Origin of the sequence: Pseudomonas sp. Sample_22 (assembly GCF_004307635.1) — a bacterium.
In the GTDB taxonomy this organism is placed as follows: domain Bacteria; phylum Pseudomonadota; class Gammaproteobacteria; order Pseudomonadales; family Pseudomonadaceae; genus Aquipseudomonas.
The window spans coordinates 1-57,671 of the sequence record NZ_RCNY01000076.1 but is presented as its reverse complement, the minus strand read 5'-3'; the positions used below and the strand labels follow the sequence as shown (position 1 = coordinate 57,671).

The 57,671-nt window shown below is 57.6% G+C and carries 53 protein-coding genes and 1 pseudogene (1 of these 54 running past the window's edge); 38 read left to right on the top strand and 16 right to left on the bottom strand.

Translation table 11 applies throughout. The annotated features are described in order from the left end of the window. Both D8U73_RS19625 and tag read right to left on the bottom strand, forming a co-directional pair. A protein-coding gene (locus D8U73_RS19625; RefSeq protein ID WP_056854250.1) for a lysophospholipid acyltransferase crosses the window boundary here: on the bottom strand, positions 1-775 show its 5' portion. The gene continues 113 nt to the left of window position 1, outside the view; only the first 775 of its 888 coding nucleotides appear in the window; its start codon is at positions 773-775; its stop codon lies beyond the left edge, outside the window. A gap of 40 nt (positions 776-815) precedes the next feature. Continuing rightward, on the bottom strand, positions 816-1,373 hold the full coding sequence (gene tag, locus D8U73_RS19620; protein ID WP_056854251.1) for a DNA-3-methyladenine glycosylase I: 558 nt from the start codon (positions 1,371-1,373) through the stop codon (positions 816-818). Positions 1,374-1,454: 81 nt separating this feature from the next. On the opposite strand from tag, the gene glyQ reads away from it, so the two are divergent. From glyQ to D8U73_RS19600, 4 genes are all read left to right on the top strand, one after another. Further along, entirely contained in the window at positions 1,455-2,408 is a 954-nt protein-coding gene (glyQ, locus tag D8U73_RS19615; protein ID WP_003213601.1) for a glycine--tRNA ligase subunit alpha, read from the top strand. Further along, positions 2,405-4,459, top strand: coding sequence for a glycine--tRNA ligase subunit beta (glyS, locus tag D8U73_RS19610; protein WP_130905480.1), 2,055 nt, complete (start codon positions 2,405-2,407; stop codon positions 4,457-4,459). The genes glyQ and glyS overlap by 4 nt, the downstream gene beginning before the upstream one ends. A 4-nt stretch (positions 4,460-4,463) precedes the next feature. Then, a complete protein-coding gene (gene gmhB / locus D8U73_RS19605) occupies positions 4,464-5,003 on the top strand; it encodes a D-glycero-beta-D-manno-heptose 1,7-bisphosphate 7-phosphatase (RefSeq protein ID WP_177336575.1) in 540 nt (179 codons plus the stop codon). 84 nt (positions 5,004-5,087) lie between these two features. Continuing rightward, positions 5,088-5,867, top strand: a complete 780-nt coding sequence (locus D8U73_RS19600; protein WP_056854254.1) for a lysophospholipid acyltransferase family protein — start codon at positions 5,088-5,090, stop codon at positions 5,865-5,867. Positions 5,868-6,050: 183 nt separating this feature from the next. On the opposite strand, the gene D8U73_RS19595 is transcribed toward D8U73_RS19600, so the two are convergent. Further along, positions 6,051-7,583 carry a HAMP domain-containing sensor histidine kinase gene (locus tag D8U73_RS19595; protein ID WP_130905479.1) on the bottom strand — a complete coding sequence of 511 codons (1,533 nt, stop codon included), beginning with the start codon at positions 7,581-7,583 and terminating at the stop codon, positions 6,051-6,053. A gap of 132 nt (positions 7,584-7,715) precedes the next feature. Between D8U73_RS19595 and D8U73_RS19590 the strand changes: the two genes are divergently transcribed. Next, complete coding sequence (locus D8U73_RS19590; RefSeq protein WP_056854256.1) at positions 7,716-8,432, top strand: response regulator transcription factor; 717 nt, start codon at positions 7,716-7,718, stop codon at positions 8,430-8,432. A 61-nt stretch (positions 8,433-8,493) separates the two neighbouring features. On the opposite strand, the gene gyrB is transcribed toward D8U73_RS19590, so the two are convergent. From gyrB to dnaA, 4 genes are read right to left on the bottom strand one after another with little or no spacing between them, the layout of a single operon-like run. Next, complete coding sequence (gene gyrB / locus D8U73_RS19585) at positions 8,494-10,911, bottom strand: DNA topoisomerase (ATP-hydrolyzing) subunit B (protein WP_056854376.1); 2,418 nt, start codon at positions 10,909-10,911, stop codon at positions 8,494-8,496. A 5-nt stretch (positions 10,912-10,916) separates the two neighbouring features. Further along, positions 10,917-12,020, bottom strand: coding sequence for a DNA replication/repair protein RecF (gene recF / locus D8U73_RS19580; RefSeq protein ID WP_056854257.1), 1,104 nt, complete (start codon positions 12,018-12,020; stop codon positions 10,917-10,919). A gap of 20 nt (positions 12,021-12,040) precedes the next feature. Next, complete coding sequence (gene dnaN / locus D8U73_RS19575; RefSeq protein ID WP_056854258.1) at positions 12,041-13,144, bottom strand: DNA polymerase III subunit beta; 1,104 nt, start codon at positions 13,142-13,144, stop codon at positions 12,041-12,043. A gap of 38 nt (positions 13,145-13,182) precedes the next feature. Continuing rightward, complete coding sequence (dnaA, locus tag D8U73_RS19570) at positions 13,183-14,700, bottom strand: chromosomal replication initiator protein DnaA (protein WP_056854259.1); 1,518 nt, start codon at positions 14,698-14,700, stop codon at positions 13,183-13,185. Positions 14,701-15,267: 567 nt separating this feature from the next. Here dnaA and rpmH point away from each other — a divergent pair. From rpmH to D8U73_RS19435, 26 genes are all read left to right on the top strand, one after another. Next, positions 15,268-15,402, top strand: a complete 135-nt coding sequence (gene rpmH, locus D8U73_RS19565) for a 50S ribosomal protein L34 (protein ID WP_003213577.1) — start codon at positions 15,268-15,270, stop codon at positions 15,400-15,402. Positions 15,403-15,418: 16 nt separating this feature from the next. After that, entirely contained in the window at positions 15,419-15,820 is a 402-nt protein-coding gene (gene rnpA, locus D8U73_RS19560; RefSeq protein ID WP_028620331.1) for a ribonuclease P protein component, read from the top strand. Beyond that, positions 15,813-16,058, top strand: a complete 246-nt coding sequence (gene yidD / locus D8U73_RS19555; RefSeq protein WP_010207715.1) for a membrane protein insertion efficiency factor YidD — start codon at positions 15,813-15,815, stop codon at positions 16,056-16,058. The genes rnpA and yidD overlap by 8 nt, the downstream gene beginning before the upstream one ends. Before the next feature lie 2 nt (positions 16,059-16,060). Next, positions 16,061-17,743, top strand: coding sequence for a membrane protein insertase YidC (gene yidC / locus D8U73_RS19550; protein WP_056854260.1), 1,683 nt, complete (start codon positions 16,061-16,063; stop codon positions 17,741-17,743). Between the two features lie 79 nt (positions 17,744-17,822). Continuing rightward, complete coding sequence (mnmE, locus tag D8U73_RS19545) at positions 17,823-19,193, top strand: tRNA uridine-5-carboxymethylaminomethyl(34) synthesis GTPase MnmE (protein WP_130905478.1); 1,371 nt, start codon at positions 17,823-17,825, stop codon at positions 19,191-19,193. Positions 19,194-19,746: 553 nt separating this feature from the next. After that, positions 19,747-21,645, top strand: a complete 1,899-nt coding sequence (gene mnmG, locus D8U73_RS19535) for a tRNA uridine-5-carboxymethylaminomethyl(34) synthesis enzyme MnmG (protein WP_056854262.1) — start codon at positions 19,747-19,749, stop codon at positions 21,643-21,645. Next, the gene (rsmG, locus tag D8U73_RS19530; protein ID WP_056854263.1) at positions 21,642-22,286 is read left to right on the top strand and encodes a 16S rRNA (guanine(527)-N(7))-methyltransferase RsmG; all 645 of its coding nucleotides are present in this window, start codon (positions 21,642-21,644) and stop codon (positions 22,284-22,286) included. The genes mnmG and rsmG overlap by 4 nt, the downstream gene beginning before the upstream one ends. A gap of 18 nt (positions 22,287-22,304) precedes the next feature. Beyond that, entirely contained in the window at positions 22,305-23,102 is a 798-nt protein-coding gene (locus D8U73_RS19525) for a ParA family protein (protein ID WP_056854264.1), read from the top strand. A gap of 9 nt (positions 23,103-23,111) precedes the next feature. Continuing rightward, positions 23,112-23,984, top strand: a complete 873-nt coding sequence (locus D8U73_RS19520) for a ParB/RepB/Spo0J family partition protein (RefSeq protein ID WP_056854265.1) — start codon at positions 23,112-23,114, stop codon at positions 23,982-23,984. A 148-nt stretch (positions 23,985-24,132) separates the two neighbouring features. Continuing rightward, positions 24,133-24,540, top strand: coding sequence for a F0F1 ATP synthase subunit I (locus D8U73_RS19515; protein ID WP_056854266.1), 408 nt, complete (start codon positions 24,133-24,135; stop codon positions 24,538-24,540). 16 nt (positions 24,541-24,556) lie between these two features. Beyond that, entirely contained in the window at positions 24,557-25,426 is an 870-nt protein-coding gene (gene atpB / locus D8U73_RS19510; protein WP_015097443.1) for a F0F1 ATP synthase subunit A, read from the top strand. A gap of 133 nt (positions 25,427-25,559) precedes the next feature. Then, entirely contained in the window at positions 25,560-25,817 is a 258-nt protein-coding gene (gene atpE / locus D8U73_RS19505; RefSeq protein ID WP_003097235.1) for a F0F1 ATP synthase subunit C, read from the top strand. Between the two features lie 58 nt (positions 25,818-25,875). Further along, positions 25,876-26,346, top strand: coding sequence for a F0F1 ATP synthase subunit B (locus D8U73_RS19500; protein ID WP_056854267.1), 471 nt, complete (start codon positions 25,876-25,878; stop codon positions 26,344-26,346). 12 nt (positions 26,347-26,358) lie between these two features. Beyond that, positions 26,359-26,895, top strand: coding sequence for a F0F1 ATP synthase subunit delta (locus D8U73_RS19495; protein ID WP_056854268.1), 537 nt, complete (start codon positions 26,359-26,361; stop codon positions 26,893-26,895). 21 nt (positions 26,896-26,916) lie between these two features. Next, positions 26,917-28,461, top strand: coding sequence for a F0F1 ATP synthase subunit alpha (atpA, locus tag D8U73_RS19490; RefSeq protein WP_056854269.1), 1,545 nt, complete (start codon positions 26,917-26,919; stop codon positions 28,459-28,461). Positions 28,462-28,511: 50 nt separating this feature from the next. Then, on the top strand, positions 28,512-29,372 hold the full coding sequence (gene atpG, locus D8U73_RS19485; RefSeq protein ID WP_008045673.1) for a F0F1 ATP synthase subunit gamma: 861 nt from the start codon (positions 28,512-28,514) through the stop codon (positions 29,370-29,372). A 27-nt stretch (positions 29,373-29,399) separates the two neighbouring features. Further along, positions 29,400-30,779: a F0F1 ATP synthase subunit beta gene (atpD, locus tag D8U73_RS19480; RefSeq protein ID WP_056854270.1), complete on the top strand. Its 1,380-nt coding sequence runs from the start codon at positions 29,400-29,402 to the stop codon at positions 30,777-30,779. 45 nt (positions 30,780-30,824) lie between these two features. Then, complete coding sequence (locus tag D8U73_RS19475) at positions 30,825-31,250, top strand: F0F1 ATP synthase subunit epsilon (RefSeq protein ID WP_007969909.1); 426 nt, start codon at positions 30,825-30,827, stop codon at positions 31,248-31,250. Between the two features lie 114 nt (positions 31,251-31,364). Further along, a complete protein-coding gene (glmU, locus tag D8U73_RS19470; protein ID WP_082557575.1) occupies positions 31,365-32,732 on the top strand; it encodes a bifunctional UDP-N-acetylglucosamine diphosphorylase/glucosamine-1-phosphate N-acetyltransferase GlmU in 1,368 nt (455 codons plus the stop codon). Between the two features lie 191 nt (positions 32,733-32,923). Next, the gene (locus D8U73_RS19465) at positions 32,924-33,700 is read left to right on the top strand and encodes a DeoR family transcriptional regulator (protein ID WP_056854272.1); all 777 of its coding nucleotides are present in this window, start codon (positions 32,924-32,926) and stop codon (positions 33,698-33,700) included. A gap of 1 nt (position 33,701) precedes the next feature. Beyond that, positions 33,702-35,534 (top strand): glutamine--fructose-6-phosphate transaminase (isomerizing), encoded by a 1,833-nt coding sequence (gene glmS, locus D8U73_RS19460; RefSeq protein ID WP_130905477.1) that lies wholly within the window; start codon positions 33,702-33,704, stop codon positions 35,532-35,534. Positions 35,535-35,610: 76 nt separating this feature from the next. After that, positions 35,611-36,513, top strand: a complete 903-nt coding sequence (locus D8U73_RS19455; protein WP_056854298.1) for a LysR family transcriptional regulator — start codon at positions 35,611-35,613, stop codon at positions 36,511-36,513. Positions 36,514-36,642: 129 nt separating this feature from the next. Then, the gene (locus D8U73_RS19450; protein ID WP_130905476.1) at positions 36,643-37,269 is read left to right on the top strand and encodes a glutathione S-transferase; all 627 of its coding nucleotides are present in this window, start codon (positions 36,643-36,645) and stop codon (positions 37,267-37,269) included. A gap of 61 nt (positions 37,270-37,330) precedes the next feature. Then, positions 37,331-39,361 (top strand): pyridoxamine 5'-phosphate oxidase family protein, encoded by a 2,031-nt coding sequence (locus D8U73_RS19445; RefSeq protein WP_130905475.1) that lies wholly within the window; start codon positions 37,331-37,333, stop codon positions 39,359-39,361. 50 nt (positions 39,362-39,411) lie between these two features. Next, positions 39,412-40,608 carry a DUF3142 domain-containing protein gene (locus D8U73_RS19440; RefSeq protein ID WP_130905474.1) on the top strand — a complete coding sequence of 399 codons (1,197 nt, stop codon included), beginning with the start codon at positions 39,412-39,414 and terminating at the stop codon, positions 40,606-40,608. Next, positions 40,595-42,712, top strand: coding sequence for a hypothetical protein (locus D8U73_RS19435; protein ID WP_130905473.1), 2,118 nt, complete (start codon positions 40,595-40,597; stop codon positions 42,710-42,712). The genes D8U73_RS19440 and D8U73_RS19435 overlap by 14 nt, the downstream gene beginning before the upstream one ends. Before the next feature lie 3 nt (positions 42,713-42,715). On the opposite strand, the gene D8U73_RS19430 is transcribed toward D8U73_RS19435, so the two are convergent. Beyond that, on the bottom strand, positions 42,716-43,342 hold the full coding sequence (locus D8U73_RS19430) for a LysE family translocator (protein WP_056854303.1): 627 nt from the start codon (positions 43,340-43,342) through the stop codon (positions 42,716-42,718). A 144-nt stretch (positions 43,343-43,486) separates the two neighbouring features. On the opposite strand from D8U73_RS19430, the gene D8U73_RS19425 reads away from it, so the two are divergent. Beyond that, the gene (locus D8U73_RS19425) at positions 43,487-43,960 is read left to right on the top strand and encodes an Lrp/AsnC family transcriptional regulator (RefSeq protein ID WP_056854304.1); all 474 of its coding nucleotides are present in this window, start codon (positions 43,487-43,489) and stop codon (positions 43,958-43,960) included. A gap of 46 nt (positions 43,961-44,006) precedes the next feature. Here D8U73_RS19425 and lpdA read toward each other — a convergent pair whose 3' ends face one another. Further along, on the bottom strand, positions 44,007-45,407 hold the full coding sequence (gene lpdA, locus D8U73_RS19420) for a dihydrolipoyl dehydrogenase (RefSeq protein WP_130905472.1): 1,401 nt from the start codon (positions 45,405-45,407) through the stop codon (positions 44,007-44,009). 371 nt (positions 45,408-45,778) lie between these two features. Between lpdA and cfaB the strand changes: the two genes are divergently transcribed. Next, positions 45,779-46,966, top strand: a complete 1,188-nt coding sequence (cfaB, locus tag D8U73_RS19415; protein ID WP_130905471.1) for a C17 cyclopropane fatty acid synthase CfaB — start codon at positions 45,779-45,781, stop codon at positions 46,964-46,966. On the opposite strand, the gene cls is transcribed toward cfaB, so the two are convergent. Further along, positions 46,963-48,402, bottom strand: a complete 1,440-nt coding sequence (gene cls, locus D8U73_RS19410) for a cardiolipin synthase (protein ID WP_130905470.1) — start codon at positions 48,400-48,402, stop codon at positions 46,963-46,965. The genes cfaB and cls overlap by 4 nt on opposite strands. 132 nt (positions 48,403-48,534) lie before the next feature. Between cls and D8U73_RS19405 the strand changes: the two genes are divergently transcribed. Continuing rightward, the gene (locus D8U73_RS19405; RefSeq protein WP_056854308.1) at positions 48,535-49,056 is read left to right on the top strand and encodes a DUF3617 domain-containing protein; all 522 of its coding nucleotides are present in this window, start codon (positions 48,535-48,537) and stop codon (positions 49,054-49,056) included. 46 nt (positions 49,057-49,102) lie between these two features. On the opposite strand, the gene D8U73_RS19400 is transcribed toward D8U73_RS19405, so the two are convergent. Continuing rightward, positions 49,103-49,996: a His/Gly/Thr/Pro-type tRNA ligase C-terminal domain-containing protein gene (locus tag D8U73_RS19400; RefSeq protein WP_130905469.1), complete on the bottom strand. Its 894-nt coding sequence runs from the start codon at positions 49,994-49,996 to the stop codon at positions 49,103-49,105. Between the two features lie 337 nt (positions 49,997-50,333). On the opposite strand from D8U73_RS19400, the gene zigA reads away from it, so the two are divergent. Next, the gene (zigA, locus tag D8U73_RS19395; protein ID WP_130905468.1) at positions 50,334-51,539 is read left to right on the top strand and encodes a zinc metallochaperone GTPase ZigA; all 1,206 of its coding nucleotides are present in this window, start codon (positions 50,334-50,336) and stop codon (positions 51,537-51,539) included. Between the two features lie 71 nt (positions 51,540-51,610). On the opposite strand, the gene D8U73_RS19390 is transcribed toward zigA, so the two are convergent. After that, positions 51,611-51,967 (bottom strand): hypothetical protein, encoded by a 357-nt coding sequence (locus D8U73_RS19390; protein ID WP_056854312.1) that lies wholly within the window; start codon positions 51,965-51,967, stop codon positions 51,611-51,613. Between the two features lie 26 nt (positions 51,968-51,993). Here D8U73_RS19390 and D8U73_RS19385 point away from each other — a divergent pair, with 26 nt between their 5' ends. Next, entirely contained in the window at positions 51,994-52,959 is a 966-nt protein-coding gene (locus tag D8U73_RS19385; RefSeq protein ID WP_056854313.1) for a CobW-like GTP-binding protein, read from the top strand. 3 nt (positions 52,960-52,962) lie between these two features. Here D8U73_RS19385 and D8U73_RS19380 read toward each other — a convergent pair whose 3' ends face one another. Further along, on the bottom strand, positions 52,963-53,376 hold the full coding sequence (locus D8U73_RS19380) for a DUF3301 domain-containing protein (RefSeq protein WP_056854314.1): 414 nt from the start codon (positions 53,374-53,376) through the stop codon (positions 52,963-52,965). Between the two features lie 120 nt (positions 53,377-53,496). Here D8U73_RS19380 and pdxY point away from each other — a divergent pair, with 120 nt between their 5' ends. Then, positions 53,497-54,369: a pyridoxal kinase PdxY gene (gene pdxY / locus D8U73_RS19375; RefSeq protein ID WP_056854315.1), complete on the top strand. Its 873-nt coding sequence runs from the start codon at positions 53,497-53,499 to the stop codon at positions 54,367-54,369. A 79-nt stretch (positions 54,370-54,448) separates the two neighbouring features. On the opposite strand, the gene D8U73_RS19370 is transcribed toward pdxY, so the two are convergent. Continuing rightward, positions 54,449-54,931, bottom strand: coding sequence for an acyl-CoA thioesterase (locus D8U73_RS19370; RefSeq protein ID WP_041073853.1), 483 nt, complete (start codon positions 54,929-54,931; stop codon positions 54,449-54,451). Between the two features lie 288 nt (positions 54,932-55,219). On the opposite strand from D8U73_RS19370, the gene D8U73_RS19365 reads away from it, so the two are divergent. After that, positions 55,220-56,983: a cation:proton antiporter gene (locus D8U73_RS19365; protein ID WP_056854316.1), complete on the top strand. Its 1,764-nt coding sequence runs from the start codon at positions 55,220-55,222 to the stop codon at positions 56,981-56,983. A 21-nt stretch (positions 56,984-57,004) separates the two neighbouring features. On the opposite strand, the gene D8U73_RS19360 is transcribed toward D8U73_RS19365, so the two are convergent. Then, a complete protein-coding gene (locus D8U73_RS19360) occupies positions 57,005-57,412 on the bottom strand; it encodes an SMI1/KNR4 family protein (RefSeq protein WP_014720555.1) in 408 nt (135 codons plus the stop codon). A 138-nt stretch (positions 57,413-57,550) separates the two neighbouring features. After that, positions 57,551-57,671: pseudogene (locus D8U73_RS29570) on the bottom strand (hypothetical protein); the annotation flags it as partial.

Here is a 57,671-nt window from a genome sequence, read left to right as displayed (position 1 = left end):
AGGACTCTGCGGTGTCGGTGCTGTACATGGCCTCCGGCGCAGCTTCGAGGATCACTTTGTAACCCGAACCATCCGGCAGCCGCAGCGCATGCAGGAAAACGCCGACCGCTTTGCCGCCTGCGAGCATGTTCGGTACAAACTTGCTGGTCAGCGCCTGGGTGGCGAAGAACGGCACGAAGATCCCGGCGGATTCGGCCGGTTCCGGGTCAGCCGGAATGCCCACCGCACCACCTTTGCGCACTTCCTTGATGACGCTGAGGATGCCTTCCTTGGTCGAAGCGGCAACCTTGTTGCCCAATTGCACTCGCTGCTTTTGCAGCAATTCGTCCACCGCCTTCAATTTTGGCGGCCGATAGAAAATGATCGGCTTGCACTGGCTGCAATAGAAGTGGTTGAGCACTTCCCAGTTACCCAGATGGCTGGTGATGCCAACCACGCCCTTGCCCGACGCCAATGCGTCCTTCAAAACATCCAGCCCTTCTACCTCGCGCACCAGATCGATCGAGCGCTGGGCCGGCCAGATCCAGGCGCAGGCGCTTTCAGTCAGGGATTTGCCGATGTCTTTCAGGCTTTGGCCGACCAGCCGCTCACGTTCGGCGGGGTCCATGTCCGGAAAGCACTTGGCGAGGTTGATCCGTACGACATCGCGGGAGCGGTTCGGGGTTTTCCACATGACCCAGCCGATCGCCGAGCCCACGGCCTGCACGGCCCGCCACGGGAGCAGGGCAAACAGCCGCAGAGCGCCTACCAGCAAGGCGCCTTTAAACTTATCCACAGGTCACTCCTGATTTTGTGCTGTGCGCGAGGCGGTCATTCTAACCGCCGTTCGCCAGCATCGCGTAACGATCGCAATCCTTGGTGTGGTCCATGACCATGCCGCTGGCCTGCATCAAGGCGTAGCAAATGGTCGGCCCGACAAAGGTGAAACCGGCTTTTTTCAGGCCTTTGCTCATTTCCACGGCGGTCGGCGTCACGGCGGGGACTTCACTGCGATCCCTGAAATGGTTGATCACGGGCTTGCCTCCGACAAAGGACCAGAGAAACTCCACCGGGTCCTCCAGCGCCAGCCAGGCCTGGGCGTTGCGCCGGGCCGCATTGAGTTTGAGGCGATTGCGAATGATCCCCGGATCGAGCATCAATTCATCGATTTCCGCGTCGCTCATCTGCGCCACGCGCTGCACGTCAAAACCGAACATCACCTGTCGGTAATGCTCGCGTTTGCGCAGCACGGTGATCCAGGAAAGGCCGGCCTGGAACCCTTCGAGCAAAAGCAACTCGAACAAACCCTGCGCATCGCGTAGCGGCGTGCCCCACTCCTGATCGTGATAAGCCATGTACAGCGGATCTTCGGAACACCAAAAGCAGCGTGGCATAAGGCTCCAGGGGGCGTGCGCAGCAATGAATCGGGTATACTCCCGCTCTTTAAATCGCAGCCCAAGAAACAGGTGAATTTCGTGAGCCAGCCTACGCCAGCCGTGCGTACCTTCCAAGACTTGATCCTCGCCCTCCAGCAATACTGGGCCGAGCAAGGTTGTGTGGTACTTCAGCCCTACGATATGGAAGTAGGCGCCGGCACTTTCCACACCGCAACATTCCTGCGCGCCATTGGCCCGGAAACCTGGAACGCCGCCTACGTACAGCCAAGCCGTCGCCCGACTGACGGCCGCTACGGCGAAAACCCGAACCGTCTGCAGCACTACTACCAGTTCCAGGTGGTCCTGAAGCCGAACCCGGACAACTTCCAGGAACTGTACCTGGGCTCCCTCAAGCACGTCGGCCTGGACCCGCTGGTCCACGACATCCGTTTCGTTGAAGACAACTGGGAATCGCCGACCCTCGGCGCCTGGGGTCTGGGCTGGGAAGTCTGGCTCAACGGCATGGAAGTGACCCAGTTCACTTACTTCCAGCAAGCGGGCGGCATCGAATGCTACCCGGTGACCGGCGAGATCACCTACGGTCTCGAACGTCTGGCCATGTACCTGCAAGGCGTGGACTCGGTCTATGACCTGGTCTGGGCTGACGGTCCGTTCGGCAAGGTGACCTACGGCGACGTGTTCCACCAGAACGAAGTGGAACAGTCGACCTACAACTTCGAACACGCCAACGTCGAGAAGCTGTTCGAGCTGTTCGATTTCTACGAAAGCGAAGCCAAGCGCCTGATCGAGCTCGACCAGCCGCTGCCGTTGCCGAGCTACGAAATGGTGTTGAAGGCTTCCCATACCTTCAACCTGCTGGATGCGCGCCGGGCCATCTCGGTGACCGCGCGTCAGCAATACATTCTGCGTGTGCGCACCCTGGCGCGTTCCGTTGCGCAAGCCTACCTGCTGGCTCGCGCCAAGCTGGGCTTCCCGATGGCGACCCCGGACCTGCGTGACGAAGTACTGGCCAAGCTGGAGGCTGCACAATGAGTGCTCTGGATTTTCTGGTTGAACTGGGCACCGAAGAACTGCCACCCAAGGCCCTGAACACCTTGGCCGAGGCGTTCCTCGCCGGTATCGACAAGGGCTTGCAAGCTGCCGGCCTGAACTACGAGACCAAAACCGTTTACGCCGCGCCACGTCGCCTGGCGGTGCTGATCACCTCGCTGGCCACCCAGCAGCCGGATCGCAGCATCAACCTCGATGGCCCGCCACGTCAGGCCGCATTCGATGCCGAAGGCAACCCGACTCAGGCAGCACTGGGTTTTGCCAAGAAGTGTGGCGTCGACCTGAGCGAAATCGATCAGAGCGGCCCGAAACTGCGTTACAGCCAAAGCATCGCCGGCAAGCCGACCGCGAGCCTGCTGCCGACCATCGTCGAAGATTCCCTGAACGACCTGCCGATCCCGAAACGCATGCGTTGGGGCGCGCGCAAGGAAGAATTCGTTCGTCCGACCCAATGGCTGGTGATGCTGCTCGGTGACCAGGTCATCGATTGCACCATCCTCGCCCAGAAGGCCGGTCGCGACTCTCGCGGTCACCGCTTCCATCACCCGCAAAGCGTGCGCATCGGTTCGCCGTCCAGCTACCTGGCCGACCTGCGTGCCGCCTTCGTGCTGGCCGACGCCAACGAGCGTCGCGAGATCATCAGCAAGCGCACCGAAGAGCTGGCCACCCGTCAGGAAGGCACGGCAATCGTTCCGCCAGCCCTGCTCGACGAAGTGACTGCGCTGGTCGAATGGCCGGTGCCGCTGGTGTGCTCGTTCGAAGAGCGCTTCCTCGATGTGCCGCAAGAAGCGCTGATCACCACCATGCAGGACAACCAGAAGTACTTCTGCCTGCTGGATGCCGACGGCAAGTTGCTGCCTCGTTTCATTACCGTGGCCAACATCGAAAGCAAGGATCCGCAGCAGATCATCGCCGGTAACGAGAAAGTGGTTCGCCCACGCCTGACCGACGCCGAGTTCTTCTTCAAGCAAGACAAGAAGCAGAAACTCGAAGACTTCAACCTGCGCCTGCAGAACGTGGTGTTCCAGGAAAAGCTCGGCAGCGTCTATGACAAGGCCGAACGTGTTTCCAAACTCGCCGCTTACATCGCAGCTCGCATTGGCGGCAACGCCTCCTGGGCTGCCCGTGCAGGCCTGCTGTCGAAGTGTGACCTTGCTACCGAAATGGTCGGCGAGTTCCCGGAGATGCAAGGTGTCGCCGGTTACTACTACGCCCTCAACGACGGCGAGCCGCAAGACGTCGCACTGGCGCTGAACGAGCAATACATGCCGCGCGGTGCCGGCGCTGAATTGCCGTCCACACTGACCGGTGCGGCCGTGGCAATTGCCGACAAGCTCGACACGCTGGTGGGCATTTTCGGTATCGGCATGCTGCCAACAGGCAGCAAAGACCCGTACGCACTGCGCCGTGCTGCGCTGGGCGTGCTGCGTATCCTGATCGAGAAAAAACTCGATCTGGACCTGAACGACGCCGTGGCTTTCGCCGTGACCGCGTTCGGTGCCAAGGTCAAGGCTGCCGGTCTGAACGATTCGGTGCTGGAGTTCATCTTCGATCGCCTGCGTGCACGTTACGAAGACGAAGGCGTCGATGTCGCAACCTATCTGTCGGTACGTGCCCTGAAGCCGGGTTCGGCCCTGGACTTCGATCAGCGTGTGCAAGCCGTGCAAGCCTTCCGTCAATTGCCGGAAGCCGCGGCCCTGGCGGCGGTGAACAAGCGTGTGTCGAACTTGCTGAGCAAGGTCGAAGGCTCCGTTCCTACCGTGGTGGAGGCCAAGTACTTCGACAACGCCAACGAGTTCTCCCTGTACTCGGCGATCCAGCAGGCAGACCAGGCTGTCCAGCCGATGGCTGCGGCCCGTCAGTACAGCGAATCACTGGCACGTCTGGCGGCGTTGCGTGAGCCGGTGGATGCGTTCTTCGAAGCCGTGATGGTCAACGCTGACGACGCCAACGTGCGCGCCAACCGTTACGCATTGCTGGCGCGCCTGCGCGGCTTGTTCCTCGGCGTTGCCGATATTTCGCTGCTGGGCTGAGGGGCTGCTGTTGAAACTGCTGATTCTCGATCGCGACGGAGTGATCAATTACGACTCCGACGCTTACATCAAGTCGGTGCAGGAGTGGATTCCACTTCCCGGTTCGATCGAAGCCATTGCGCAGTTGAGCAAGGCCGGCTGGACGGTAGCGGTTGCTACCAACCAGTCCGGCATCGCTCGCGGCTATTACGACATCGCCACCCTGGATGCCATGCACGAGCGCTTGCGCTCGCTGGTGGCGGAGCAGGGCGGTGAAGTCGGCCTGATCGTCTACTGCCCGCACGGGCCGGACGAAGGCTGCGATTGCCGCAAGCCAAAACCCGGGATGCTCAAAAGCATCGCCGCACATTACAACGTATCGCTGACCAATCTCTGGTTCGTCGGCGATAGTCTCGGTGACCTGGAAGCCGCCAAAGCCGTCGATTCACAGCCAGTTTTGGTAAAGACCGGGAAAGGCGCAAAGACGCAGGGCTTGACCCTTCCGGTAGGCACATTGATTTTTGACGATCTGGCGGCGATTGCCGCAGAACTTATCCACAATTAGAGTGCTTCTGATATTTCCTGATAAAGGATTGGTCAGGAGTGCGATTTATACAGGCGGGTATTGCCCGCAACGGTAAACGTCACCATGTCGATATTGCAGGCCATCAGAACCTTTCTCTTTTACCTGCTGCTGGGCACCAGCTCTCTGCTGTGGTGCAGCCTGAGTTTTTTTATCGCGCCCTTTTTGCCGTTCAAGGCGCGTTATCGCTTCATCAACGTTTATTGGTGCCGCTGCGCCTTGTGGTTGAGCAAGGTATTCCTGGGCATTCGTTACGAAGTGAAGGGCGCACACAACGTGCCGGATCGTCCCTGCGTAATTCAATCGAATCACCAGAGCACTTGGGAGACGTTTTTTCTCTCCGCTTATTTCTCGCCACTGAGCCAGGTACTCAAGCGTGAACTGCTCTATGTGCCATTTTTCGGTTGGGCCATGGCCATGTTGCGTCCGATCGCCATCGACCGCGACAACCCGAAAGCCGCCCTCAAGCACGTGGCCAAGAAGGGCGACGAACTGCTCAAGGACAACGTCTGGGTACTGATCTTCCCTGAAGGCACACGCGTTCCCTACGGCACCATCGGCAAGTTCTCCCGGGGCGGGACTGCGTTGGCGGTCAACGCCGACCTGCCGGTGCTGCCGATTGCGCACAATGCCGGCAAGTTCTGGCCGAAAGCCGGTTGGGCGAAGAAGCCCGGCGTGATTACCGTGATCATCGGCGAACCAATGTATGCCGAAGGCAGCGGGCCACGCGCCATTGCTGATTTAAACGATCGGGTGCAGGCCTGGAACGAGCAAATGCAAAGGGAAATGGGCTCACTTCCGCCGGCGCCAAATGCACCGGTTTCCACGGACTCGGTCGCTGTCTGAAATTCTGTGGATAAGCTGTGTACCGTTTTTCTCAAACGCCTACCGAATATTAAGTAACTTTTTGATTTCATTACATATTTTATAAAATGATAAAAATCATCAAACCGTGCATAAGTATTTTGCGGACGCAAAAAAACCGGCTGATATAGCCGGTTTTTTTATACCCGGGAAATCCCATGGTATTCACTCTTCCAACAAGGGGAAATCAAGCCGGAAACAGGTGCCTTCGCCAACCACGCTGGAGCATTCGATTCGCCCCCCATGTCGATCCACCACCGCCTTTACCATCGACAACCCCAACCCCACGCCGTCGGTACCCTGGGCAGAAGAGAAACGCCGATATTGACTGAATAGTTCGGGCAACTCCCTGGCGGCAATACCTTTGCCCTGATCGACGAGTTCACAGGTCAACCAGTCGCCGCTGTGCCTGACCCGCAAACTGACTCGCGTTCCCGCTGCACTGTATTTGATCGCATTCTCCAAGAGATTGAACAGCGCCCGAGTCAACAAAGCCTGATCCGCCATGAGCAGACTTTCCTGAGCGGCATCCTCGACCTGGTGCACTAGCTGGATCTGTTTCTGTTGCGCAAGGGGCAATGCCTGATCGAACACATCCAGCACCAGCATGGCAAACAAACTGGGCTGGAAGTGATAGGCATCGGACTCAGCCCTGGCCAATTGAACGAATCCGTCCGTCAGATCCAGGGCGCGACGCACCTGAAGCTCAATCTGATCGAACAGTTGCGTGTCGCCGCCTACCTGATGACGATGCACATCCAGCAGCGCAAGAATGGCCGAGTGAGGCGCGCGCAAATCGTGGGACAGAAAACGCAACATGACAGTCCGTTGCTCTTGCGCTTCGCGCTCAATACTCAGGTCAGTCAAGCTCCAGAGCCAACCGACGGGCGTTTCGACGTCTGTCGGTAATAAAGCAGCGCGTTCCAAACGCAAGCTGCGTTCTCTGACGTCACGGAACTCCAACATCGGCAGTGTGGATAATTGCGAGGCCGGGCCATGGTTCACCCCGGGGTAACCGAGCTGTACCAGCTGTTCAATGACTCCTTCCCCCACCAAACTGCCGCCAAATAGATCGCGGGCTTTGCGGTTACCGAGCAATATTTGCCCGTTAGGGTCACTGATCAACGTGGCTACAGGCAAATATTCCAGTCCATCAGCGATGAAACGGTGGGTATCGCGGGTCCGGCTCATGGCTTGTTCAAGCGCCATCACTTGCTTCTGCAAGCGATCACCGCTCGGAAACTGTGTGCGGCGGCGTTCCGGAAATACTTTGGGTTCGCTGTCCAGTCGCGCCAGCTCCCAACCAAAATACCTCAACACCACGCTGAGCCGCCGCCAGTTCCAGATCAAATACGCCAGTAGCATGCTCAGCAGCGCGGGGGTCGGGGACCACCATTTGCTCAACTCCGCGAGACCGGCGCTGGTCAGCAGCGTACTGAGCATGCCAATCAACGTCAGCCAGAGCGCCAGGCGCGGGCGCCACAGCAACAGAGCGAGAACACAGGCCACCAGGCACACTGACAGAAGCGCGCTTAGGGCCGGTGATGAATCGTTCAGATTAATCTGCAGGCGATAGGACAACAGTGCAGTCAGCGGCAGGAGCACTAGACTGACCCACAACCACTCGCGCACCAATTGCCGAAATAATCGCTCAACCTGGCTTGGCTCACGGCTTTCCAGAAGACGAGGGCTATTCATGGGAAAAAGGGCAGGGCGGGGTGAATGGTTTCATAGATCTCCGATCTGACAACGTAGACCCAAGAATCATAGCGGACGTCGACACACGGCGGACCCCGAACTTCAACTGCCCCTGACAAGGAACCACCGCCTATGCGTGTCGCGATATTGGACGATGAGCCAGCCGAACTGCGCCGGGTCGAACAAACCCTGGAGCAGGTGGCGGACGGCGGCGAGCAACCCTGGTCACTCCACAGCTTCGAACGCGGTGAAGACCTGGTGCGACAACTACGCCGAGAAACCTTTGACCTGCTGATCCTCGACTGGCAATTACCCGATATCACCGGCTTGATGGTGCTGCGCTGGACTCGTGAACACATGGAAACACCACCGGCCGCCATCATGCTTACCAGTCGTGACGCAGAGAACGATATCGTCCAGGCCCTGAATGCCGGTGCCGACGATTACCTCAGCAAACCGTTTCGTCCCAATGAACTGAAAGCCCGGGTAGGCGCGGTTCTGCGTCGACACAGCCAGCAACGAGCAGCCACGGACGGCTTGAGCTTCAATGATCTGGTGTTCGATGATGCAGAACTGACCGTCACGCGTGATGGCAAACCGATCGTCATGACCGAGCGCGAATACCGTCTGGCGCACTGCCTGTTCAGCAACCTGGGGCGACCGCTGTCGCGGGACTACCTTTACGAACGCTTTTGGCCCCATGAAGAAATGTCCTCATCGCGCCCTCTGGATACGCACATCTATCGCCTGCGCAACAAACTTGGCCTGACGGCTGATCGTGGCTGGCAGTTGCTGACGATTTACGGGTATGGCTATCGACTGGAGAGTGTTTCGCCGGCGAGTGAGTGAATCGCGAATAATAAAAAAGGCCAACGCAATGCGTTGGCCTTTTTGTTGGCGCCGACCGGGATCAGAAGTCCAGGTTGGAAACCGCCAGGGCGTTGCTTTCGATGAAGTCACGACGGGGTTCGACCGCATCACCCATCAGGGTGTTGAAGATCTGGTCCGCGCCAATGGCGTCTTCGATGGTCACTTTCAGCATGCGGCGCGAGCCTGGATCCATGGTGGTTTCCCACAGCTGATCCGGGTTCATCTCCCCCAGCCCCTTGTATCGCTGGATGGTGTGGCGCTTGGTACTTTCGGCCATCAGCCATTCAAGGGCTTCCTTGAACTCGGTGACCTGCTTCTTGCGTTCGCCACGCTGGATGTACGCGCCGTCGTCCAGCAGCGTGCTCAGCTGAGCACCGAGGGAGACAACGGTTTTGTAGTCGTTGCTTCCGAAGAAGTCGCGGTTGAAGGTGACGTAATTCGACAGGCCGTGAGAGATCAGTTCGACCTCTGGCAGCCAGACGTTACGTTCACGGTCCTCACGCAGGCTGGCCTTGTACACCAGGCCCGACTTCTCGACGGTGCGCAGACGCACTTCGTACTGAGCCAGCCAATCCTGCATCGCTGCGTGATCGGACAGTTGCTCCAGACTCACCGCGGGCAGGTAGATGAAGTGCTCGGTCAGCTCCTGCGGATACAGGCGCGACAAACGCTTGAGGGTCTTCATTACCAAACGGAAGTCATTCACCAGACGCTCAAGGGCTTCACCGGAGATACCCGGGGCCTCTTCGTTCAGGTGCAGGCTCGCATCTTCCAGGGCCGACTGCGTCATGTACTCTTCCATGGCGTCGTCGTCTTTGATGTATTGCTCTTGCTTGCCTTTCTTCACTTTGTACAGCGGTGGCTGGGCGATGTAGATGTAGCCACGCTCGATCAGCTCCGGCAGCTGACGGAAGAAGAACGTCAACAGCAGGGTACGGATGTGCGAACCGTCGACGTCAGCATCGGTCATGATGATGATGTTGTGATAACGCAGCTTGTCGATGTTGTACTCTTCGCGACCGATGCCGCAGCCGAGCGCGGTGATCAAGGTGCCTACTTCCTGGGAAGAGATCATCTTGTCGAAACGGGCTTTCTCGACGTTCAGGATCTTGCCCTTGAGGGGCAGAATGGCCTGGGTCTTGCGGTTACGTCCCTGCTTGGCCGAGCCGCCAGCAGAGTCACCTTCCACGAGGTACAGTTCGGAAAGGGCAGGGTCTTTTTCCTGGCAGTCCGCCAGTTTGCCCGGCAGGCCGGCGATGTCCAGCGCACCTTTGCGACGGGTCATCTCACGAGCCTTGCGCGCCGCTTCACGGGCACGGGCGGCGTCGATCATCTTGCCGACAACCAGTTTGGCTTCGTTCGGGTTTTCCAGGAGGAAGTCCGAGAAGTACTTGCCCATTTCCTGTTCGACCGCAGTCTTCACTTCGGAAGACACCAGCTTGTCTTTGGTCTGGGAACTGAACTTCGGATCCGGCACCTTCACCGAAATGATCGCGGTCAGACCTTCCCGGGCGTCATCACCGGTTGTGGCGACTTTGTGCTTCTTCGCCAGGCCTTCTGCTTCAATGTAGGTGTTCAGGTTACGCGTCAGTGCGGAACGGAAACCCACCAGGTGAGTGCCGCCATCACGCTGCGGAATGTTGTTGGTGAAGCACAACAGGTTTTCGTTAAAGCTGTCGTTCCACTGCAAGGCGATTTCAACGCCGATGCCGTCTTCACGCTGGATGTTGAAGTGGAACACCTGGTTGACCGGGGTCTTGTTGGTGTTCAGGTATTCAACGAACGCGCGCAGTCCACCTTCATACTTGAACAGCTCTTCCTTGCCGCTGCGCTCATCCTTGAGGACGATACCGACACCGGAGTTGAGGAAGGACAGTTCACGGATCCGCTTGGCCAGGATGTCCCAGCTGAAGTGGATGTTCTTGAAGGTTTCGCTGGAAGCCTTGAAATGAATCTGGGTGCCGGTGGTCTCGCTGTCGCCGACGATCTTCATCGGTTCTTGCGGAACGCCGTGAACGTAAGTCTGTTCCCAGATCTTGCCACTGCGGCGCACGGTCAGGACCAGCTGTTCAGACAGTGCGTTTACCACGGACACACCTACACCGTGCAAGCCGCCGGATACTTTGTAGGAGTTGTCGTCAAACTTACCGCCGGCGTGCAGCACGGTCATGATGACCTCGGCTGCGGAAACGCCTTCTTCTTTGTGCACGTCTACCGGAATACCACGGCCGTTGTCGCGAACGGTGATGGATTCATCCGGGTGGATAATGATGCTGATGTCGTCGCAGTGGCCGGCGAGCGCTTCGTCGATCGAGTTGTCGACCACCTCGAACACCATGTGGTGCAGGCCGCTACCATCGTCGGTGTCGCCAATGTACATACCGGGACGTTTGCGTACGGCATCCAGGCCTTTCAGCACTTTAATGCTCGTTGAGTCGTACGTATTTTCTTCGCTCAATGCCTTCACTCCCGATGGTCGTGGGTCTGGGTGATACGGCCCTGTTCCACGTGGAACAGAGCGACTGGCGTTTCCGTCTGCCAGCCTTCCCTCAATAATTCGTGATCTACACAGGTGATGAACACCTGGCAGCGTAAGTCTTCCAACAAGCGGCAAAGCGCACGGCGATGCTGCTCGTCCAGTTCGGACGGCAAGTCATCCACCAGATAAATACACTGACCGCGTCGTGCCTGGCTCACCAAGTGCCCTTGAGCAATCCGCAAGGCACAGACCACCAACTTCTGCTGTCCACGAGACAAGATATCTGCGGCATTATGTGCGCCCAATCTGAGACGCAAATCAGCACGTTGTGGTCCGGCCTGGGTATGACCGATTTGCTGGTCCCGTTGCAGAGATCCGGCGAGCACAGTGCTCAGCTCACGGTCCTTATCCCAACCTCGGTAATAGCTGAGCGTTAAGCCCTCAAGCTCAACCAGTTCACTCAAGGTCTGTTCAAAGACTGGTTTCAAGGCTTTGATGTAGGCGCGGCGGTATTCATCGATTTCAGCACTGGCCTGACACAGTTCCCTGTCCCAAACCGCTTGCGAAACGGCGTCAAGTGTACCATGCCGCAGCCAGGAGTTTCTCTGGCGCAGCGCCTTCTGCAAGCGTTGCCATGTCGACATGAATCGGGGTTCCACGTGGAACACACCCCAATCGAGAAACTGCCGACGAATCTTCGGCGCCCCTTCAAGCAAGCGAAAACTGTCCGGGTTGATCAGCTGCAAGGGCAGGATTTCGGCCAACTGCGCGGCACTGCGCGCGTTCTGCCCATCGATGCGGATCTGGAATTCACCCTGACGATCCCGCGAGATGCCCAAGGCGCTCTGCCCGCCCTCGGCAAGTTCGACCTGTCCGAAGACAGTGCACGCCAATTGCTCATACTGAATAACCGGCAGCAGCCGGGTACTGCGAAACGAACGCGCAAGCCCCAGCAGGTGAATGGCTTCCAGCACACTGGTTTTGCCGCTGCCGTTGGCGCCGTAAAGAATATTGATTCGGGGGGAGGGGGAGAAGGTCACCGGGTGCAAATTGCGCACCGCGGTGACCGAGACGCGACTTAAGGACATCTAGCTTCTGCTGAACATGATTACAGACGCATCGGCATGACGACGTAAGCCGAATCGTCGTTGTCAGACTCTTGTACCAGCGCACTGCTGTTGGAGTCAGACAGGATCAAACGAACCTGCTCGGTGGTCATCACGCCCAGTACGTCGAGCAGATAGCTAACGTTGAAGCCGATTTCCAGGGAGCCACCGTTGTACTCAACGCCAACCTCTTCTTCCGCTTCTTCCTGCTCCGGATTGTTCGCCTGGATTTTCAGCTGACCGTTGGCCAGTTGCAGACGGATACCGCGGTACTTTTCGTTGGACAGAATCGCCGTGCGGCTGAAAGCTTCACGCAGTGCCTGACGGTCACCGAGCACCACCTTGTCGCCGCCCTTGGGCAATACACGTTCGTAATCCGGGAATTTACCGTCGACCAGTTTCGAGGTGAACGTGAACTCGCCGGTGGTGGCGCGAATGTGGTGCTGGCCCAGGACGATGCTGACGATACCGTCCGGCTCGGTCAGCAAACGTGCGAGCTCAAGGATACCTTTGCGCGGCACGATAACCTGGTGACGGTCCGGTTGACCGATATCGGCCTGCATCGAGCACATCGCCAGACGGTGACCATCGGTAGCCACGGCGCGAATGATGCCGGCCGAAACCTCCAGCAGCATGCCATTAAGGTAATAACGCACGTCCTGTTGAGCCATGGCGAAACTGGTGCGCTCAATCAGGCGGCGCAGTTTGCTTTGCTCCAGGCTGCAGGTCAGCGAGCCAGGGCCTTCCTCGACAGTCGGGAAATCGTTGGCCGGCAGGGTCGACAGCGTAAAGCGGCTGCGCCCGGCCTTCACCACGAGCTTCTGTTCGTCGACCTTGATGTCGATCAGCGCGTCGTTTGGCAGGCTTTTGCAGATATCCATCAGTTTGCGCGCAGGCACAGTGATGGAGCCGGTTTCAGCAGGCTCTTCGAGTTGCACACGACCGACCAGCTCGACTTCCAGGTCGGTACCGGTCAGCGACAGTTGCTGGCCTTCGACAACCAGCAGCACGTTGGAAAGCACCGGCAAGGTCTGTCGGCGCTCGACAACGCCTGCGACCAGTTGCAGGGGTTTCAACAGGGCTTCGCGTTGAATGGTGAAATGCATGGTCTAGTCCCTTGCCTTAATAGCTGCGCTGGTGTTCATCAAGTGGTCAGTGTACGCAGCAGGTTCTTGTAGTCCTCGCGGATGTCCGCGTCGGATTCCTTAAGTTCGTTGATCTTGCGACACGCGTGCAAAACCGTCGTGTGGTCACGACCGCCAAACACATCGCCGATTTCCGGCAGGCTGTGGTTAGTCAGTTCCTTGGACAACGCCATGGCAACCTGGCGCGGCCGGGCGACCGAACGCGAACGGCGTTTGGACAGCAGATCGGAAATCTTGATCTTGTAGTACTCGGCGACGGTGCGCTGAATGTTATCCACAGAGACCAGTTTATCCTGCAGCGCCAACAGGTCTTTCAGGGATTCGCGAATCAGCTCGATGGTGATGTCGCGGCCCATGAAGTGCGAGTGGGCGATCACGCGTTTGAGCGCGCCTTCCAGCTCGCGGACGTTGGAGCGAATACGCTGGGCGATGAAGAACGCCGCGTCATGAGGCAATTCGACTTTGGCCTGGTCGGCCTTCTTCATCAGGATCGCCACTCGGGTTTCGAGTTCCGGCGGCTCGACGGCAACCGTCAGGCCCCAGCCGAAGCGGGATTTCAGGCGTTCTTCAAGGCCTTCGATTTCTTTCGGGTAGCGGTCACTGGTGAGAATGACCTGCTGGCCGCCTTCAAGCAGGGCGTTGAAGGTGTGGAAAAACTCTTCCTGGGAGCGCTCTTTGCGCGCAAAGAACTGAATGTCATCGATCAGCAAAGCGTCCACCGAACGGTAGAACCGCTTGAACTCGTTGATGGCATTGAGCTGCAGAGCCTTGACCATGTCCGCGACGAAGCGCTCGGAATGCAGGTACACAACCTTGGCATTCGGGTTCTTCTTTAATAGGTGGTTACCCACGGCATGCATCAAGTGGGTTTTACCCAGACCTACGCCGCCATACAGGAACAACGGGTTGTAACCGTGTTTAGGGTTGTCCGCCACTTGCCAGGCCGCAGCCCGGGCCAGTTGGTTGGACTTGCCCTCAACGAAATTCTCGAAGGTAAAAGTGCGGTTCAGATAGCTGGTGTGCTTCAGCGCGCCTTCTACCTGAACGGTGCGCTGTTCGGAACGAACCGGAGCCTGTTGCGAACTGGCGCCCGCCATCGGATCGAAGCTGTCACGGGAAGGCTCTTCCTCTGTGACTTCGGCGACTTTTTGCGTCGCACGCTTGGTCGGCGCTGGAGCCGGGGGCTGCGTACTGGCCGGGGCAGATGCAGCTTGAGCCTGGGACGCGGCCGCCGCCAGCGGTGCATTCGGTGCTGCACGCGGCGCCGAACTGCGCTTGCTGCCTATTAATAAGGAAAGCGCTGGCGCCATACCGTTGCCGTGCTCATCCAGTAATTCCAGGACGCGGCCAAGGTACTTTTCGTTGACCCAGTCCAGGACAAAGCGATTGGGTGCATAGACACGCAACTCGTCGCCTTCGGCTTCGACCTGTAGTGGACGGATCCAAGTGTTGAATTGTTGGGCAGGCAGCTCATCGCGCAGAAGCTCCACGCACTGCTGCCAAAGTTCCACTGACACGGATATCCCCTAAGTTGAAAGCCGGTGAGGCAAAAACAAGCGGCCATTGTACGCGACCAGACGTCGACTTATCCACACGTAGGTGCTCCCTCGAACAAGAAGAATCAGCCATTTATACGCAAAAAAGACGACCAATGGTCTGTGCATAAGCTCTGTGGATAACCTGGCCTGAGCTCGTTGCACAACTGGGGGTGAAACTCTGTGGGTAACCAGCCTGTGGATAAAGTAGCCTTTCACACACAGGTTATCCGACAGTGCAGCACAGGCTGAACACGGTTTTCCACTGTAGTTGTCATCCTCTGTACATCACGGAAAACAAGGTCTTCATTAAGTTATCCACAGATAACCGCGTCCTAAGCTTTTATAAGCTTTACAGAAAAGCTTTAAATACTCTCCTTCTTTATTTTTATGTTTAGCGTTGGTTTCGTACCCGCCAAACCCCTGGAGATCTATTTATAAGGAAACGCTGGTTGGAAATTGACCTGAAGGCTTGCTTTCTCTAGAATCCCCGGTCTCTTAAAACGGGGGCCATTCCGGCCCGTTGTGGACGAACCAGGTAACACGACAATGAAACGTACTTTCCAACCAAGCACTATCAAACGCGCTCGTACCCACGGTTTCCGTGCTCGCATGGCTACCAAGAACGGTCGTGCCGTACTGTCGCGTCGCCGCGCCAAAGGTCGTGCGCGTCTGGCAGTTTGATAAGCCGGCACTGGAGGTGAGTCAGGACTTCAGTCGGGAAAAGCGTCTGCTTACACCCCGGCATTTCAAGGCAGTCTTTGACTCCCCTACCGGCAAGGTTCCGGGGAAAAATCTCCTGCTCCTTGCGCGCAACAACGATCTTGATCACCCCCGTCTCGGGTTGGTTATCGGGAAAAAGAGCGTAAAGCTCTCCGTCGAGCGCAATCGCCTCAAACGTCTGATGCGCGAATCGTTTCGCCTCAACCAGGATTCACTGGTCGGCTGGGACATCGTTATCGTCGCGCGCAAAGGTTTGGGTGACGTAGAAAACCCCGAATTGATTCAGCATTTCGGCAAACTCTGGAAGCGTCTGGCACGCAGCACGCCGGTACCAGCAGTCAAAACCGAAACTGTAGGGGTAGACAGTCCCGATGCGTAAACTGGCACTCGTTCCGATCCAGTTTTATCGCTATGCCATTAGTCCCCTGATGGCCAGTCACTGTCGTTTCTACCCCAGTTGTTCCTGCTACGCGTTAGAAGCCATTGAAAACCATGGCCTTCTTCGCGGTGGCTGGCTGACCTTTCGTCGTTTAGGTCGCTGTCATCCGTGGAATCCCGGTGGTTATGACCCGGTTCCACCTATCCCTACCTCCCGTTCTTCTTCGATGGCCGAGTAATCATGGATATCAAACGCACGATCCTGATCGTCGCCCTGGCAATCGTGTCCTACGTTATGGTTCTTAAATGGAACCAGGACTATGGCCAGGCTGCCCTGCCGACTCAGAATGTTGCTTCCAGCACGACCGCACCGGGCCTCCCGGATACGGCAACTGGCAAAAAAGCGTCAGTCAGTGATGACATTCCACACGCCGCAAACGATACCAGCGCACCTGCCGAAACTCCGGTAGCCGCAAGCACCGACCTCATCCAGATCAAAACGGATGTGCTCGATCTGGCCATCGATCCACAAGGTGGTGATGTCGCGCAGCTGAAATTGCCGCTGTATCCACGTCGCCAGGACCATCCGGAAATTCCTTTCCAGCTGTTCGATAACGGCAACGAGCGCACTTATCTGGCGCAAAGTGGCCTGATTGGCAGCAATGGTCCGGACGCAAGTCCTGCCGGTCGTCCGGTTTACTCTTCCGAGAAGAAGATTTATCAACTGGCTGACGGTCAGGACCAATTGGTCGTGGACCTGAAGTTCAGCAAGGACGGCGTCAATTACATCAAGCGTTTCACCTTGAAACGTGGCCTGTACGACGTGACCGTTTCCTACTTGATCGATAACCAGAGCGCTCAACCCTGGTCCGGTGCAATGTTCGCGCAATTGAAGCGTGATGCCAGTTCCGATCCTTCTTCCAGCACCGCCACGGGCACCGCGACTTATCTGGGCGCCGCCCTGTGGACAAGTAACGAGCCGTACAAGAAAGTGTCGATGAGCGACATGGACAAGGCTCAGCTGAAAGAAACCGTCACCGGTGGTTGGGTTGCATGGTTGCAACATTACTTCGTGACCGCATGGATTCCGGCGAAGGGCGAAAACAACATCGTCCAGACCCGTAAAGACAGCAAAGGCAATTACATCATCGGTTACACCGGTCCTTCACTGACCGTTGCTCCGGGTGCCAAGGCTGAAACCAGCGCCACGCTGTATGCCGGCCCGAAAAGCCAGGCTGTGCTGAAAGAGTTGTCCCCAGGCCTGGAGCTGACTGTCGACTACGGCATTCTCTGGTTTATCGCTCAACCGATCTTCTGGTTGCTGCAACATATCCACGCCATTGTGGGTAACTGGGGCTGGTCAATCATCTTCCTGACCATGCTGATCAAAGGGATTTTCTTCCCGCTGTCGGCTGCCAGCTACAAATCCATGGCGCGCATGCGTGCAGTGGCACCGAAACTGGCTGCGCTGAAAGAGCAACATGGCGATGACCGGCAGAAAATGTCGCAAGCCATGATGGAGCTGTACAAGAAAGAGAAGATCAATCCGCTGGGTGGTTGCTTGCCAATCCTCGTGCAGATGCCGGTTTTCCTGTCGTTGTACTGGGTTCTGCTCGAAAGCGTTGAAATGCGCCAAGCGCCGTTCATGCTGTGGATCACTGACCTGTCGATCAAGGATCCGTTCTTCATTCTGCCGATCATCATGGGTGCAACCATGTTCATCCAGCAGCAGTTGAACCCGACGCCTCCGGATCCGATGCAGGCGAAGGTGATGAAAATGATGCCAATCATCTTCACCTTCTTCTTCCTGTGGTTCCCGGCCGGTCTCGTGCTGTACTGGGTAGTGAACAACGTATTGTCGATTGCCCAACAGTGGTACATCACGCGTAAGATCGAAGCGGCTAGCAAAAAAGCCGAGGCGTAACTTGCTCTGTGGATAACCACTCAAAACGCCCCCTAGTGGGGCGTTTTGCTATCTGTCACTTTTGTCTGGATACCGGTTCATGAACGCTCCTCGTGAAACCATCGCCGCCGTCGCCACTGCCCAGGGTCGAGGCGGGGTTGGCATCGTTCGTATTTCCGGGCCATTGGCGAGTATTGCCGCCAAGGCCTTCTGTGGTCGCGATTTGAAACCGCGATTCGCTCATTACGGTCCGTTTCTCAGTGAAAACGATGAGGTATTGGATCAGGGAATCGCTCTGTATTTTCCGGGACCGAATTCCTTCACGGGTGAAGATGTCCTGGAACTCCAGGGACATGGCGGGCCGATTGTTCTGGATATGCTGCTGCAGCGGTGTGTGGAACTGGGTTGCCGCCTGGCTCGACCAGGCGAATTCAGCGAGCGCGCATTCCTCAATGACAAACTCGATCTGGCGCAGGCTGAAGCCATCGCCGACTTGATTGAAGCCAGTTCTGCACAGGCCGCCCGAAATGCTCTGCGTTCCTTGCAAGGTGCTTTTTCCACACGTGTGCATAACCTCACCGAGCAACTGATCGGTCTGCGGATTTATGTCGAAGCCGCCATCGACTTCCCCGAAGAAGAAATCGACTTCCTCGCTGATGGCCACGTTCTGAGCATGCTCGATAAAGTCCGTGAAGAGTTATCCACCGTTGTGCGCGAAGCCGGACAAGGTGCGTTGTTGCGCGATGGCATGACGGTAGTGATTGCCGGCCGACCAAATGCCGGTAAGTCCAGCCTGCTCAACGCGTTGGCCGGCCGGGAAGCTGCAATCGTCACCGAGATCGCCGGCACCACCCGGGACGTTCTTCGCGAACATATCCACATCGATGGGATGCCGCTGCATGTGGTCGACACCGCTGGCTTGCGAGATACCGATGATCATGTGGAAAAGATTGGCGTTGAACGGGCATTGAAAGCCATTGGCGAAGCCGATCGCGTACTGCTGGTGGTGGATGCGACGGCCCCGGAAGCGCTCGATCCCTTCGCTTTGTGGCCGGAATTCCTCGAGACCCGGCCAGACCCGGCAAAGGTTACGCTGATCCGCAACAAGGCGGATCTGACCGGCGAAGCCATTGCGCTGGAAGTCAGTGAGGATGGGCATGTCACCATCAGCCTGAGTGCAAAAACCGCTGGCAATGGTCTGGAGCTTCTTCGCGATCATCTCAAGGCATGCATGGGTTATGAACAGACGTCGGAAAGCAGTTTCAGTGCCCGCAGACGCCATCTTGAGGCGCTGGGTCATGCCAGTGCCGCGCTCGAACACGGCCGCGCACAGCTGACGCTGGCGGGGGCGGGTGAACTGCTCGCCGAAGATTTGCGTCAGGCCCAGCAATCCTTGGGTGAAATCACTGGCGCGTTCAGTTCCGATGACCTGTTGGGTCGCATCTTCTCCAGTTTTTGCATCGGCAAGTAACTCCCCTCGTTGTCCACAGACAGGCCATCCGCGCCTGTCTTTTTTTTCCTTTTCATTGCCTATCGATGAGTGCTGAGCGGTTTTTCTGACTGCTTGTGCGGAATTTGCGTGTCTGTCTTTTACTTTTGGCAGCCTTTTCTGTGGATTAAGCCCTGTGAATAACAGCGGCTAAGGGCAGTTGATAACAGGGCCTGAAAACTGAAGAATACCCCCTCTGTGGATAACATGAACTTTAATCCACAGGCTTACACCGGTTATCCAAGGGCCTCCCTGGCACATGACCACAGGGTTTTGAATCGCTGTACACATTGATAATAAAGGCCTATAGCAATCTATCCACAGAAACCTCGGTCAGTAGAAATAAACATAAAAACAAAGATTTAATAAATTTCTCTCTTTTTAATTTCTATAACCGCGACTTCTCCACAGCTGGTTAAATTTTGTGCAAAGGGTTCTTTAGGAAGGGCGAAGTCCCTATACTTGTCGACCAGGTCCAAAAACCTGAGCTCAAACTATTCCTGAATTACCTACTTAAGCAGGCACGAGGTGCGTGGTGGATTTCCCTTCCCGTTTTGAAGTGATCGTCATCGGCGGCGGTCATGCCGGTACCGAGGCAGCACTGGCCTCAGCACGTATGGGGGTCAAAACCCTGTTGCTGACGCATAACGTGGAAACCCTCGGTGCCATGAGTTGCAATCCGGCCATTGGCGGCATCGGTAAAAGCCATCTGGTGAAGGAAATCGATGCCCTTGGCGGCGCGATGGCCATCGCTACCGATAAAGGCGGCATTCAGTTTCGCGTGTTGAACAGCCGCAAAGGCCCAGCCGTGCGCGCAACCCGTGCTCAGGCAGACCGGGTTCTGTACAAGGCAGCTGTCCGCGAAATCCTGGAAAACCAGCCGAACCTGTGGATATTTCAACAGGCCGCTGACGACTTGATCGTTGAACAAGAGCAAGTGCGTGGCGTGGTCACGCAAATGGGCCTGCGTTTTCTTGCCGATTCGGTGGTTTTGACCACCGGTACGTTCCTCGGTGGACTTATCCACATTGGCCTGCAGAATTTTTCCGGTGGCCGTGCCGGCGATCCACCGTCGATTGCCCTGGCGCACCGTTTGCGTGAATTGCCGCTTCGCGTCGGTCGCCTGAAAACCGGTACACCGCCGCGAATCGATGCCCGTTCCGTGGATTTCTCGGTGATGACCGAGCAAGCCGGCGATACGCCAATCCCGGTAATGTCGTTCATGGGCAACAAGGAACAGCATCCTCGGCAGATCAGTTGCTGGATTACTCACACCAACGCCCGCACCCACGAAATCATTGCCGCGAACCTCGATCGTTCGCCGATGTATTCCGCTGCAGGTGAGATCGAAGGCGTCGGCCCGCGTTACTGCCCATCGATCGAAGACAAGATCCATCGCTTTGCCGACAAGGAAAGCCACCAGGTCTTCATCGAACCGGAAGGTTTGACCACCAACGAGCTGTATCCGAACGGGATATCCACATCCTTGCCGTTCGACGTGCAATTGCAGATCGTGCAATCGATCCGCGGCATGGAAAACGCGCACATCGTGCGTCCGGGCTATGCCATCGAGTACGACTACTTCGATCCGCGTGACCTGAAATACAGCCTGGAAACCAAGGTGATCGGCGGTCTGTTCTTCGCCGGGCAAATCAATGGCACCACCGGTTATGAGGAGGCCGGCGCCCAGGGTTTGCTGGCCGGCACCAACGCCGCGCTGCGTGCGCAGGGCAAAGATGCCTGGTGTCCGCGTCGCGATGAGGCGTATATCGGGGTGTTGGTCGACGACCTGATTACCCTTGGCACCCAAGAGCCGTACCGGATGTTCACTTCCCGTGCCGAATACCGTTTGATTCTGCGCGAAGACAATGCCGACCTGCGCTTGACTGAAAAAGGTCGCGAATTGGGACTGGTCGATGACGCTCGTTGGGCGGCTTTCTGCAAAAAACGCGAAAGCATCGAACTGGAAGAGCAACGTCTGAAGAGCACCTGGGTCCGCCCGGGTACCGAGCAAGGCGATGCGATTTCCGAAAAATTCGGCACGCCGCTGACCCACGAATACAACTTGCTCAATCTCTTGAGCCGTCCGGAAATCGACTACGCTGGTCTTATTGCCGTAACCGGTAACGGCGCAGAAGATCCGCAAGTGGCCGAACAAGTCGAAATCAAGACCAAGTACGCCGGTTACATTGATCGTCAACAGGATGAAATTGCCCGTCTGCGCGCAAGTGAAGACACCAAACTGCCTGTGGATATCGATTACACGAATATTTCCGGTCTCTCCAAAGAGATACAGAGCAAACTCGGTGCAACCCGTCCGGAAACTCTGGGCCAGGCGTCGCGGATTCCGGGGGTTACGCCGGCAGCCATTTCGCTGTTGATGATTCATTTGAAAAAACGCGGCGCGGGCCGTCAGTTGGAGCAAAGCGCTTGAGTTCGTTGGTCACTTCGCAACACGCAGATGAGTTATCCACAGGTGCCCGCCAGCTTGGTGTCACGCTGACAGAAACCCAGCATGCGCAGCTGCTGGGCTATCTGGCTCTGTTGATCAAATGGAACAAGGCCTACAACCTGACCGCGGTTCGTGATCCCGACGAAATGGTCTCGCGTCATTTGCTCGATAGCCTGAGCGTGATGTCATTCATCGAAAACGGTCGCTGGCTGGATGTCGGCAGTGGTGGCGGCATGCCTGGTATCCCGCTGGCCATCCTGTTTCCTGAGGCGCAAGTGACTTGCCTGGACAGTAACGGCAAGAAAACCCGCTTCCTGACCCAGGTCAAACTCGAACTCAAACTGGATAACCTGCAAGTTATCCACAGTCGCGTTGAAGCATTCCAGCCTGCAGAGCCTTTTAACGGGATCATCTCCCGGGCTTTCAGCAGCATGGAAAACTTCACAAACTGGACTCGCCACCTTGGCGACGCCGACACCCGTTGGCTGGCAATGAAGGGCGTTCATCCCGCCGATGAGCTGGTAGCATTGCCGGCAGACTTCCACCTCGATAGCGAACATGCCCTGGCCGTACCCGGTTGCCAAGGCCAACGTCATCTGCTGATACTGCGCCGCACGGCATGATTGGGAACACAAGCAAGAATGGCTAAGGTATTCGCGATAGCGAACCAGAAAGGTGGTGTGGGCAAGACCACTACCTGCATCAACCTCGCAGCATCCCTCGTCGCCACCAAGCGTCGGGTGTTGTTGATCGATCTCGATCCACAGGGCAACGCCACCATGGGTAGCGGTGTGGATAAACACGGCCTGGAAAACTCGGTCTACGACCTGTTGATCGGTGAATGCGACCTGGCCCAGGCCATGCACTACTCCGAGCATGGTGGTTACCAGTTGTTGCCGGCTAACCGTGACCTGACGGCCGCGGAAGTGGTTCTGCTGGAAATGCAGATGAAGGAGAGTCGTCTGCGCAGTGCGTTGGCGCCGATCCGTGAAAACTATGATTACATTTTGATCGACTGCCCGCCGTCCTTGTCGATGCTGACGTTGAACGCACTGGTGGCCGCCGACGGCGTAATTATCCCCATGCAGTGCGAGTATTTTGCACTCGAAGGTTTGAGCGACCTTGTGGATAACATCAAGCGTATCGCTGAACTGCTGAACCCGAACCTCAAGGTCGAAGGTTTGTTGCGCACCATGTACGACCCACGCCTGAGCCTGATGAACGATGTCTCGGCTCAGCTCAAAGAACATTTCGGCGACCAGCTGTACGACACGGTCATTCCGCGCAACATCCGTCTGGCCGAAGCGCCAAGCTACGGCATGCCGGCGCTGGCGTACGACAAAGCATCGCGGGGCGCTATTGCCTATCTGGCCCTGGCGGGCGAAATGGTTCGTCGTCAGCGCAAAAACTCACGCATCGCCGCCGCTCAGGCAACTTAAGGAATCCCCATGGCCGTCAAGAAACGAGGTCTCGGACGTGGACTGGATGCACTGCTGAGTGGTCCGACCGTCAGCTCGCTGGAAGAACAAGCGGCGCAAGCCGATCATCGTGAGTTGCAACACCTGCCCCTGGACCTGCTCCAGCGCGGTAAATACCAGCCGCGTCGCGATATGGATCCTCAAGCTCTGGAAGAGCTGGCGCAGTCGATCAAGGCCCAAGGTGTGATGCAACCGATCGTGGTACGCCCGATCGGCGGCGGTCGTTTTGAAATCATCGCTGGTGAACGGCGCTGGCGCGCCAGCCAGCAGGCCGGGCAGGAAACCATTCCGGCGATGGTGCGCGATGTGCCGGATGAAACTGCCATCGCCATTGCTCTGATCGAGAACATCCAGCGCGAAGACCTCAACCCGATCGAAGAAGCAGTGGCTTTGCAGCGTCTGCAGCAGGAATTCCAGCTGACCCAGCAGCAAGTGGCCGAAGCGGTGGGTAAGTCACGGGTGACCGTGGCCAACTTGTTACGCCTGATTTCGCTGCCGGAAGTCATCAAGACCATGTTGTCCCATGGCGACCTGGAAATGGGGCATGCCCGTGCATTGCTCGGTTTGCCGGACAATCAACAGGTTGAAGGGGCGCGACATGTTGTCGCACGAGGACTGACTGTGCGCCAGACTGAAGCACTGGTTCGCCAGTGGTTGAGTGGCAAACCGGAGCCCGTCGAACCTGCAAAACCGGACCCGGATATTGCCCGCCTGGAACAGCGTCTGGCCGAGCGCCTAGGCTCTGCGGTGCAGATTCGACACGGGAAGAAGGGCAAAGGGCAGTTAGTGATTGGTTACAACTCACTGGATGAGCTTCAAGGCGTACTCGCACATATCCGCTGAAACATTTCCTCATGTAGCGTGCAGTCGGAAATCACTACCTGACAGTTGAATAGGGGCAGAACCGCCCCTATACTCTGCGCGCATTTTGTCGGCACAAATTATGCCAAGTTATTGAATTTCGGCAGCCGACCATTGGAGAGCAATAACGATGGAAACCCGCACGCCAAACCGCTTGCCTTTCCATCGCCTGGCGGTTTTTCCGGTGTTAATGGCTCAATTCGTGGTCTTGCTCATTGCCGCTTTGGCGCTCTGGCAATGGCACGGAGTCGTTGCCGGGTACTCGGGACTTTGCGGAGGCCTGATAGCCTTGCTGCCCAATGTGTATTTCGCTCACAGGGCATTTCGGTTTTCCGGCGCCCGAGCAGCCCAGTCCATCGTCCGGTCGTTTTATGCCGGCGAGGCGGGGAAACTGATTTTGACGGCAGTGCTGTTTGCACTGGTGTTTGCAGGTGTGAAGCCACTGGCGCCGATTGCAGTATTCGGTGCCTTCGTGCTGACTCAGTCGGTCAGCTGGTTCGCTCCCCTGCTGATGAGAACAAGACTTTCGAGACCTTAGGGCGTTTGAGGCAACCATGGCAGAAACAACCGCTTCGGGCTATATCCAGCACCACTTGCAGAACCTGACCTTCGGTCAGCACCCTACCGGCGGCTGGGGCTTTGCCCACACCGCAGCAGAAGCCAAGGAAATGGGCTTCTGGGCTTTCCACGTCGATACCCTCGGCTGGTCTGTCGCATTGGGTCTGATCTTCGTTCTTCTTTTCCGCATGGCGGCAAAGAAGGCGACCTCCGGTCAGCCAGGTGCTTTGCAGAACTTCGTTGAAGTATTGGTCGAATTCGTCGATGGCAGCGTGAAAGACAGCTTCCATGGCCGTAGCCCGGTGATTGCACCGCTGGCACTGACCATCTTCGTCTGGGTGTTCCTGATGAACGCCGTCGACCTGGTACCGGTCGACTGGATTCCTCAGCTGGCCATCCTGATCTCCGGCGATGCCCACATCCCGTTCCGCGCCGTGTCGACTACCGACCCGAACGCGACTCTGGGCATGGCATTCTCGGTTTTCGCACTGATCATTTTCTACAGCATCAAGGTCAAGGGCCTCGGCGGTTTCATCGGCGAGCTGACCCTGCACCCGTTCGGCAGCAAGAACATCTTCGTTCAAGCCCTGCTGATCCCGGTGAACTTCCTGCTGGAATTCGTGACCCTGATCGCCAAGCCGATCTCCCTGGCTCTGCGTCTGTTCGGCAACATGTATGCCGGCGAGCTGGTCTTCATTCTGATTGCTGTGATGTTCGGCAGCGGTCTGCTCTGGCTTAGTGGCCTGGGCGTTGTTCTGCAGTGGGCGTGGGCTGTGTTCCACATTCTGATCATCACTCTGCAGGCGTTCATCTTCATGATGCTGACCATCGTCTACCTGTCGATGGCACACGAAGAAAACCATTAAGACCAGTCTCGACTAGTCTGATGTCCTTCCCGGTAAAACGGGAAGGGGCTCCTGACGGAGCATCTGAAACGATTTGTTTTACCGCTTTAATCTAAAAAACCTAAACCATACGACGTAAAAGTCGGGAGGAAAGATGGAAACTGTAGTTGGTCTAACCGCTATCGCTGTTGCACTGTTGATCGGCCTGGGCGCACTGGGTACCGCAATTGGTTTCGGCCTGCTGGGCGGCAAGTTCCTGGAAGGCGCAGCGCGTCAGCCAGAAATGGTTCCAATGCTGCAAGTTAAAATGTTCATCGTTGCCGGTCTGCTCGACGCCGTAACCATGATCGGTGTTGGTATCGCTCTGTTCTTCACCTTTGCGAACCCGTTCGTTGGTCAGATCGCTGGCTAATTACTCGGATCTTCCGGGTAATTTGGTGTGATGGACAACGTAACTGCGAGGTGTTGGCGTGAACATTAATGCGACCCTGATTGGCCAGTCCGTTGCGTTCCTGATTTTTGTATTGTTCTGCATGAAGTTCGTATGGCCTCCGGTCATCGCGGCTCTGCACGAACGTCAAAAGAAGATCGCTGATGGTCTGGACGCTGCCAGCCGTGCAGCTCGCGACCTGGAGTTGGCCCAAGAGAAAGCGGGTCAGCAACTGCGCGAAGCGAAAGCTCAGGCAGCTGAAATCATCGAGCAAGCCAAGAAACGCGGTACCCAGATTGTCGACGAAGCCCGTGAACAGGCTCGCGTCGAAGCTGACCGTGTGAAGGCTCAGGCTCAGGCCGAGATCGAACAGGAACTGAACAGCGTCAAAGACGCGCTGCGCGCCCAAGTGGGTAGCCTGGCCGTTGGCGGTGCTGCGAAGATCCTGGGTGCCACAATCGATCAAAACGCGCACGCAGAGCTGGTTAACCAACTGGCTGCTGAAATCTAAGCGAGGGCGATCATGGCAGAACTGACCACGTTGGCCCGACCTTACGCTAAGGCGGCCTTCGAGCACGCTCAGGCCCACCAGCAACTGGCCAATTGGTCAGCCATGCTCGGCCTGGCTGCAGCGGTGTCGGAAGACGACACCATGCAGCGCGTGCTCAAGGCCCCGCGACTGACGAGCGCAGAAAAGGCCGCCACGTTCATTGACGTGTGCGGCGACAAGTTTGATGCCAAGGCACAGAACTTCATCCACGTCGTTGCCGAAAACGACCGTCTCCCGCTGTTGCCGGAGATCGCCGCTCTGTTCGACCTGTACAAGGCCGAACAAGAGAAATCGGTAGACGTTGAAGTGACCAGTGCTTTTGCATTGAACCAAGAACAGCAAGACAAACTCGCCAAGGTTCTCAGTGCACGACTCAACCGGGAAGTGCGCCTGCAAGTCGAGGAAGACAAATCCCTTATTGGGGGCGTTGTCATCCGCGCCGGCGACCTGGTTATCGATGGCTCGATTCGCGGCAAAATCGCGAAACTTGCCGAAGCATTGAAATCTTGAGTTTGAAGGGGCAGCAGAGCAATGCAGCAACTCAATCCTTCCGAAATAAGTGAAATTATCAAGGGCCGCATCGACAAGCTCGATGTGACCTCCCAAGCCCGTAACGAAGGCACTGTCGTCAGCGTATCTGACGGTATCGTGCGGATTCACGGTCTGGCCGACGTCATGTACGGCGAGATGATCGAGTTTCCGGGCGGCGTCTTCGGTATGGCACTCAACCTGGAGCAAGACTCCGTAGGTGCCGTCGTATTGGGCGCATACCAGTCTCTGGCTGAAGGCATGAGCGCCAAGTGCACTGGCCGCATCCTCGAAGTTCCGGTTGGTAAGGAACTGCTGGGTCGCGTTGTCGACGCACTGGGTAACCCAGTTGATGGCAAAGGTCCGCTGAACAACACTCAGACCGACGCGGTCGAGAAAGTTGCTCCAGGCGTGATCTGGCGTAAGTCGGTAGACCAGCCTGTACAGACTGGCTACAAGGCTGTCGATGCCATGATCCCTGTCGGCCGTGGCCAGCGTGAGCTGATCATCGGTGACCGTCAGATCGGTAAAACCGCTCTGGCGATCGACGCGATCATCAACCAGAAGAACAGCGGCATCTACTGCGTCTACGTTGCCATCGGTCAGAAGCAATCGACCATCGCCAACGTGGTTCGCAAGCTGGAAGAAAACGGCGCCCTGGCCAACACGATCATCGTGGCTGCCAGTGCTTCGGAATCTCCTGCGCTGCAATTCCTGGCACCGTACTCCGGTTGCACCATGGGTGAATTCTTCCGCGACCGCGGTGAAGACGCGCTGATCGTTTATGACGATCTGTCCAAGCAAGCAGTGGCTTACCGCCAGATTTCCCTGCTGCTGCGCCGTCCACCAGGCCGTGAAGCTTACCCAGGCGACGTGTTCTATCTCCACTCCCGTCTGCTGGAGCGCGCATCCCGCGTTTCGGAAGAATACGTAGAGAAGTTCACCAACGGCGCAGTGACCGGCAAAACCGGTTCCCTGACCGCACTGCCGATCATCGAAACCCAGGCTGGCGACGTATCCGCGTTCGTTCCGACCAACGTGATTTCCATCACTGACGGTCAGATCTTCCTGGAATCGGCCATGTTCAACTCGGGCATCCGTCCTGCTGTGAACGCCGGTGTTTCGGTATCCCGTGTGGGTGGTGCCGCTCAGACCAAGATCATCAAGAAGCTGTCCGGTGGTATCCGTACCGCTCTGGCTCAGTACCGTGAACTGGCGGCATTCGCCCAGTTCGCTTCTGACCTGGACGAAGCGACCCGTAAGCAACTTGAGCATGGTCAGCGCGTTACCGAGCTGATGAAGCAGAAGCAATACGCACCAATGTCGATCGCTGACATGGCGCTGTCGCTGTATGCCGCTGAGCGTGGGTTCCTGACTGACGTTGAAATCGCCAAGATCGGCAGCTTCGAGCAAGCGCTGATTGCTTTCTTCAACCGCGATCACGCCGATTTGATGGCGAAGATCAACGTGAAAGGTGACTTCAATGACGAAATCGACGCTGGCATGAAAGCCGGTATCGAGAAGTTCAAGGCCACCCAAACCTGGTAAGCCGCAGCGGGAGCCGCAAGGCTCCCGCTTGCTAACCTGATAGGTGTTACATGGCAGGCGCAAAAGAGATTCGCAGTAAGATTGCGAGCATCAAAAGCACGCAAAAGATTACCAGCGCCATGGAAAAAGTGGCGGTCAGCAAAATGCGCAAGGCACAAATGCGCATGGCTGCTAGCCGTCCTTATGCGGAGCGTATCCGCCAGGTAATTGGGCATCTGGCCAACGCCAACCCGGAATACCGCCACCCGTTCATGATCGACCGCGAAATCAAGCGTGTCGGTTATGTCGTAGTGAGCAGTGACCGTGGTCTGTGCGGCGGCTTGAACACCAACCTGTTCAAGGCCCTGGTCAAGGACATGGCGGTAAACCGCGAAAACGGCGTCGAGATCGATCTGTGTGTCGTTGGTAGCAAGGGTGCGGCCTTTTTCCGCAACTTCGGCGGTAACGTCGTTGCAGCTATCAGCCACCTGGGTGAAGAGCCGTCGATCAATGATCTGATCGGCAGCGTCAAGGTGATGCTGGATGCCTACCTGGACGGCCGTATTGACCGCCTGTCCGTGGTGTCCAACAAGTTCATCAACACCATGACGCAACAGCCTACCGTGGAGCAGTTGATTCCACTGGTGGCAACCCCGGATCAAGACCTCAAGCACCACTGGGACTATCTCTACGAACCGGATGCCAAGGAGCTGCTGGACGGCTTGATGGTCCGTTACGTGGAGTCGCAGGTCTACCAGGCGGTGGTCGAGAACAACGCGGCTGAACAAGCTGCGCGGATGATCGCGATGAAGAACGCTACCGACAACGCCGGTGATTTGATCAGCGATTTGCAGCTGGTCTACAACAAGGCGCGTCAGGCTGCGATCACCCAAGAGATCTCGGAAATCGTCGGCGGCGCTGCCGCGGTTTAACGGTTCAAATATTCAGAGGATCCAGCTATGAGTAGCGGACGTATCGTTCAAATCATCGGCGCCGTTATCGACGTGGAATTTCCACGCGACAGCGTACCGAGCATCTACAACGCGCTGACTGTACAAAGCGCGGCCGGGACCACCCTGGAAGTTCAGCAGCAGCTGGGCGACGGCGTGGTTCGTACCATTGCGATGGGTTCCACCGAAGGCTTGAAGCGCGGTCTGGAAGTTACCGACTCTGGCGCAGCCATCTCCGTACCGGTTGGTAAAGCAACTCTGGGCCGGATCATGGACGTTCTGGGCAACCCGATCGACGAAGCCGGTCCAATCGCCACTGAAGAGCGTTGGGGCATTCACCGTGCAGCGCCTTCGTTCGCTGAACAGGCAGGCGGCAACGACCTGCTGGAAACCGGCATCAAGGTTATCGACCTGGTTTGCCCGTTTGCCAAGGGCGGTAAAGTCGGTCTGTTCGGTGGTGCCGGTGTAGGCAAAACCGTAAACATGATGGAACTGATCCGTAACATCGCCATCGAGCACAGCGGTTATTCCGTGTTCGCCGGTGTGGGTGAGCGTACTCGTGAGGGTAACGACTTCTACCACGAGATGAAGGATTCCAACGTTCTGGACAAAGTGGCACTGGTTTACGGTCAGATGAACGAGCCGCCGGGAAACCGTCTGCGCGTAGCACTGACCGGCCTGACCATGGCCGAGAAGTTCCGTGACGAAGGTAACGACGTTCTGCTGTTCGTCGACAACATCTATCGTTACACCCTGGCCGGTACTGAAGTATCCGCACTGCTGGGCCGTATGCCTTCGGCAGTAGGTTACCAGCCGACCCTGGCTGAAGAGATGGGCGTTCTGCAAGAACGTATCACTTCGACCAAGGAAGGTTCGATCACTTCGATCCAAGCGGTATACGTACCTGCGGACGACTTGACCGACCCGTCGCCAGCGACCACCTTCGCCCACTTGGACGCTACCGTCGTTCTGTCCCGTGACATCGCTTCCCTGGGTATCTACCCGGCGGTCGATCCACTCGACTCGACTTCGCGCCAGCTGGACCCGAACGTGATCGGCCAGGACCACTACGACACCGCTCGCGGCGTTCAGTACGTTCTGCAGCGTTACAAAGAACTGAAGGACATCATTGCGATCCTGGGTATGGACGAGCTGTCGGAAGCCGACAAGCAGTTGGTAAACCGTGCTCGTAAGATCCAGCGTTTCTTGTCGCAGCCGTTCTTCGTGGCTGAAGTCTTCACCGGTGCTTCGGGTAAATACGTTTCCCTGAAAGACACCATTGCTGGCTTCAAAGGCATCCTCAACGGTGACTACGACCACCTGCCAGAACAAGCGTTCTACATGGTTGGCGGCATCGAAGAAGCGATCGAGAAAGCCAAGAAACTGTAATCCCGGCGCCCGGCAACGGGCGCTAATTTAGGTTGAGGCAATCAGATGGCTATGACAGTCCATTGCGATATCGTCAGCGCGGAAGGGGAAATCTTTTCCGGTCTGGTCGAGATGGTGATTGCGCACGGTGCACTGGGTGATCTTGGTATCGCCCTGGGTCACGCGCCGCTGATCACTAATCTGAAGCCAGGTCCGATCCGCCTGGTCAAGCAGGGCGGGGAAGAGGAGGTGTATTACATCTCCGGTGGTTTCCTCGAGGTTCAGCCGAACATGGTCAAGGTTCTTGCCGACACCGTGCAACGTGCTGCCGACCTGGATGAAGCCTCTGCTCAGGAAGCCGTTAAGGCTGCCGAGAAGGCCTTGCACGAACGTGGCGCCGAATTCGATTACGGTTCTGCTGCTGCACGTCTGGCCGAGGCCGCAGCCCAGCTGCGCACCGTCCAGCAGATCCGCAAGAAGTTCGGCCACTAAGGTTGCGCTTGTTGTGTGATTGATTAAAAAGGGTAGCCTCGGCTACCCTTTTTTCTTTTCCGTTGTTTATAACTTTGGTCGCAGCCGCTGACCACCCAGGATTGGTAGCCAGTCATGTCTCTTGAAATCGTTATTCTCGCTGCTGGCCAAGGCACGCGTATGCGTTCGGCCTTGCCGAAAGTCTTGCACCCGATTGCCGGCAACTCGATGCTTGGCCATGTTATCCACAGCGCCCGACAACTTGATCCACAGCGCATCCACGTGGTGATCGGCCATGGTGCCGATGCTGTGCGTGAACGTTTAGCCGCTGACGATCTGAATTTCGTCCTTCAGGACAAACAACTCGGGACCGGCCATGCCGTGGCCCAGGCTGTACCGTTCATTGAGTCAGACACCGTGCTGGTTCTCTACGGTGATGTGCCATTGATTGAAGTTGAAACCCTGCAGCGTTTGCTCAAGCTTGTCGTGCCAGGACAAATGGGTCTGCTCACCGTCGAACTGGACGACGCAACCGGATACGGCCGAATCGTTCGTGACACTGACGGCAAGGTTGCTGCCATCGTCGAGCACAAGGACGCCACCGAAGCTCAACGCGCCATCAACGAAGGCAACACCGGTATCCTTGCGGTCCCAGCGGATCGCTTGGCCGACTGGACTGGGCGTCTGTCGAATAACAACGTTCAGGGCGAGTATTACCTGACCGATGTGATCGAAATGGCAGTCAGCGATGGCCTGGTCGTAGCCACCGAGCAACCCCACGACGCGATGGAAGTGCAGGGCGCCAACGACCGCAAGCAGCTTTCCGAACTGGAGCGTCACTATCAGCTGCGCGCCGGTCGCCGTTTGATGGCCCAAGGCGTGACGTTGCGCGACCCCGCACGTTTCGATGTTCGCGGTGAAGTGACCGTGGGCCGGGATGTGCTGATCGACATCAACGTGATTCTCGAAGGCAAAGTGGTGATCGAAGACGACGTGGTGATCGGCCCGAACTGCGTCATCAAGGACAGCACCCTGCGCAAAGGCGTGGTGATCAAGGCCAACAGCCATATCGAAGGCGCAACTCTCGGTGAAGGCAGCGACGCCGGCCCGTTTGCGCGTTTGCGCCCGGGCACTGTGCTGGAAGCGCGGGCGCATGTGGGTAACTTTGTCGAATTGAAAAACGCACACTTGGGTGAAGGCGCCAAGGCCGGTCACCTGACCTACCTGGGCGACGCGGAAGTCGGTGCGCGCACCAACATCGGCGCAGGCACCATCACCTGCAACTACGATGGCGCCAACAAGTGGAAAACCGTGTTGGGTGAGGACGTGTTCATCGGTTCCAACAATTCGTTGGTGGCACCTGTGGATATCCTCGATGGCGCGACCACAGCGGCAGGTTCGACCATTACGTCGACTGTGGATAAATCTCAGCTGGCCGTTGGCCGTGCCCGTCAGAAGAACATTGATGGCTGGAAACGGCCGGAGAAAGTGAAGAAAAGCTGAGTTACCCACAACTCGTGAAAACGCCTTCGCGGGCAAGTCTCGCTCCTACAGTGTTGTGAGTAACCTGTAGGAGCGAGGCTTGCCCGCGAAGCTTTTTATCCACAGATCTTTTTATCGCGCCGCGCTTGACGAAGTCTCATCGATAGGTTTTGATTGCTTCCGTTATCTTTCGAATCGAAACTTATCTAGCCATGTCGAAGCGCAACACTCCTCAACGCCGTCATAACATCCTTGCTTTGCTCAATGAACAGGGCGAAGTCAGCGTGGATGAGTTAGCCAAGCGCTTTGAGACTTCTGAAGTTACGATTCGCAAGGACTTGGCTGCACTCGAAAGCAACGGCCTGTTGCTGCGTCGTTACGGCGGTGCAATCACCATGCCCCAGGAATTGGTGGCCGATATGGGCCAGCCTGTCTCCAAATACAAACAAGCCATCGCCCGCGCGGCAGTGACGCGAATCCGCGAACATGCGCGCATCATCATCGACAGCGGCAGTACGACGGCGGCGATGATTCCGGAACTCGGTCAACAACCGGGCCTGGTGGTCATGACCAATTCCCTGCATGTCGCCAACGCACTGAGCGAACTGGAACACGAGCCGGTGTTGCTGATGACCGGTGGTACCTGGGATCCGCATTCCGAGTCCTTTCAGGGGCAGGTTGCCGAGCAAGTACTACGCTCTTACGACTTTGATCAATTGTTCATCGGTGCCGATGGCATCGATCTGGTTCGCGGTACAACCACTTTCAACGAATTGTTGGGGCTGAGCCGGGTGATGGCTGAAGTCGCCCGCGAAGTGGTCGTGATGGTGGAAGCCGACAAGATCGGCCGCAAGATTCCCAACCTGGAACTGCCCTGGAGCAGCGTCCATACCCTTATTACCGATGATCGTCTGCCGGTGGAGGCACGCGTTCAGATTCAGGCCCGCGGCATCAATTTGATTTGCGCGGCAGTCAGTCAGGAGAAATAACATGTGTGGAATTGTTGGCGCAGTCGCAGAACGTAACATCACCGCGATCCTGGTCGAAGGCCTCAAGCGCCTGGAATACCGTGGATACGACAGTGCCGGTGTAGCGGTCTATACCAATGACGAAAAACTCGAGCGCATGCGCCGCCCGGGCAAGGTCAGCGAATTGGAGCAGGCACTGGCCGAAGAAGCTCTGGTGGGTCGTCTGGGTATCGCCCACACCCGTTGGGCCACCCATGGCGCGCCGTGCGAGCGCAACGCTCACCCGCACTTTTCCGGTGATCTGGCTGTTGTGCACAACGGCATTATCGAAAACCACGAGGCGCTGCGCGAACAACTTACAGCCTTGGGTTACGTATTCACTTCCGACACCGATACCGAAGTGATCGCCCACCTGCTGAGCCACAAACTCAAGGAGCTGCGCGACCTGACCGTGGCCCTCAAGGCGACCGTCAAGGAACTGCATGGCGCTTACGGCCTGGCGGTGATCTCAGCCCAGCAGCCGGACCGTCTGGTTGCCGCGCGCAGCGGCAGCCCGCTGGTGATTGGCCTGGGCCTGGGAGAAAACTTCCTGGCGTCTGACCAATTGGCCCTGCGTCAGGTCACCGATCGTTTCATGTATCTGGAAGAGGGCGATATCGCCGAGATTCGTCGCGACAGCGTGCAGATCTGGGACGTGAACGGCCAAGGGGTAGAGCGTCAGACCGTTCAATACAGCGACGGCGCTGAAGCTGCCGACAAAGGCGAGTTCCGTCACTACATGCTTAAGGAAATCCACGAACAACCGTCCGTGGTGCAGCGCACTCTCGAAGGGCGTTTGAGTCAGAATCAGGTACTGGTGCAGGCTTTCGGCCCGCAAGCCGCTGAGTTGTTCGCCAAAGTACGCAATGTGCAAATTGTCGCCTGTGGCACCAGTTATCACGCCGGCATGGTCGCCCGTTACTGGCTTGAAGAGTTGGCCGGCATTCCGTGCCAGGTCGAAGTCGCCAGTGAATTCCGCTATCGCAAAGTCGTGGTGCAGCCAGACTCGCTGTTCGTGACGATCTCTCAGTCTGGCGAAACCGCCGACACCCTGGCAGCGCTGCGCAACGCCAAAGAGCTGGGTTTTCTTGCCAGCCTGGCGATCTGCAACGTCGGCATCAGCTCGTTGGTGCGTGAATCCGACCTGACGCTGCTGACCCAGGCTGGACGCGAAATTGGTGTGGCATCGACCAAAGCCTTCACCACGCAATTGGTGGGCCTGCTGTTGTTGACCCTGTCGTTGGGCCAGGTGCGCGGCACGTTGGCCGCAGGCGTTGAAGCCACCCTGGTCGAAGAGCTGCGTCGCTTGCCGACTCGCCTCGGTGAGGCGCTGGCAATGGACAGCACCGTAGAAAAAATCGCCGAACTGTTCGCCGAGAAAAACCACACGCTGTTCCTCGGCCGCGGCGCGCAATTCCCGGTGGCGATGGAAGGAGCACTCAAGCTCAAGGAAATCTCCTATATCCACGCCGAAGCCTATCCGGCCGGCGAGCTGAAACACGGCCCGCTGGCGCTGGTGGATAACGACATGCCGGTGGTGACCGTCGCACCCAACAACGAATTGCTGGAAAAGCTGAAATCCAACCTCCAGGAAGTTCGCGCCCGCGGTGGTGAATTGATCGTTTTCGCCGACGAGAAGGCTGGCATGACCAACGGTGAAGGCACTCATGTTGTGCAGATGCCGCACATCCACGACATCCTGTCGCCGATTCTCTACACCATCCCGCTGCAACTGCTGTCGTATTACGTCGCGGTACTCAAAGGCACAGACGTCGACCAGCCGCGTAACCTGGCGAAATCGGTGACTGTGGAATAAGTTATCCACAGCTGATTCAACCTCCAAAATCGCAGCCCAAGGGTTGCGATTTTTTTATCTGAATCGAGGACACTCCATGGACCGCTTTCAGGAAATGCAGGTCTTCGCCGCGGTCGCCCAGGACCAGGGTTTTTCCGCGGCAGCGCGGCGGTTGGGGTTGTCGGCGGCCAGTGTCACCCGGGCGGTGGCGGCGCTGGAGAAACGCATTGGCACGCCGTTGCTCACACGCACTACGCGCAGTGTGCATCTGAGTGAGGCCGGCCAGCGTTATCTTGAAGACTGTCGCAGAATTCTTGCCGAAGTGCAGGAGGCCGAGGATTCAGCGGCAGGCAGCCATGCTCAGCCGCGTGGGCAACTGACGATCACTGCGCCGGTGTTGTTTGGTGAATTGTTTGTCACTCCGTTGATGGTGGATTTTCTTACGCAGTTCCCGGACGTCACGATCAATGCGCTGTTGGTTGATCGTGTGGTGAATGTGGTGGAGGAGGGCATCGATGTGGCTGTGCGCATCGGTGAGCTGCCGGATAGCAATCAGCACGCCATTCGCGTGGGTGAGGTGCGGCGGGTGGTTTGCGTATCACCGGCATTCCTGGCGGCTAATGGACATCCGACTCACCCGCAGGATTTGGCTCGAGGACCGGTTATCGCGACGTCTGCGACGGGCCAGTTACGCAGCTGGCCGTTTCTGGAAGGGGGCGAGCCCATCAGTGTGCGCACCGATCCCCGGTTGGTGGTTACGGCGAATCAGGCGGCGATCACCGCGGCTTGCCTTGGCTTGGGTTACACCCGGGTCTTGTCTTATCAAGTGGCACGCAAAGTCGCGGCAGGGGAGCTGGAAATTGTCCTGGCGAATTTCGAGATGCCTCCCTTGCCTATCCATGTGGTGTACCAGGGCGGACGCAAGGCTGCGGCGCGGGTTCGCAGTTTTGTCGACTTTACTGTCAAGGCGTTGAGGGAACATCCAGCCCTGCAGGTCTGATACGTTATTTCGCTGGATGAAATAATGGATTGCGTTTGTTGGTTATTCTGTTGTTTTGGTGACTGATGGAAGATGGCCCCCCAAGGTGCTGATCTCCCTGAACAACACCACTCAAGCGCGGAGTCGATCATGCAAGCCATCAAACTCTACAATTTTCCCCGTTCCGGCCACGCCCATCGTGTGCAGCTGATGCTGTCCCTGCTGCAACTGCCGACCGAGTTGATTTTGGTCGACCTCGCCAAAGGCGAACACAAAAAGCCCGAGTTCCTGGCGCTCAATGCTTTTGGCCAGATTCCGGTGCTTGATGATCAAGGTGTGGTGTTGGCGGATTCCAACGCGATCCTGGTGTACCTGGCGCAAAAATATGGCAATGGTCGTTGGTTGCCCACCGATCCGGTCGGCGCTGCCAAAGTCCAGCGCTGGTTGTCGGCCGCTGCCGGCCCTATCGCTTTTGGTCCGGCCAGGGCGCGTTTGATCACGGTGTTTGGTGCGCCTTACAACCCTGACGAGGTGATTCCTTATGCCCACAGCGTGCTCAAGGTCATCGATAAGGAATTGGCCAACACTGAATTTCTCGTCGGTAACGAACCTACCATCGCCGACGTAGCAGCCTACAGCTACGTTGCCCACGCACCGGAAGGCAATGTGTCGCTGGACGAGTACGCCAACATCCGCGCATGGTTGGCACGGGTCGAAGCCTTGCCTGGTTTTGTCGGCATGCCGCGCACGGTTGCCGGTCTGCAAAAAACAGCCTGACGTTTGTGGCCCGATGATCGGGCCCTTCACGCTGTGCCATTGGCGCAGGGGAGAAGCCGTGATGGACCGTTCACCGTGGCATGCTGGCGAAAGAGAGTTACAGGCGCATATCGGAGTTGGCGAGCGCATGGAGGCAGTAGGTCGCAGGGTTATTCGCGATTACATGCCGGACCAGCACCGCACGTTCTACGAGCAATTGCCGTTCATGTTGTACGGTGCGGTGGATGCAAACGGCAATCCGTGGGCCAGTGTGCTTGAAGGTGAAGCTGGTTTTGCTCATTCACCTGAGCCGCAACTGTTGCAGTTCAGCAGCGTGCCAGCAGCGGACGACCCGGCGCAATTGAGCGATGGCGCGGCAATCGGCCTGCTGGGTATTGAATTGCATACCCGGCGGCGCAACCGCATCAACGGTCATATCGGCGCAATGACGGCGAACGGTTTTGCGGTGAAGGTTGACCAGTCGTATGGCAATTGCCCGCAGTACATACAGTTGCGGCAGTTTCGCTCGGTGCCGCTGGCGGATGCATCAACGCGTCCCGCGCAGTACCTCAATGAACTGGACGAAGCAGCCAGAGCTGTGATCGCCGAGGCTGATACCTTTTTTGTCGCCAGCTATGTGGACGTCGATGGCGTTCGCTCGGTGGATGTTTCACACCGTGGCGGACAGGCAGGTTTCGTTCACATCGAAGGGAATTGCCTGACCATTCCAGACTTTGCGGGCAACCTTTTTTTCAACACTTTGGGCAACTTGCGGGTCAATCCAAAGGCCGGTTTGTTATTCATTGATTTCAATTCGGGTGACCTGCTGCAACTCAGCGGGCGCACCGAAATTATCCTGGAAGGACCACAGGTAGAGGCCTTTCAAGGTGCCGAACGTTTGTGGACGTTCCACGTGGAACATGTTGTTCGCAGACCTGCTGCTCTTGCATTGCGTTGGCGTTTCGACGGCGTTTCACCCACCAGTCTGCTAACAGGTACTTGGGAGCAAGCCAAAGCTCGCCTGCAAGCCAAGGCTTTAGGTGATCAATGGCGGCCATTGCGTGTCGTACGAATCGAAGCGGAAAGCCAGAACATTCGCTCGATTTACATGGAGCCCGCAGACGGAGCAGGGCTGCCGTTGTTTCAGGCCGGCCAGCATTTACCGTTGCGGTTCAACATTGATGGTGACGTGCATATCCGCACTTACAGTCTGTCGAGTGCCCCATCGGATGATTTTTTCCGTATCAGCGTGAAGCGTGATGGACGGGTGTCTTCACACCTGCATGAACACATTCGCGTCGGTGATCTGCTTGAAGCCCGAGCACCCCAAGGCCATTTCACTGTGGCCGCCAATGAGCGTCGGCCACTGGTACTGTTGGCTGCCGGAGTGGGCATTACGCCGCTGCTGTCGATGTTGCGTGAAGTGGTCTACCAAGGCTTGCGCACCCGTGGGATTCGTCCGACCTTGTTTTTGCAGAGTTCGCGTACCTTGGCGGATCAACCATTTCGTGCGGAAGTGGATCGCTTGCTCGAGCACGCCGGTGATGCGGTCAAGGTGATACGTTTGCTCAGTCAACCGGAGCCGAACGCTCTGGAAGGTGAAGACTTCGATTCGATCGGGCGTATCGATGTCGCACGGCTCACGGAATTGCTTGAAGTTGAAGACTACGATCAGCTGGATTTCGTCTTGTGTGGTCCCGGCAGTTTTACCCAGGCGATGTATGACGGCCTGCGTGAGCTGGACGTCCGCGATGTGCGGATTCACGCCGAAACCTTTGGCCCTTCGACGTTGCGCCGCCAGCCCGATCCGGATGCAATAGTGATCGAGCAACCACCGGCCGCCACCACGTCGGTGCCGGTGGTGTTCGAGCGTTCCGCCAAAGAGGCGCGTTGGCAACCCGAGGGCGGCAGCTTGCTGGAGCTGGCAGAAAGTCGTGGTTTGCAGCCCGAATTCAGTTGCCGTGGTGGCTCTTGCGGCACCTGTAAAACCCGTTTGATCAGCGGCCAGGTGCATTATCCACAACCACCAGCGGAGATACCGGAGGAGGGCGAGGTGTTGATTTGCTGTGCAATTCCGGCTCAGGGCGCGCAGCCTTTGGTACTTGATTTGTAGTTGCTGACAAAGGCTTCTACGAAGGAGCGGGTTCAACTCACAGGAGCTTTATGGTTTTTTTCGTTCGGCTGGTGTCGCTGCTGACTGCACTGACACTGCTCAATGGCTGCGATCAGCGGGAGGCGCCCCCGCTCGATCAGCAGCTGTACATCTGGCAGCGACAATGGACCCCCTCCCATGAAGCAGCGCTGCGCGACAGTCGCGCAGATTTTTCCACCCTGCGTGTGCTGGCATTGCAGGCATTTCCCCAGGCCCGATGGCATCGGGCGCTGATTGACCCTGAGCTGCTCAAGCACGATGGTCGGCCGCTGATCGCAGTGATTCGCCTCGATGGCCAGCTCAAGTCGCTGGATCAGAACGAAGTCACGCTGCAGATTCAGCAGGTGCTCAGCGACTGGCAGACACAAGGATTGACTGTCGCAGGTCTGGAGATCGATCACGACGCCGGCAATGCGCGGCTTTCGGCCTATCGAGAGTTTCTCCTGCATTTGCGCACGGTGCTGCCGGTCTCAATGCCACTGAGCATCACTGCGTTGCCGGCGTGGCTCGGCAGTGCGGAGCTGCCCGCATTGTTAGCCGCGGTCGACAGCAGTGTGTTGCAGGTTCACGCGGTAAGCGATCCTCGCCGTGGTTTGTTCGACCCCGACCAAGCCCGGCAATGGACGAACGCCTGGAGCCGAATAACCAAAAAACCTTTCTATCTGGCGCTGCCGGCATACGGTGTGGCGTTGTTGCCGAATGACGGCGGTGCGCCGGTCGTGGAAAGCGAAACTCGAATCGAACGTGACGGCAAGCGTCAGGAGTTGCTGGCCGATCCCCAACAATTGAGTCAACTCGCTGCACAATTGCGAAACGACCCTCCGAATCATCTGGCCGGATTGATCTGGTTTCGCCTGCCGCTGGCCAACGACCGGCGGGCGTGGAGCCTGACTACTTTGCGCGCCGTGTCGCGGGGAGATGCGCTCCATAGTCGGCTTACGCTGAGTTTCACGGAGCACCAGGGCCTGTATGACGTGAGCCTGATCAATCAGGGCAACCTCGACAGCGCCTGGCCCGAACGCGTCACTGTCGCAGTGCAAGGCTGTGATGGCGCCGATGCACTCGCCGGTTACACGTTGCAACAAGGCCCGGATCTGCTTACCTTCACCCGCTTGCGTGAGGGGCGGATTGCAGCCGGCGGACAACGCGCCGTTGGTTGGGCTCGCTGCAGCAAAATTGATCAAGGAGCTTCGAATGTTCACCCGTAACTGGCCGCGTCATCTGCTCTGCCTGAGCCTCAGCCTGCCACTGGGTTCGGCGTTGGCATGCGGGCCGGATTTCCCGATGCGCCTGCTGGATAACCGTGGTCAATCGTTGGCGGAGCTGCCGGAGGGCAACTTCAACTTCGAGATCAGCCGACTCGGGCACCGGATTGCCGGTTTGAATAACGTCAGCGCAACCGCATACAGCATGGATGGGCCAGACTACGCAGAGCAACGCAATCAGGCTGAGCAGGCGGGTTTGACGCCGGCGCAGCAGGCATTGGTAAAGCAGCTGCGTAGCCTGACCAATGCCTCGCAGGTTGAAGTACAGGGCGCGAACTTGCCCGACGAAATCCGTTTTTATCTGGCCGGTGCGGTGGCGTTCAACGTGGGTGACCATGGGCTGGCAGCCGAATACTTCGAAAAAGTGCTGGCGCTGCCCGCGGATCAACGCGCTTTGCGCAGTACCTGGGCAGCGTACTCGCTGGGCCGGGCGCGATTCGTCATGAGTGCCGGGGCCGGTGCGGCTCCTGATCTGCTGGCGCAAGCTCGCAAGGCTTTTGAGCAAACACGGCAACTGAGTATCGACGACTTCAGTGATCCGCTGGAACTGGGTATAGCCAGTCTCGGCGAAGAGGCCCGCGTAGCCCGCACCGCCGGCGACTGGAACACGGCCATCGAACTCTATGCCACGCAGAACCTGCACGGTTCGGCGGTGGGCTACACCTCACTCAAGCTGTTGGTGGCTGACTTGGCGGCCATGCCCGAAGAGCAGTTGGCCGAACGGCTCAAGGGCAAACCGGTACAGCAACTGGTAACGGCATCGTTGATCAGTCGACTGGGCTGGTCGTTCGGTGAACAACCGGCAAACGAATTGAAGCTGATTAAATTGCTGCAAAACAGCACGCTGGGCAGCCTCGATAATGCGGATCGGCTGGCGGCGGTGAATTATCAACAGGGCGATTTCGCCAGCGCCAAGGCATTCGTTGAACACGCAGGTGATGGTGGGCTGGCGTGGTGGTTACGCGCCAAGCTGGCGCTGCGTGATGGTGATAAAACTGCTGCGGCTGCGGCGTATGCCAAGGCGGCGCAGGCCTTTCCTCAGAATGAATCCTGGGGCGATCGGCGAACGCCGGACTTCGATTATGAAACGCTGCAACCCAAATGTCGGGTTGATGGCGAAAGTGCGATTCTGGCCCTGCAACGCGGGGATTACCTGCAAGCGTTCGACCAGCTTTATCGCAGCCAAAGTATCTACTGGTTTGACGCGGCGACGGTGGCCGAACGTGTGCTGACGCTCGACGAACTCAAGCATTACGTCGACACCCAGGTTCCAGCGCCACCCCCGCTCAGCCAGCATGACCGCGACAACTATGTGCCCTTGCCAGTGGCAGCGAGCCTGCGCAATTTGCTGGGCCGTCGGTTGTTACGCGAAGGGCATTATGAAGATGCGCCCGCCTATTTCGATAACGACGGGTTGCGCCACAAGGCCAGGCTGTATGGCGAGCAACGCCTGGCGGCCGATGCCGCTTGGTGGCCGACCCGCCGCGCCGCCGCTCTGTTCAACGCTGCGTGGACTGCACGTGAGTGGGGGATGGATATTCTCGGTTACGAAATGGCCCCGGATTTCGCCACCTTCGCCGGCAACTACAGCCTTGAAAGCACGGAGCTGAAAGTCGGGCCGCTGGTGGCCGAAGATGAAGTCAAGCGTCAGCAAGCCAGCGCTGCACAGCCTGACCAGCGTTATCACTACCGGTTTGTCGCCACACAATTGGCCAATCGCGCTGCGGATAATCTGCCGCATACCAGTCAGGCATTTGCTGCTGTGCTCTGTGAAGCGGCCGGTTGGAACAGCAGCCTTGCAGATCAAAGTGCGCTCTACCAACGCTATGTCAAAGACGGGCCTTTTGTGGAATGGGCGGCGGACTTTGGCAACCAATGCCCGTATCCCGATTTCGAGAACGCCGACAAACGCTATGTCACCCAGGTTACCGATGCCGCTCGCTCTGCATTGCGTCCATACAAGACGCCTTTGCAGGTGGGTAGCGTTGTTGCGGTCACGGCAGCGGCACTGTTGCTGATCTATCGCCGCCGCCGTAAAGCACAGTAAGGTTCAAGCCTGTTGCACAAAGGTCAGCCGTACGGCGAAACCGATCAACAGGCTACCGAATAACCATTGCTGCAAGCGCTGGGCCGAAGGGCTGCGTTGCAACCAGCGGCCGAGCGCTGTACCGATCAGGGCATAGGTGCTGTCGAAGAGCAAACCGACGCCGACCAGCACACCACCCAACACTGCAAATTGCGCGAGCACCGGCCCGGCCTGTGGGTTGATGAATTGCGGCAGTAACACGGAACAAAACAGCAGCGCCTTGGGGTTGAGCAGGTTGGTCAACAGACCGCGACGGATCGCTTCGCGCCAGCGGGCTTTCTGTATCGGTTGATGGCTGTGCAAGGCCGGCAGCATCGTCGTTCGCAGGCATTGAATGCCGATCCACAGCAGATACGCGGCACCCGCCAGTCGCACCACGTCGAATGTCCAGGGCGCCGCTTTGAACAATGCCGCCAGCCCCAGCGCCGCCAGTACAACGTGACAGCCGCGGGCTACTGCGAGTCCCACCGCTGTGGCGAGTGCCGCTCCTTTTCCCTGACGAGCACCGGTCTGCAGCAGCAGGATCATGTCAGGACCAGGCAACAGGTACACCACGGCCAGTGCCATGAAAAACAGCCAGAGTCCCGCCATGTCACACCCCATTTGTTGTCGATTTGGTAGGGCCAGTGTAGGGCGCAAGGGCAGGGCAGGTGCTTGCGTAGTTTGCTTCAAGATTGGGCTTTGTTGGCATAATCTGCCATGAACAGAACACATGACCATCGGAATCTGCCAAACATGAAACTGGATGCCTACGATCGCAAGATTCTCGCTGCACTGCAGCGCGATGGTCGCTTGACCAACGTGCAATTGGCCGAAGAGATCGGCCTGTCGGCGTCGCCCTGTTTGCGACGGGTACGCATGCTCGAAGAAGCCGGGGTGATTCGCGGTTATCAGGCCAACCTCGATCGCGATGAAGCCGGTCTTGGGTTGACGGTGTTTGTTGGCGTGAAGGTCGAGCGTCACAACGACGAACAGGCCGAGTCGTTTCGCCTGGCGGTCACGGCTTTGCCTGAGGTGATCTCGGCGTTTCTGGTGTCCGGGGAATCGGATTTTCTGTTGCAAGTGGTGGTGCCGGATCTGCGCGCGTACGACCGCTTTCTCACCGGATGCCTGTTGAAGTTGCCGGGTGTGAGCGATATCCGCAGTAACTTCGCGATCCATACGGTGAAAGCACCGGGCCCGCTTCCGTTGACGCATTTGCCTGGCTGAAGTGAATAGCTCGCCGCCTGCCGCAGGCTGCGAGCTTTTGATGTTGTTACATCTGGGTTGCCATTCCCTCCACATTCATCGCGGCCTGTCGCAAGGCTTCAGAACGGGTCGGATGCGGATGGCAGGTCAGGGCTATGTCTTCGGCTGACGCGCTGAACTCCATGGCCACGCAATATTCGCCAATCATTTCACTGACGCTCGGGCCTACCAGATGCACGCCGAGGATCTCGTCGGTGCGCTCATCGGCCAGCACTTTGGCAAAGCCCTCGGTCTCGTGATTGATTTTCGCCCGGCTGTTGGCGGTGAAGGGAAACTTGCCAACCTTATAGGCACGACCCTCGGCCTTCAGTTGTTCCTCGGTTTTGCCAACGCTGGCCAGTTCCGGTTTGGTGTAGATCACGTTGGGGATCAGCTCGTAATTAACCTCACCGGCCTTGCCAACGATCTGCTCGACACACGCCATGGCTTCGTCTTCAGCCTTGTGCGCGAGCATCGGACCTGATGTCACGTCACCAATGACCCAAATGCCAGCGACTTCGGTGCGGTGACCCTTGTTGGCGAGCATGCCGCGCTTGTCCGTGGCCAAGCCAACGTTCTCCAGGCCCAGGCCCTGTGTATAAGGTCGGCGTCCTATGGCTACCAACACATAATCAGCGTCGAGCACTTCGGCGGTTCCACCAGCGGCCGGTTCGACGTTGAGCTGCACACCTGTGTCAGATGTGGTTGCGCTCGTCACTTTCGAACTCAACTTGAAGCTGATCCCCTGTTTGCTCAAGGAGCGTTGCAGGGTTTTACCTGCTTCACCATCCACGCCAGGGCAGATTCGATCGAGGAACTCCACCACTGTCACCTTCGCGCCCAGACGCCGCCATACCGAGCCAAGCTCCAGGCCAATCACGCCGGCGCCGATGACCACCAGGTGTTTCGGTACTTCCGTCAGCGACAGGGCACCCGTGGAGTCGAGGATGCGTTTGTTATCGATCTCGACACCGGGCAGGGGAGTCGGCTCGGAGCCCGTGGCGATGATGATGTCCTTGGCGCTCAGTTCGGTCGTGCCGCCAGCAGCATCCGTGACGCTGACTTTGCCCGGCCCGTCGATTCGGCCCCAACCTTTGATCCAGTCGACCTTGTTTTTGCGAAAGAGAAATTCGATGCCCTTGGTCAGCCCAGTCACGCTTTCATCTTTCTGCTTCATCATCTGCGCGAGATTGAGGCTCGGTTTGACCTCAATGCCGAGATTGGCGAATTCTGCGCCCATGGCTGCGTCGTAGAGTTCGGAGGCATGCAGTAATGCCTTGGACGGCATGCAGCCAACATTCAGGCAGGTGCCACCAAGGGTGGCGCGCCCTTCCACGCAAGCCGCTTTCAAGCCGAGTTGACCCGCGCGAATCGCTGCGTTGTAACCGCCGGGGCCACCACCGAGTATCACGACGTCGTAAGTGCTCATGGATCTTCTCCTGGATTGAAAGGGATCGGAGGGGTAACCGTAGCCTTTGAGTAAAATTACGAGCGTAATATGTGCGTCCGAGGCATTCCGGTCAAGGCTTGGCCTTCGCTGCGCAGAATTCAGTGTGGTTCCACGTGGAACAAATGCTGGGCTGAGAACATTTTCATCCACTAGCGCAGTACGGGTAACAATTGTTAGAACTGTCCGTCGTGGCCGTAGTCATTTAAGTGAGGGCACGGCATTTTGTGCATTCGCTCCCTATGAGTCATTACGGCGCGAATCATGGAAAACGGCGATTAATTGAATAGCCTGCTATTTTTCCAAGATGGTCTACCCTCTGATCAGACGTCTGAAACAAGGGGGGAATCTCCATGCTCGCGCAACTTCCACCGGCCTTACAGAATCTGCAGTTACCGCTACGCCTGCGACTCTGGGATGGCCATGAGTTCAATCTGGGGCCGACGCCCAGCGTCACGATTGTGGTCAAGGACCCACAAATGGTTACCCAGTTCACCCATCCCAGCCTGGATGCGCTTGGCGCGGCATTTGTCGAAGGCAAACTGGAGCTGGAAGGCGCCATCAGCGACGTCATCCGCGTCTGCGATGAATGGAGTCAGGCGTTGCTGGATGAGGACGATGGCAGCCAGCCTGTGCGTACCGTCCACGACAAGGAAACTGACGCCAAGGCGATCTCCTACCATTACGACCTCTCCAATGCTTTTTATCAGCTGTGGCTCGACAGCGACATGGCGTATTCCTGCGCGTACTTCGAGACCGGCAGTGAATCGCTGGAGCAGGCTCAACAAGCAAAATTCCGTCATCTATGCCGCAAGTTGCGACTGCAACCTGGCGAGTATCTTCTGGATGTCGGCTGCGGTTGGGGTGGTTTGGCACGTTATGCGGCCCGTGAATTCGGCGCGAAGGTGTTCGGCATCACCCTCAGCAAGGAACAACTCGCGCTGGCCAGGGAGCGGGTCAAGGCTGAAGGCCTGGAGGATTTGGTCGAACTGCAATTGCTCGACTACCGCGACCTGCCGCAGGACGGCCGATTCGATAAAGTCGTCAGCGTTGGCATGTTCGAACACGTGGGGCACGCGAATCTTCCCGAATACTGCAAAACCCTGTTCGGCGCAGTGAAGGAGGGTGGCCTGGTGATGAACCACGGGATCACCGCCAAACACACCGACGGGCGCCCGGTAGGACGGGGAGCTGGCGAATTCATCGAAAAATACGTATTTCCCAACGGCGAGTTGCCACACCTGGCAATGATCTCTGCCGAGATCAGTGAAGCGGGTCTGGAGATCGTCGATGTCGAGAGTCTGCGCCTGCATTACGCGCGCACGCTGGATCACTGGAGCGAACGCCTGGAAGACAACCTTGAAGCCGCCGCCAAACTGGTGCCTGAACAGGCGTTACGCATTTGGCGTCTATACCTGGCCGGGTGCGCCTATGCCTTCGCTCGCGGCTGGATCAATCTGCACCAGATTCTTGCGGTGAAGGCGCATGCCGATGGCAGTCATGAACTGCCATGGACGCGGGACGATATCTACAATCCTTAAAGTATCGGTGAAATAAGCCGGGCGACCCGCATACCGACCTGTTGCAGGTGGCGAGTCTCCCGGCCTTCCTCTTTGGCGATTTCGTGGGCTTGGGCAAAGTCATCGTTGAGCATCTGCTCCACTTCGCCGGCAAATGTGCTGTCGACCGTCAGCAACATCACTTCGAAATTCAACCGGAACGAGCGGTTATCCATGTTGGCGCTGCCAATGGCGCTGATCTCACTGTCGATCAACACCACTTTCTGATGCAGGAAACCCGGCTCATAGCGGAAAACCCGTACGCCGGCGCGCACGGCTTCAAAGGCATAGAGGCTGGAGGCGGCGTAGACGATTCGGTGGTCAGGCCGCGACGGCAACAGAATTCGCACATCGACACCACGTAATACCGCCAGCCGCAGGGCGGCGAAGACGGCTTCGTCGGGTATGAAGTAGGGACTGGTGATCCACACGCGTTCTGTCGCCGCGTGGATGGCCTCGACGAAGAATAACGAACAGGTCTCGTAGGGATCCGCCGGGCCGCTGGCGAGCATTTGACACAGTACGCCGTCGTCCGGGTACACCTCCGGCAGGATCAGCGGCGGCAACGAACGGGCTGCCCAGAACCAGTCTTCGGCGAAGGATTCCTGCATGCAGGCCACTACCGGTCCACGCACCTGTACATGAGTATCGCGCCAGGGCGCCAAGGGTGGTTTCTCCCCCATGTACTCGTCGCCCACGTTGTGCCCCCCGACGAAGCCGATAACGCCGTCGACCACCACGATCTTGCGGTGGTTGCGGAAGTTGACCTGGAATCGATTCAACCAGCCGCTGCGAGTGGCGAAGGCTTTGACCTCGACACCGGCGTCACGCAGTGACTGAACATAGCTGTGTGGCAAAGAGTGGCTGCCGATTCGATCATAGAGCAGATAGATCGCCACGCCTTCAGCTGCTTTTTCCAACAACAGTTTATGCAGGCGCTGGCCGAGACGGTCGTCGTGAATGATGAAAAACTGGATCAGCACCGCTTCCCGGGCTTGGCTGATGGCATCGAAAATCGCATCGAACGTTGCCCGGCCATTGATCAACAGTCGTACGTCGTTGTTGGCCAGGCACGGCATGCGCCCGAGCTTGGGCATGGCCCTTAACGACGCGTAAGCGGTGGAAGCACGAGCGGTTAGCGCCTCTTCAACCCACGGCCGCCAGTTGAGCTCAGAAATTGCCTTGCGCATTTCTTCGTTGGCCTGACGTCGGGCCTTGATGTAACCATCGAAGGTGCTGCGACCGAACACCAGATAGGGGATGAGTGTCAGGTAAGGCATGAAGACCAGAGACAGCGCCCAGGCAATCGATCCCTGAGCGGTTCGAACGGTCAACACGGCATGAATTGCTGCAATCGTGCCCAGGGAGTGCAGCAGGGCGATGGTGTAGCCAAAAATATGCGGTCCGAAATAATCCATGGGGGCAGCCTTGCTCCTGAAGATTCAATGCTTAACAGACCATGTTCCGGGCAGAATGTCGCTATTTAATTGGCCCATGAACCGAAGCTTGCGGCTGACGTCTAACGGCCACCAATGATCAGGAGTTACACGATGAACGTTCGTCTGCTGGGTTTGGCCATCACGCTGGGTTTGGCACTTCCTGTGGCCGCTCAGGCGCAGATGCTGCAACCGGGTTTGTGGGAATTGACCTCGAGCAACATGAAGGTCGATGACCAGAACCTGCCGGATCTGCAACTGATCCTCGGTCAGATACAAAGCCAGATGACCCCTGAACAACGGGCACAGCTGGAAAAACAGGGCATCACCATGGGGGGCAAAGGCATTCGCGCGTGCCTGACGCCGGAACAGGTCAAGACCGACAATATTCCGCTGACCGATCCGCAATCAGGCTGCAAGCAGGAAATCACCGAGCGCACCGGCAATCAGTGGAAATTCCGTTTCAGCTGTCCGAAAGCGCAGGGCGCGGGTGTCGCCACGTTCCTCAGTGACCGTGAGTTCACCACCAAGGTCAATGGCACGTTCAATGCCACCGGCATTCAGCAAAAGGGTAGCCTCGATACCCGCGCCGTATGGCTGGGGCAGGATTGCGGCACTGTTAAACCTCGGGCATAAAAACTTCGCGGGGTGCAGGCTCCCACGGGTCACGCCCTTGGGAGCTTCAACCTCCGGCCATGCCGGTGGAGCTCAGCCATTCACACACCGCTTCAACCTTCATCCTGCCAAAATCCTCCCCGCTGTTACTGCGCACACTGACAAAGCCACCCGCCTTTTCCTTTTCCCCCACGACCACCAGGTACGGCACGGTTTGACGGTGCTGGCGAATCTTGTAGCGGACCTTTTCGTTACGCAGGTCCGACAGGGCGCGAACGCCGCCACGACGTAACGTCTCGGTAACGGTGTGCGCGTAGTGGGCCTGGCGATCATCCATGCTGACGACCATCACATGCGCTGGCAGGCGCCAATACTGCAGCTCCTGATGACTGGACCAGCACGTTCCATAGACCCGTTGTTGCAAGGTGCCGCTGACGTGATCCAGGGCGAATGCCTGCAGTACCCTGGTGGTTGGGACATGCGGGCCGGTGGTCCAGTACTCGGTTTCACCGAGGCGATAGAGCGAAAGACTTTCCGACGACGATGTCGCCTTGCGGCGGATTGAATGGTTGGTTGCTGCCAGCGATTGCATGCGCGCTTCGATGAGCGGCAGATCGGTCGCGGCGAGGGCTCGCTCGACGGCAAACTCGCAAAAGAACCCGTCACCCAGTGCCGAGCCCACGCGCATTTGCGCATGCGGATGAAGTTGTTTTACGGCCATCGCCAGCATCAGCGTGCAGGACCGGCGCAGGATCTCCAGGCCGTCCGGCTCCTGCGGCGTGACTATGCTGACCCGGGCATTGGCTGCGACCATGAATTCGCAGTCCACCAAGACGCCGTTGACGCGTCCGGCCACCGCCGCGTTGGCCAGCCCCAGGCCAATACTTGCGGCGATTTCATGCACGGTCAGTGGTTGGTCGTACTCACGCAATGAACCATCGGGCAGGGTGATCTGGATCATGATTATTGTTCTCGAATACTTCGATCACACGCGCTAGCGGTTTAACCATAGAACCAAATCCCGTCCGCTGTCATGTAGACATTTGTCGAGGTTCGATTCGTCCGGATGGTCATCCGAAAGCAGGCTCAATTGCCCAACGCCGGGATTGGCTATGAGGTATCGCAACGATGCTTCGCCTTACCCAATCAGGCCGGGTTAGCCCCTCATGAGCGAGCCCATCATCGAAACACCATCACAATGTTATGGTATAACATGATTATCGCGATCGTTATTCGTGAAGAATTTTTCATGTTTGGCAAGCCCCGGGGGTTGACCGGGCTTTCTTGAGGAGCAACTGATGGCAAATCGCTTACCTGTCACGGTCCTGTCGGGCTTTTTAGGGGCCGGAAAAAGTACACTTCTTAATTACATACTACGTAATAGAGAAAACCTTCGGGTTGCGGTTATCGTCAATGACATGAGTGAAATCAACATTGACGGCGGCGAGGTGCAGCGCGATGTCAGCCTTAATCGCGCCGAAGAAAAACTCGTTGAAATGAGCAATGGCTGCATCTGCTGCACCTTGCGTGAGGATTTGCTGGAGGAGGTCGGCAAGCTTGCCAATGAGGGACGCTTTGATTACCTGTTGATCGAATCCACGGGCATTTCCGAGCCGCTACCCGTCGCGGAAACCTTCACGTTCCGCGACGAAAACGGGCAAAGTCTCACGGATATTGCGCGGCTCGATACCATGGTCACCGTGGTCGATGGCATGAATTTCCTGATCGATTACCAAGCCGCGCAAAGCCTCGCATCCCGAGGCGAAACGCTGGGAGAAGACGATGAACGCGCGATCACCGACCTGCTGATCGAGCAGGTGGAGTTCGCTGATGTGATCCTGATCAGCAAGATCGACCTCATCAGCAGTGGCGATCGGGATGAGCTGATGGCGATCCTGAAACGGCTCAACGCCCAGGCTGAGATCATTCCAATGGTCATGGGCGAAGTACCGCTCGGCAAAATCCTCAATACCGGTCGCTTCGACTTCGACAAAGCCGCTCAAGCGCCTGGCTGGTTGCGTGAGTTACGCGGCGAACATGTTGCTGAAACTGAAGAGTACGGCATTGCCTCCAGCGCTTATCGGGCACGTCGCCCCTTTCATCCGCAACGCTTTTTCAGTTTCATTGACCGGCCATGGGTCAATGGCAAACTGCTGCGTTCCAAGGGGTACTTCTGGCTGGCCAGCAAACATATGGATGCCGGAAGCTGGTCCCAGGCGGGAGGATTGGTGCGCCATGGTTTCGCCGGGCGCTGGTGGCGCTTTGTGCCGAACAACCAATGGCCGCAGGACGAGGAAAGCACAGCCGCCATTATGGAAAACTGGACCAGCGACACAGGAGATTGCCGCCAGGAACTGGTCTTCATCGGTCAGAACATCGACTTCAAACAACTCACTGCAGAGCTCGACGATTGCTTGCTGACACACGCTGAAATGGCGCTGGGAGTCCAAGGCTGGCGAATGCTCCCGGACCCCTTTGGCCCTTGGCATGAAGAGGCCGCCTGAGCTTTCCATTGACCCCGTTCAGAAGTCGTGGGTTGCTGCTGTCGCTTAACAACGCTGGAGCAGCACGCCGCTCAAGGCTTCAGCCAGGTGCCCTGGCTTTGCGCTTCGCAGTACGGCTGCAAATACGCCGCATCGGTGGCCACGCCGTAATAGTGAATATCCTGCCGGTAAGGCATATTGGCGACTTGAGCGTTGCTGCACACGCCGAACGCTCCTGCAGGGCACTGGTCGACGTATTGCACGTCGACCTTCTGCCCGGCCAGGTTCGGTTGGCAGAAGCCGTCGGCGAACAGTTTTTGCGGGATGTTGCGGTTCTGCTGGCAGACTTTGACGTCGAGTCGTTCCGCCTGGCTATGGACAACGCAGGCCTGCGCCAGCGCTTCGCCACTGGCAAGCGTCAGCAGAAACGCCAATCCAATCCACCGCATCCTTACCTCCTCAGAAACCTTCGATCATGTTGCAGAACATTCCCACCCATGTCATCGCCGGGCCATTGGGGGCCGGCAAGACCAGCCTGATCAAGAACCTGCTGGCGCAACGTCCCGCGGATGAACGCTGGGCAGTGCTGATCAACGAGTTCGGTCAGATTGGCATCGACGCTGCACTGCTCACCCAGGAAGACGATGGTATCGCACTGGGGGAAGTGGCCGGGGGGTGTTTGTGTTGCGTCAACGGTGCGCCATTTCAGGTCGGTCTCGGGCGTCTGCTGCGCAAGGCGCGGCCGGATCGATTGTTCATCGAGCCTTCCGGCTTGGGGCATCCGATGAATTTGCTCAAGCAGTTGAGCGAGGCGCCATGGCGAGGCGTGTTGAGTCTGCAACCCTGTGTGCTGGTACTCGATGCGCAAGCGCTTGTAGCGGGCAAGCCGCTGCCTGAGGCCCAACAGGAGGCGCTGAACAGTGCGGGATTGTTGCTGATGAACAAGTCTGAAGGACTTGCGCAAGCGGACCGGCAGCGAATTGCCGCCACGTTGCCGATGCGTAAACTGCATTGGACGCAACAAGCTGCGCTGTCTTTGAGTGAGTTGCCCGGGCTGGTTTCGCGAGCGGTGGCGGGTGTGGATAACTTTGTGATGCCGAAAAGTCTGGCGCAGCTCGCGGCGATCTGGAGCGACCCGGTTCTGCCGATCTGTTTAAGCCAGGAACAGGAGGGTGGCTGGAGCATCGGCTGGCGCTGGCATCCGAGCCAGGTCTTTGAGGCCGCTCTCGTTGCGCGCTGGCTTGAAAGCCATTGCTGGCGGCGTGCGAAGCTGGTTATTCACAGTGACAAAGGCTGGATATCGGCCAACGCGCTGGATAATTCCGTGGTGGCGTGGCAACCGAGTGAATGGCGTAAGGATTCGCGGATTGAATTGATTTTCAGTGCGCCGCAAGACCTCGAAGTGCTGCAAAGAGGCCTGGCCAACTGCCGGAGGCATTGAAGATCACGACCGCCACTTGTTGTGTTCCTGCCGCCAATGATTCAGCTCGATCACCTGAGCGCTTGGCTTGACCACATCGACCACAGGGGGCGTGTCGTCAAACGGCATCGGGTACGGCGCCAGTTCGATTTGCGCGCTGTGGGCGCCGAACTGAGTGATGGTGCCGTTATGCCGCGTTTCGCCGGTGACCGTGAATTCAAAGTTATACACACGGGCCAGACGTCGCCGGCCAGCGGCATCCTTGATGAAGCCCATTTTTTTCAGCGCCACGTTGCCATCGAGCAGCTCGATCCCCAGGTTGCTGCAATGCTGCTTGACCCGCTCCAATGCACGTTCGCGCAAGCCGTGGTTGTGCCAAAGCCAGGCGCCAGCAGTGGCGAGCAGCATCAGCACGAAAATATTTCCAAGGGTCAGCATCAACAGGGCGCTCCAACAAGATAGTGTCAGCTTAACTGCGTCGCCGGTCTGTCGTACAGGCTGCGTTTAGTCGCATACTGCGCCGCTCGAATTTCAATCGTTTTACGGAAATCTCACCGCATGAAACGTACACCCCATCTGCTCGCTATCCAGTCCCACGTGGTGTTCGGTCACGCTGGCAACAGTGCCGCGGTTTTCCCGATGCAGCGGGTCGGGGTGAATGTCTGGCCGCTGAACACCGTACAGTTCTCCAACCACACACAGTACGGGCAGTGGGCCGGTGACGTGCTGGCGCCGCACCAGATCCCTGATCTGGTCGAAGGCATCGCGGCGATTGGCGAGCTGGGCAATTGCGACGCAGTGCTCTCGGGCTATCTCGGCAGCGCGGCGCAGGGCCGGGCGATTCTCACAGGGGTGGAGCGGATCAAGTCGATGAATCCCAAAGCGCTGTACCTGTGTGATCCGGTCATGGGTCATCCGGAGAAGGGCTGCAGCGTGCCCGCGGAAGTCAGCGATTTTCTGCTGGAAGAAGCCGCCGCCGTGGCTGACTTCATGTGTCCGAACCAACTGGAACTCGACAGCTTCTCGGGGCGCAAGCCGCAATCGCTGTTTGATTGCCTGGCGATGGCGCGCTTGTTACTGGCACGCGGGCCGAAGGCGGTGTTGGTCAAACATCTGGACTACCCGGGAAAAAACCCGGACGTCTTCGAAATGCTGCTGGTGACAGCGCAAGGCAGTTGGCACCTGCAACGCCCGCTGTTGGCGTTTCCGCGCCAACCTGTGGGCGTTGGTGATCTGACGTCCGGGTTGTTCCTGGCGCGTGTGCTATTGGGCGATAGCCTGCTGGCAGCTTTCGAGTTCGCCGCATCGGCGGTGCACGAGGTGTTGCTCGAGACTCAGGCCTGCGCCAGCTATGAGCTGGAGCTGGTGCGCGCGCAGGATCGGATTGCCCATCCGCGGGTGCGGTTCGAGGCGACATCGATCAGCCTTTGATCGAAGTGCAAAAAAGATCGCAGCCTGCGGGGATCTGAATTCCTCTGCAGGAACTGCCGCAGGCTGCGATTTTTTTGCTTTACGCGTCGCCTTTGATTTCCTGGTAACGCTTTTCCAGTTCCTGGCGAATCTGGCGGCGTTGCTGCGCCTGCATATAGCGACGCTTGTCTTCGCTGTTCTGCGGTTGCAGTGGCGGCACCGGGGCGGGTTTACGTTGGTCATCCACCGCGACCATGGTGAAGAAGCAGCTGTTGGTGTGACGCACTGAGCGCTCACGGATATTTTCGGTCACCACCTTGATGCCCACTTCCATGGACGTGTTGCCGGTGTAGTTGACCGAGGCGAGAAACGTCACGAGTTCGCCGACATGGATCGGTTCACGGAAAATCACCTGGTCCACCGACAGGGTCACCACGTAGCGACCTGCATAACGGCTGGCGCAGGCGTAGGCCACTTCATCGAGGTATTTGAGCAGGGTGCCGCCGTGAACATTGCCAGAGAAGTTGGCCATGTCGGGGGTCATCAATACTGTCATCGACAGTTGGGCGTTTCCGGGTTCCATAGCGTTCTCACGGTTCAAGGCCAGGTTTGAGGGGACGCACCTCTACGGGTGCCTCGGCGGTTTTTTCAAACCAACAGTTATCGGGACGCCGGGCGGCTGATCGCCGTCACGCCGGATCGATCTGTTTCCATATATTGCACCGCCTTTCGGCTGGAAGTCCCGGTGTTACCCTTCAAAAGCCCATCCCCAAGGGCAAAATGCCTACGCGGATAGCGGATTTTCATTCTGCTCGCTCGGACGATTCCCACGCCCGATGTATGAGCAGCGTCACCCAAGGAGCCTCACACCATGCATGCCATCAGTTTTATTCAGGACCTGGCAGTGATCATGTTGGTCGCAGGTGTGGTGACCGTTCTTTTCCATCGCTTCAAACAGCCCGTGGTGCTGGGGTACATCGTTGCCGGGTTCATCATTGGCCCGCACACCCCGCCGTTCGGCTTGATCCATGACGAAGAAACCATCAAGACTCTCGCGGAACTCGGGGTGATTTTCCTGATGTTCTGCCTGGGCCTCGAATTCAGCTTGCGCAAACTGTTCAAGGTCGGCGCCACGGCATTTATCGCGGCGTTCCTGGAAATCGTGCTGATGATCTGGATCGGCTACGAAATCGGTCGCTGGTTTGACTGGAATACCATGGATTCGCTGTTCCTGGGTGCAATCCTGGCGATTTCCTCGACCACCATCATCGTCAAGGCACTCAACGACCTGAAGATGAAAAACCAGCGTTTTGCGCAATTGATCTTCGGTGTGCTGATCGTTGAAGACATCCTCGGCATCGGCATCATCGCATTGCTCTCGAGCATCGCAGTCAGTGGCACGGTCAGCTCCGGCGAAGTGTTTTCTACGGTTGGCAAGCTTTCGCTGTTCATGATCGTCGCCCTGGTGATCGGCATCTTGCTGGTGCCGCGGTTGTTGGCCTATGTGGCGAAATTCGAAAGCAACGAAATGCTGCTGATTACCGTGCTGGGCCTGTGTTTCGGCTTCTGTCTGCTGGTGGTCAAGCTCGAATACAGCATGGTGCTCGGCGCATTCCTGATCGGCGCAATCATGGCTGAATCCCGGCAATTGCTGAAAATCGAGCGCCTGATCGAGCCGGTTCGCGACTTGTTCAGCGCGATTTTCTTCGTTGCCATCGGGTTGATGCTCGACCCGCTGATCCTGCTGCAATACGCCTGGCCGATTGCGGTCATCACCGTGGCAGTGGTTCTTGGCAAAATGCTGTCCTGTGGGCTCGGTGCCTTTATCGCCGGCAATGACGGACGTACCTCACTGCGCGTCGGGATGGGCCTTTCACAGATCGGCGAATTTTCTTTCATCATCGCTTCGCTGGGCATGACCCTGCAGGTCACCAGTAACTTCCTCTATCCGGTGGCGGTAGCGGTATCGGTGATCACTACGTTGCTGACGCCGTATCTGATTCGTGCCGCCGATCCGCTGTCGATCAAACTGGCGGCGGTGATGCCGCAGCGACTGGGACGCGTATTGGGGATGTATGGCGAATGGCTGCGCAGCATCCAGCCACAGGGCCAGGGTGCGCTGCTGGCGTCGATGATCCGAAGGATCTTGCTGCAAGTGGGGGTCAATCTGGCGTTGGTGGTGGCGATCTTCTTCGCGGGCGCTTACTTTGCCGAACGCATTTCCACTTATCTGCAGGATTGGATCAGCGATCCGAGTTGGCAGAAGGCATTGATCTGGGGAGGAGCGCTGCTGTTGTCGCTGCCATTCCTGATTGCCGCGTATCGCAAGCTCAAGGCGCTGTCGATGCTGTTGGCTGAGATGGGCGTGAAGCCGGAGATGGCGGGGCGCCACACGCAGCGAGTGCGTCGGGTGATCGCCGAAGTGATCCCGATTCTCTCGCTGCTGGTGATTTTTCTGTTATTGGCAGCCTTGTCGGCCAGTATTTTGCCGACCAACAAGTTGCTGCTACTGATTGCCGTGGTTGCGGCCGCTGTGGCGGCGTTGCTGTGGCGCTGGTTCATCCGCGTCCACACGCGGATGCAGGTAGCCTTGCTGGATACGCTGGACAATCACAAGGATTCGCCAGGGCACTGACCCGGCCGGGCGTCAGCTGACTCAGCTTTCCAGCCAGACGTCCCGCGCCCAATGCCATACCGATTCCCAGGTTTCTTCTGTCACCAGCTCTTCTTCGGCGGACCATAACACCACGGTGCCGTCTTCTTCGACGCAGTAGTAGTCGTCGCCGTCCTGGCAGATCGGGATCAGGCTGCGATCCACGCCGGCATCCCAGGCGTTGGCGGCAACGTCCGGCAAATAGGTGTGCGATTGCGGGTCGGTGACGGTCACCGGCTCCAGGCTGCCGTAGACCACGTCGCTGACGGTCAGCAAAAACTCTCTGAAGACGAACGGAATGTCGATGAACAATTGTTCTTCAATTTCCACCAGCAGGTCTTCGTCAGGCAACTCCAAGGGGACCGGTACCGGTTCATTGGCTTCACGCAGTTGTTCGATGATTTCTTCCACGTCCGGGATCCTCTTGCTTGTATGGCGCGGTTTATATGGGGCGGTTTATACAGTAGCTCGCTATAGATGCAACCGCGAAATAGAAAACCCCAGCCGAGGCTGGGGTTTTTATTACCGCAAGTGAAGCGCGGAGGGTAATCAGCCGTTCTGGCGGATACCTGCGACCAGCCAAGGCTGGTTTTCGCCCTGTGCACGTTCCATGTTCCAGCTTTCGCTGAACACTTCGCCCTGGTCGAAACGCGAGGTTTTCGACACGCCG

Bases quoted from the DNA above. Each gene is read 5' to 3' on its own strand.
- tag (WP_056854251.1), bottom strand. From the start codon at position 1,373: ATGCCACGCTGCTTTTGGTGTTCCGAAGATCCGCTGTACATGGCTTAT.
- glyS (WP_130905480.1), top strand. From the start codon at position 2,405: ATGAGTGCTCTGGATTTTCTGGTTGAACTGGGCACCGAAGAACTGCCA.
- D8U73_RS19600 (WP_056854254.1), top strand. From the start codon at position 5,088: ATGTCGATATTGCAGGCCATCAGAACCTTTCTCTTTTACCTGCTGCTG.
- D8U73_RS19595 (WP_130905479.1), bottom strand. From the start codon at position 7,583: ATGAATAGCCCTCGTCTTCTGGAAAGCCGTGAGCCAAGCCAGGTTGAG.
- D8U73_RS19590 (WP_056854256.1), top strand. From the start codon at position 7,716: ATGCGTGTCGCGATATTGGACGATGAGCCAGCCGAACTGCGCCGGGTC.
- recF (WP_056854257.1), bottom strand. From the start codon at position 12,020: ATGTCCTTAAGTCGCGTCTCGGTCACCGCGGTGCGCAATTTGCACCCG.
- dnaN (WP_056854258.1), bottom strand. From the start codon at position 13,144: ATGCATTTCACCATTCAACGCGAAGCCCTGTTGAAACCCCTGCAACTG.
- rpmH (WP_003213577.1), top strand. From the start codon at position 15,268: ATGAAACGTACTTTCCAACCAAGCACTATCAAACGCGCTCGTACCCAC.
- yidD (WP_010207715.1), top strand. From the start codon at position 15,813: ATGCGTAAACTGGCACTCGTTCCGATCCAGTTTTATCGCTATGCCATT.
- yidC (WP_056854260.1), top strand. From the start codon at position 16,061: ATGGATATCAAACGCACGATCCTGATCGTCGCCCTGGCAATCGTGTCC.
- mnmE (WP_130905478.1), top strand. From the start codon at position 17,823: ATGAACGCTCCTCGTGAAACCATCGCCGCCGTCGCCACTGCCCAGGGT.
- D8U73_RS19525 (WP_056854264.1), top strand. From the start codon at position 22,305: ATGGCTAAGGTATTCGCGATAGCGAACCAGAAAGGTGGTGTGGGCAAG.
- D8U73_RS19520 (WP_056854265.1), top strand. From the start codon at position 23,112: ATGGCCGTCAAGAAACGAGGTCTCGGACGTGGACTGGATGCACTGCTG.
- D8U73_RS19515 (WP_056854266.1), top strand. From the start codon at position 24,133: ATGGAAACCCGCACGCCAAACCGCTTGCCTTTCCATCGCCTGGCGGTT.
- atpB (WP_015097443.1), top strand. From the start codon at position 24,557: ATGGCAGAAACAACCGCTTCGGGCTATATCCAGCACCACTTGCAGAAC.
- atpE (WP_003097235.1), top strand. From the start codon at position 25,560: ATGGAAACTGTAGTTGGTCTAACCGCTATCGCTGTTGCACTGTTGATC.
- D8U73_RS19495 (WP_056854268.1), top strand. From the start codon at position 26,359: ATGGCAGAACTGACCACGTTGGCCCGACCTTACGCTAAGGCGGCCTTC.
- atpA (WP_056854269.1), top strand. From the start codon at position 26,917: ATGCAGCAACTCAATCCTTCCGAAATAAGTGAAATTATCAAGGGCCGC.
- atpG (WP_008045673.1), top strand. From the start codon at position 28,512: ATGGCAGGCGCAAAAGAGATTCGCAGTAAGATTGCGAGCATCAAAAGC.
- atpD (WP_056854270.1), top strand. From the start codon at position 29,400: ATGAGTAGCGGACGTATCGTTCAAATCATCGGCGCCGTTATCGACGTG.
- D8U73_RS19475 (WP_007969909.1), top strand. From the start codon at position 30,825: ATGGCTATGACAGTCCATTGCGATATCGTCAGCGCGGAAGGGGAAATC.
- glmU (WP_082557575.1), top strand. From the start codon at position 31,365: ATGTCTCTTGAAATCGTTATTCTCGCTGCTGGCCAAGGCACGCGTATG.
- D8U73_RS19465 (WP_056854272.1), top strand. From the start codon at position 32,924: ATGTCGAAGCGCAACACTCCTCAACGCCGTCATAACATCCTTGCTTTG.
- glmS (WP_130905477.1), top strand. From the start codon at position 33,702: ATGTGTGGAATTGTTGGCGCAGTCGCAGAACGTAACATCACCGCGATC.
- D8U73_RS19455 (WP_056854298.1), top strand. From the start codon at position 35,611: ATGGACCGCTTTCAGGAAATGCAGGTCTTCGCCGCGGTCGCCCAGGAC.
- D8U73_RS19450 (WP_130905476.1), top strand. From the start codon at position 36,643: ATGCAAGCCATCAAACTCTACAATTTTCCCCGTTCCGGCCACGCCCAT.
- D8U73_RS19445 (WP_130905475.1), top strand. From the start codon at position 37,331: ATGGACCGTTCACCGTGGCATGCTGGCGAAAGAGAGTTACAGGCGCAT.
- D8U73_RS19440 (WP_130905474.1), top strand. From the start codon at position 39,412: ATGGTTTTTTTCGTTCGGCTGGTGTCGCTGCTGACTGCACTGACACTG.
- D8U73_RS19435 (WP_130905473.1), top strand. From the start codon at position 40,595: ATGTTCACCCGTAACTGGCCGCGTCATCTGCTCTGCCTGAGCCTCAGC.
- D8U73_RS19430 (WP_056854303.1), bottom strand. From the start codon at position 43,342: ATGGCGGGACTCTGGCTGTTTTTCATGGCACTGGCCGTGGTGTACCTG.
- D8U73_RS19425 (WP_056854304.1), top strand. From the start codon at position 43,487: ATGAAACTGGATGCCTACGATCGCAAGATTCTCGCTGCACTGCAGCGC.
- lpdA (WP_130905472.1), bottom strand. From the start codon at position 45,407: ATGAGCACTTACGACGTCGTGATACTCGGTGGTGGCCCCGGCGGTTAC.
- cfaB (WP_130905471.1), top strand. From the start codon at position 45,779: ATGCTCGCGCAACTTCCACCGGCCTTACAGAATCTGCAGTTACCGCTA.
- cls (WP_130905470.1), bottom strand. From the start codon at position 48,402: ATGGATTATTTCGGACCGCATATTTTTGGCTACACCATCGCCCTGCTG.
- D8U73_RS19405 (WP_056854308.1), top strand. From the start codon at position 48,535: ATGAACGTTCGTCTGCTGGGTTTGGCCATCACGCTGGGTTTGGCACTT.
- D8U73_RS19400 (WP_130905469.1), bottom strand. From the start codon at position 49,996: ATGATCCAGATCACCCTGCCCGATGGTTCATTGCGTGAGTACGACCAA.
- zigA (WP_130905468.1), top strand. From the start codon at position 50,334: ATGGCAAATCGCTTACCTGTCACGGTCCTGTCGGGCTTTTTAGGGGCC.
- D8U73_RS19390 (WP_056854312.1), bottom strand. From the start codon at position 51,967: ATGCGGTGGATTGGATTGGCGTTTCTGCTGACGCTTGCCAGTGGCGAA.
- D8U73_RS19385 (WP_056854313.1), top strand. From the start codon at position 51,994: ATGTTGCAGAACATTCCCACCCATGTCATCGCCGGGCCATTGGGGGCC.
- D8U73_RS19380 (WP_056854314.1), bottom strand. From the start codon at position 53,376: ATGCTGACCCTTGGAAATATTTTCGTGCTGATGCTGCTCGCCACTGCT.
- pdxY (WP_056854315.1), top strand. From the start codon at position 53,497: ATGAAACGTACACCCCATCTGCTCGCTATCCAGTCCCACGTGGTGTTC.
- D8U73_RS19370 (WP_041073853.1), bottom strand. From the start codon at position 54,931: ATGGAACCCGGAAACGCCCAACTGTCGATGACAGTATTGATGACCCCC.
- D8U73_RS19365 (WP_056854316.1), top strand. From the start codon at position 55,220: ATGCATGCCATCAGTTTTATTCAGGACCTGGCAGTGATCATGTTGGTC.